This is a genomic window from Pseudomonadota bacterium, from assembly GCA_041395565.1.
In the GTDB taxonomy this organism is placed as follows: Bacteria; Pseudomonadota; Gammaproteobacteria; order UBA9214; family UBA9214; genus UBA9214.
This window is the reverse complement of sequence record JAWLAI010000010.1, coordinates 111491-160015: the sequence shown is the minus strand read 5'-3', so window position 1 is coordinate 160015 and position 48525 is coordinate 111491. Positions and strand designations below refer to the sequence as shown.

Below are 48525 nucleotides of genomic sequence, written 5' to 3'. Positions count from 1 at the left end.
GATCGCGGGGCTGCAGAAAAAGCCGCTCTGCCTGCCAGGAGACATCTTTGCCGGGTTTCGCTGCAAAACCGGTTCGCGCGTATCTCTGTTTGGCACGGAACTGCCGCACAGATCTACGGTCTCATCACTCACCATAGAATCATCCGGAGGTGACCGATCATGAAGATGCGTCAGCTTGCTGCAGCCATTGCGCTGGTAATGGCTATTCCACTGTCGACAGCGGGTATCGCGGCCGAGCCGACAACCCAGCCGGCGGTTCCGGCTGTAGCGCAGGGTGCGGGTGGTTATCTCGGCGTGGTGTTGCACTCCATTCCCCGGGCATTGCGCGCCCAGCTCGCCGGTGTCCTCCCCGCGGGTCAGGGTGTGATGATCCAGGATGTCGCGGATGATTCTCCCGCGGCACGGGCCGGTCTTCGTGCCTATGACATACTGCTCTCGCTTGATGACCAGAAACTGTTTTCCACGGAGCAACTGAGCCAGCTGGTCAGAACGGAAGGCGCGGACAAGACCGTCACCCTGAAACGGGTACGCAACGGTGTGACGGACGAGGTGCAGGTCACGCTGGGCGAGGCACAAGCCGCCGTGACTGGCGCGGCGGCAGGGGAGCGACCCTGGACGGCGATGCCCCGCTACCACCACGCGCATCCGAGGGCTCCGTATGCCGGGCCGTCACCGCACTCAGCCGAGGGGAGCTGGGACACGTTCGATGCGCTGTCGTTACAGAAGCTTGCAGATGGCAGTTACCAGGCGGAGATCCGGTATCTCGATGTCAATGGCAAGCTCGAAACGTACCAGTTCACCGGTAGCCGTGACGAGATTCGCAGGCAGGTCATGAGGCAGAGGAACCTGCCGGCGGTTGAGCGCGAGCAGTTGCTCAACGCGCTCAGTGCGCGGGACGAGCTTGCGTGGCCCGTAGATCCGTTTGGCCATCGCATGTTCATGATGCCCTGGACGGATATCTATCCGGATCCGGATTTCTAGACTGCTTTACGCACCGGGTTTGGAGTGAGAGGGTGAATCGCGATGTAAAAAGCGGGCAATGACGCGGCCGTGCTGTTCGAGGTAGTGTTCGCCGCTCCTGACTGTCACTCTGCCACCCATTCCCGTCCCCGCACGAACCGCCACCCTTGCGCTACCTGGAACGGAGAAAGCATGTGTCGGTTTCAGTGGCGGAACAGACAGATTTTTAGGAATTCCAGCATGGCCTGGCTTGACTCAAGCGACAGGTGGATTCTCGTGAAACAAGGGTTATGCTTCCACAATCCAACATTGTCTCGCTCGATCTCGTATCAGGTGAGGTGACCATGCGGTTACGCTTCGCAGTTGCGCTCCTGGCGCTCCTGTGTGGAACGTGGTACATCGCATCCGTGGCCTGGGCCGACGGCCGCTGGCAGGCAACGACCGCGGGCTGCCTTGTCTGGGATGCGCTGCCACAGTCCCATGAGACCGTCACCTGGTCGGGGGCGTGCGTCGACGGTAAGGCGAGCGGGCAGGGTGTCGAGCTCTACCGGTACCGTGACGACGGGGCGTGGCAGGAAGAACGCTACGTCGGCGAGATGCAGGCGGGCAAGCTACATGGAGCCGGCATACTCACCTACGACAATGGCGACCGCTTCGAAGGCGTGTTCACCGGCGGTCGGCGTGCGGGCCAAGGCACCTACACGCACGTCAACGGCGATCGATACGAAGGGGACTTCATCGACGACAAGATGACCGGGCGCGGGACGTTCAGTTACCACGCCGGAGGCCGCTACGAGGGCGAATTCGTGAACGGGGAATTCCAGGGGCACGGGACGTTCGTATTTGCCAACGGCAGCCGCTACGAGGGTGGATTCCGGGGCGGTCTTCCCAATGGCTCGGGCACCTTCCGGGCTGCAGATGGCGAGACCGTCAGCGGCAACTGGTTGAACGGCTGTTTTCGTCAGGGCGACCGGGTTGCCGCTGTCGGTACTAGCAAGGCACAGTGCGGTTACAGGTAGATTGCAAAGTGGGACACGGCCATCCGCCATGCACCACAGCTAAACAGAAGCCTCGCTGCCTCCTGCTTCAGAACACCTGTTGTTCCTGGTGACACGACGTGCAACGCGCGCACAAGACCATGCTGCACGTCCGCGCCTGAGAAAGCCCTCGAATTCCCGCTGGCCATATTAGGGTTTTGGTCTGCGCTGTTTGGCCATAAGGATCGCCCCTGGATCGGCCCGCGTGCAACACATTGCAGCTGTCACCGGTCAAAACGCTATGCACCGCATGACCGACTAGCATGGAGATTCTGCCGCCGGTAACGCAGAATTACGATGACCAGCCGCCGATAAGGTGTCCCCTTGAGCTGATACGCGCACGTGCGCAGGCGGTTGATGCCGATTAAATATAAAGCATGGGGCCGATGATCGGGTAGGCAAGGCACGCTGCAATCCAGCCCAGCGCCGACCGGGGATCGCGCTTGAACAGCAGGGCATGTCACGTGCTTGCCACAGCGAGCACGCCATGTACGGCGAGCAGTATCCTGCGCCACTCAGGTCGATGGGTTCCATGCCCTCGGTTCCGTTATTGCGTCTTACGGACTGGCGGTCTGCAGGATCAGATCGGCGAGCGCCGCGTAATCACCACCGAAGTGATGACCGCCGGCCAGCTTGTGCACCGTGAAGCGTCCCGGGTCGAGGTCCGGGCACAGGGGGGCGGGTTCGTCCTCGCCGTAGATGCAGAGCACCCGGTAGTCGGACAGCTTCTCGACCTCCGGCAGGACCTGGTGCGGCGCATCCTGCATGCTGCCCGGCAGCCAGTCGGCGACGCGAAACTCGAAGTCGATGCCGTGTTCGGCGCCCAGTAGGGCGACCAGCGCGGTGTGCTCGCGCAGGTCGGACGGCAGGCGGCTCGCCATGAAGGGCAGGACGTCGGCACCGCGCGAGTAGCCGATTAGCAGTACCCGGTCCTTATGCCAGGCGGCGAGGTAGTGCTGCACGATGGCGGTCAGGTCGCGGCCCATCTCGTCTTCCGTGCGACGGGTCCAGAAGTAGTGCAGGGAGTCCAGTCCGACCGTGGGGATACCCTCGCTGGCCAGGCTGTCCGCCAGTGACTTGTCGATACTGGCCCAGCCACCGTCGCCGGAGACGATCACGGCGAAGGTCCTGCCGGGCTGCTTGACCGTGATCTCGACGAGCGGCAGGTCTTCCAGGTCGGCGGATTTCGCAGTCTGTGGCGGGCGCGCATCGGCGACCAGTTGGGTGAACGCCGCGTGAAACTGCGGCAGCCAGTTCTTCTGCACGGAATAGCCGTGACCTACGCCGGGCAGATTCACCAGCCGGGCGTTGCCGGTCTGGCTGACAAAGGTTGCTGTCGCCTTGGCGTCGCAGACCTGATCGATATCCCCCTGCAGGGCCACCCAGGGGGTGGTCAGGGAGGGATCGGGAAGAAAGTCATAACCCTTGCCATCGGCCGCGGGTGTGAATTTCAGCCCGTTGCCGCGGCACAGGGGCCGGGTCAGCGGCAGGTCGGGACAGAAGCCCAGGCTGATGCCGCCGCGGAAGGTGTTCGGCGGCACCTGCGCGAGCGTGGCATAGACGAGCGTGGCACCCGAGGAATAGCCCACCAGCACCGGCTGGACATAATCCGGGTAGTTGTAGCGTTTCTGCAGGTACTGGCTCAGACCCTCGAAATCCGCGGCCGGATAGCAGCACGCGGCCTTAACGGCCTGTATGTTCTTAAGGTAGGCCGTGATGTCGATGCCGGCCACCAGCGCATCGAGGCCGGCCAGCGACCGTGCCATGTCGATTACGCCCAGGTTCCAGCCACCGTCGCCGGAGACGAACAGCACCACGTGCTTCGGCTGCGCCGAGTTGCGGTAGACATGCACATCGCCAAAATGGGCGAAGCTGAACGTTTCCTCCGCAGGCGCAGCCGGATCGGCGCGGGCGAACGACATGCTGGCGAGAAAAAAAGGCAACAGCAGGCAATAGCGCAGGATGGTCATGTCAGCAGCTCTCCGGGTCACGGTCGGACAACGACCGGGGCGTTAAATTCCACGGTCGATCCGGTACAGGGCGGCGATCAGCGCCAGCGTGCCGGCCAGCAGCCAGAGTGGCCCGAACAGCCACAGGGCCAGCGGTATGGCAAGGTAATAGGCGCGCATGCCCAGCGTGTAGTGGATGCCGCCGCGGTCGAGGATCTCGGCCACGTCCGCGACCGTGATTTCCCCGTGCAGGTCCGGCGGCAGGTTGATCAGGAAGCAGGTATGGTTGTAGTAGCGGATGGCGAGCGTGAAATTGAAGAACGCGAACAGGAAATCGATGCCGAGCAGGACGAGCTTGCCGACCCACAGGCCCGGATGTCCGCTGCCGAAGTGGCTGATCAGCAGCGACAGCTCGCCTTGTTTGTCCGCGGTGACCGCCAGGTTGAAGATGCCCAGTCCGATGAGGATGGCGGTGGAGGCCAGGAAGCTGGCCGCCATGGTCCAGTTGCGCAGCGTCTGCACGGCCACGATATCCCGGCTCTCACGCATCATGGCCCTTACCCACAGCGAGCGGGCGCGTGCGGCGAGGCCCATTGAGGTACTGAGCGGGTCACGGCGTATCTTGCGAATCAGGTGCGCGTGGTAGATCACCAGCAGCAGCAGGGCCGCGGGGCTGAGACCGTACTCGATATGGCGCAATACTTCCATGCGGGTACTCCTGTCCTCAATCCGAGCGGGTGAAGATGCGCCGGTAACCGCCCGCGATCAGCGCTGTGGTGTCCAGCAGCAGTCCCGGCAGCGGCGTCAGCACGGGGTAGGCGAGATAGGCGCTGTGCCATTCGGGATGGTACTTGTCCTTGAAGCTGCGCAGCCCTTTGTAGTTGTACAGCCGGTTGCCGTACTCGTAGGCGAGCCGGGCGATTTTCTCGCCCGTGCGTGCATAGCGTGTCTCGCCCACGCCGCCGAGCGGTGCCATGCCGAGACTGAAGTACCGGTAACCCTCGGCCTGCGCGTGCTGGATCAGTTCGACGAACAGCAGGTCCATGGTGCCGGGCGGGGCCTGCGGGCTGTGGCGCATCAGGTCGATGCTCAGTGTGGTGCGGCTGCCGTAGTCGGGCATCAGGTTGGCGAAGGCAACGACCGCTGTCCCGATCCGGATCACCGCAACCGGGCTGCGGCGCAGGTAGGACTCGCGATAGCTGCCCAGGGAGAAGCCTTTTTCCGCGGTGCGGTGCGCGGCCAGCCAGCTGTCCGAGATCGCGCGCAGTTCCGGCCACAACGCCGGCTCGAGCGGCTGCGCGAGCAGTTCGAACACGGCGCCCTCGCGCCGGGCCCGGTTGGCACTGTGGCGCAGCGATTCGCCGCGCTTGCCCGCCGTGGTGAATTCGGCGAGTCTGACCAACGCCGTCTCGCCCAGCTTGAACAGGGCAAAACCCGCATCGTGAAAGCGGTGCACGTGCGTGTCGCTGATCTCGTAGAAGCAGGGCCGCAGATCGTGCAGGTCGGCGAAATCGCGAAAGGCGATGATCGCGGCATCGAAGGCGTCCGGAGCGCCGCATGGGTCGCCGAGGGCCACGAGGCGGTCGCGAATCCGCCCGTACTGGACGAAGGCGCGGCGGTCGGGAGTCCACACCAGCGACTTGTCGCCGAGAAACACCAGGTGGGCGAACTCGCTGCCGCCGTCGCGATTGAGCACGACCTCCGCCTCGGCCAGGGTTTGTGCGTCGGCAGGTCCGGAAATTGTTTTCGGCTGGCGAAAGAAGGACCAGCCGAACCAGGCGATGACGGCTGCCATGGCGATGACCAGGCCGCGCGCGAAGCGCGGTGCGTCCAGGTTGTGCGCGAAGCGTGACAGGTGGGTCCAGCCGAGTGGAATCCCGCCATGCACCCAACTGCCGAGCCAGGCAAAGCCGGCGATAGCGATCACCAGGCCAGCCAGCCACAGCAGGCTGCGGGCGCTGAACAACGGGTAACTCGCGCGGTAGAAACGTGTGCGCTGCCGGCTCAACAGCAGGGTGACGGTCAGCAGGGCGATGGCCTCCTCGAAGTCGAAGCCCTTGATGAAGGTGAACAGTGCACCGGTGACCAGCAGGATCTGGGTCAGGTGATAGGCGCTGCGCACCTGGGCGGCGATGCCGCGCGCGAGCGCGATGAGTAACGCGCCCGCAGCGACGGAGAGCGTGTGCGAAATCTCGATGGCGGCAAGCGGGACATACGACTTGAGTACGACCAGGCGGTCGCTCAAGGTGGGAAAGGCGGCCGATACGAGCAGGATCACGCCACCGGCGAAGGTCAGGTAGGCCAGCGCATGCACCCCGAGCGAGGCCAGCATGTTCAGCGGCAGGCGCAGCAGGCCGGTCAGGCGGCTGTCGCGCCACTGGCGCACGATCGGCAGCTGTTCCCAGTGCTGTGGCAGCATGAGGCGGTCCGCGCCCAGGTAGACCGCGATCAGCCAGGGCATCACGTAGTAGCACAGCCGGTAGACGAGGATGCCCGAGACGAGGTGTTCCGGGCTGCGTGCCCAGGGTGCCAGCAGCACCACCAGCGCGGTGTCGAACACCCCGAGGCCGCCCGGTATCAGGCTCAGGATGCCCAGCGTCGAGGCCAGCACGAATCCGGCCAGGAACGGGAGCCAGGCAATGGATGCGCCGCTGATCTCGAAGGCGAGCCATGCCGTGGCCGCGGCGATCAGCCAGTCCAGCGTCGAGATGATGACCAGCATGGCCAGCGTGGCCGCGGACTGCGGTGCCAGGCCCTGCAGGAGTCGCGTGAACAGACCGCGATGGAGAGTCAGGAGGTAGACCGGCAGATAGGCGGCGAAGACGGCGAGTGCGGACCAGGCCATCCAGGCCGGTACTGGCAGCCGGTCTATACCCGGCCCGCCAGTCAGCAGCAGCGGCCAGCACAGCACCGCCAGACCAACCGGCACCGACGCCATGATCAGGGCTGAAACTGCGGCGGCGCGCCCGGTGTCGATGCCGGCACTGCCGAACAGCAGCAGGCGGATACCCGAACCGGCCAGGCCGGAAAGTCCGATGAGATTGTTGAAGGCGTTGGCGATCCAGGCAGTGCGTACCAGTGTGCCTAGCGGCAGCTCGAGCTGGAAGGCGCGGGCCGCACGCCAGTCGTACAGGCTCATGGCCAGGACCCCCGCGATGGCGGCGGACTGGATCATCAGCAGCCGGGGCAGGGAGATGTCGTGCAACACCGTGCGCACGGCATGCAGGTCGAGTCCGCGCAGTTCGCGCGCGGCCAGTGTCGCGACAATTGCCAGGAAGGCCACGGGCAGCACGCGCCGCACCCAGTGCAGGCGTGCCTGGCCGGAGTTTGCGTTCGTCAAATCATCGGCGCGCGTATTGCCGTCAGGTTCGGCCTGCACCTTGCGGGATTCTGATTCCATGGCGGATTGGCTTCAGGGGGGCGTGTTGGCCGAGCGCTACCGCCGGCGGTAGCGGTGCACCACCCACAGCAGTACGGCGGCGGCGATGATACCCCCCATCACCTCGAGTTCGTAGTGGCGGATGTCGCCGATGACCGTCTCGATCGCCCGGCCGAAGTAGTAGCCGGCCAGCCCGATCACAGACGCCCAGATGCCGGCGCCGAGGAGGTTGAACAGGGTAAAGCGCAACCAGGGTATCGTGCTCAGGCCGACGGCGAACGGGGTGATGGAGCGCAGCCCGTAGAGGAAGCGGAAACTCAGCAGCAGCCAGTTCTGCTGCCGTTCCAGCTGCCGCAGCACCCGCTGCACCCGCGTCTGCCAGTCGGGATGCCGGGCCAGCAGCGCCTTGCCATGACGGCGGCCGAGATAAAAATACAGCTGGTCGCCGGTCAGGGAGCCGAGGAAACCGCAGGCGATCACCAGCTCCAGGGACAGGTAACGCATGTGCGCGGCCACACCGCCCAGGACCAGGACGGTTTCGCCCTCCAGGAAGGTTCCGGCCAAAACGACCGGGTAGCCATAGCTGGTGATCCATGTTTCCAGCATGCGGCCTAGGTTACTACAGCAAGCTTTGCCCGGAAATCGGCGTTACCAGTCCGACACTGCTGCGGCGCGGGGGCTGTTAGTATTGCAGCCGGGCGGCGCGCCTGCGTTATGGCCGGTGCGGGACGACCCCGATGGGCGAACCGGAGATGCGGCACCTTGGACAGGCAGACACGATGAATTCTCCAGGCCCCGGTGCTCGCGCTGCCCGCGGGGCGGCTGCCGCCGCAGCCGCCGCCGCTGTGCAATGTGGCGGTACGCTGCCGCTGCTGCCGGCGCAGGCGCTATCCGGGTTTACCGGGCACGTCATGCGCCGGAGCTTGTGCGGGAGACGGATATGATCGAACCGGCGCGTGGCGCGCGGCCGGAAGGTCCGTTCTGGTCCCGCTTCCGGGCCTGGCTGCTCGGCCTGCTGGTGCTCTCCGGACTGATCCTGCTGGTCACCCATTTCGGCGAACTCGAGCACTTCGTCCAGCTGCTGCGGCAGGCGGAACCGGCATGGCTGTTGCTGGCCGCGCTGCTGCAGCTGGCCACCTACCTCTGTGTGGCGAGTGTGTGGTACCTGGCACTGCGCAGGGCAGGGCAGCGTCGTTCGCTGCTCTCGCTGGTGCCGCTCGGCGTCGCCAAGCTGTTTTCCGACCAGGCCATGCCCAGCGGCGGCATGAGCGGCACGGCATTCTTCATCACCGCGCTGAGTCGGCGCGGGATACCCACGCGGGTGTGCATGGCGACGCTGTTGCTGAGCCTGGTGTCCTATTACGGGGCCTACCTGCTCGCGGCGCTCGTAACGGTGCTGCTGCTGTCGTTCTATCATGCCCTGCAGCTGTGGAATATCGTGGCGGTCGTCGTCTTCGTGCTGGTAGCGGTGGGTATCCCGGCCGGTGCCCTCTGGCTGCGCAGCCTGGCGCGGCGGGAACTGCCCGTGCAACTGCTGCGTATCCCCGGCCTGGGCAAGCTGATGGATGCCATTGCGCAGGCCCCGGACGAACTGCTGCGCAGCCCGGCACTGGTGGCCGCCGCCCTGCTGTGTCACGGGGCGGTATTCCTGCTGGATGCCGCGACCCTGCAGGTCATGCTGCAGGTCGTGGGTATGCCGGCCACCTTACAGCTCGTGTTCCCGTGTTTCATGCTGGCAGCCATGGTCGCCACCGTCGGTCCAATCCCGCTTGGCCTCGGCACCTTCGAGGTGACCTGCGTCAGCATGCTCGGCGCGCTCGGCGTCCCCGTCGAGGCGGCGCTGGCGGCGACGCTGCTGCTGCGCGGCTTTACGCTCTGGCTGCCCATGTTTCCCGGTATGTGGCTGGCGCGCAGGGCGTTGCGCTAGCACGCTGCGGATTGCGCCCGGATCGCCGGGTCCGTGACCGGTGTCCGCCACGCCCCGGACACGCCGCCCCGGGGGGCAAAAATATTTTTTTTGACGTCTTGTTTTTTACCCGACCATACCTATGATTGCGCTGGGCCAGAGACCGGCACAGGTGACCTTGCAGACGGCACGGTGCGCGACGGCTAAACCTTTAACGTGACCAACCGCTATTACGGCCTGTGCGCAGCCTGTGCTGCCCGGGTAACGAGGAATCGTCATGAAGAAACATATCGTGGCCGTCGCGGAAGAAGAACCTCCGGGCACCGCAGCGCAAACCACAGTCTCCCCCGCCTGTACCGGTAGTGCCGCACCCCACCTCGTACCTCTCGTCCGCAACCTTGCGCATCCCATACCCCGGCTGACGGTCAGCCCGCGCAGTCACGCCTTCCGCAAACGCTTTTTTCCCGCTGCCGGCTTGCGGGACTGGAACGACTGGCGCTGGCAGAACCGCAATCGCATCCGTGACCTGAATGCGCTGGCACGCATCATCGAGCTGAGCCCGGACGAGCGCGCCGCCATCGAACAGCACAGCGGCCCGCTGCCGGTCGGTATCACGCCCTACTATGCCAGCCTGCTGGACGCGGCCGATGCGACCCAGGCGCTGCGCCGCACGGTCATCCCGGTGACCGGTGAATACCGGCAGAGCCCCGGCGAGGCCGACGATCCCCTCGGCGAGGACCACGACAGCCCGGTGCCGGGTCTGGTGCACCGTTATCCCGACCGGGTGCTGTTCCTGGTCACGGGCATCTGCACCACCTACTGCCGCTACTGCACGCGCTCGCGGCTGGTGGGCGCGGCCGGCGAGAAGGCGATCAAGCGCAGCTACTACGAGGCGGCCCTCGACTACATCGAACGCACGCCGACCATCCGCGACGTGCTGCTCTCGGGCGGCGATCCCCTCAGCCTGGACGACGAGCGCCTGGAATACCTGCTCACGCGGCTCAAGCGCATTCCGCACGTCGAATTCGTGCGCATCGGCACCAAGGTGCCGGCGGTGCTGCCGCAGCGCATCACACCGGCGCTGCTGCGGCTGTTCCGCCGCTACGGTCCCGTGTGGCTGTCGGTGCACTTCACGCATCCGGACGAGCTCACGCCCGAGGTCGCCGAGGCCTGCGGCCGGCTGGCCGATGCCGGCGTGCCGCTCGGCAGCCAGACCGTGCTGCTGGCCGGCGTCAACGACAGCGTCGAGACCATGAAACGGCTGATGCACGGCCTGCTGAAGCTCCGCGTGCGTCCCTACTACCTGTACCAGTGCGACCCGATCACCGGTTCGGCGCATTTCCGCACGCCGGTGGAGAAGGGCCTGGAGATCATCCGCGGCCTGCGCGGCCATACCACCGGCTACGCCGTGCCGCACTACGTCATCGACGCCCCCGGTGGCGGCGGCAAGATCCCGCTGGTGCCGGACTACGTCGTCGGCCGCGAGGGTGACGACCTGGTGCTGCGCAACTTCGAGCACGGCTTGTATCGTTACCACGACCCCGTTGCCCCGACCGCCGCCCTGGCGCCGGCCGGGGAGAACCTCGCGTGAGGATCGGTTTCACCTACGACTTGCGCGACGACTATCTCGCGCAGGGCCTGGACGAGGAGACGGCAGCCGAGTTCGACCGTCCGGAGACGATCCGCGCCATCCACGCCGCCATCGAGGGGTTCGGCCACACGGTCGAGCCGATCGGCAACCTGGCCGCGCTCATGCCGCGGCTGCTGGCGGGCGAGCGCTGGGACCTGGTGTTCAACATCGCGGAGGGACTCCACGGCGTCGCGCGCGAGGCGCAGATCCCCGCGCTGCTCGACGCCTGGCAGATCCCCTATACCTTCTCGGACGCGACCACGCTGGCGCTGTGCCTGCACAAGGGTCTCACCAAGCACGTGGTGCGCGACTGCGGCATCGCGACACCGGACTTCGTGGTGGTGGAGAGCGCGGCGGACCTGGTACACGTCGACCTGCCACTGCCGCTGTTCGCCAAGCCGGTCGCGGAGGGGACCAGCAAGGGCATCAGCGCGGCCTCGAAGATCACCGATCACGCCACGCTCGGCCGGACCTGCCGGGATCTGCTCGCGCGCTTCGCGCAACCCGTGCTCGTGGAAACCTTCCTGCCCGGCCGGGAGTTCACCGTCGGCATCGTCGGCAACGGCGCCGCTGCGCGCGCGCTCGGCGTGCTGGAGGTGCTGGCGACCGGCGCCGGCGACAGCGAGGTGTATTCCTTCCGCAACAAGGAGGAATTCGAGTCACGCTGTGAATACCGGCTCGAGGTCGGCGCCGTCGCGCGCGCGGTCGAACAGGTCGCGCTCGCCGCCTGGCGCGCGCTGGGCTGCCGCGACGCCGGGCGCATCGACGTGCGGCTGGACGCCGATGGCAGTCCGCACTTCATCGAGGTCAACCCGCTCGCGGGTCTGAATCCCGAACGCTCCGACCTTGCCTTCATCGCGCGCTTCCAGGGCCTGGCCTACCGCGACCTGATCGGCATGATTCTCGACGCCGCGCGTGCCCGCACCCTGGTGCCTGCGCGAACCGGCGTGCGATCCGCGCTCGCGCCATGACCCGCAGAACCCGCGTTGCCGTCCTCTACGGCGCCCTGCCTGCCAACGCCCCGCCTGATGAACAGGACGCGCTCGTCGAGGCCGAGGCGGTCGGCGCCGCCCTGCGCGCGCTGGGGTTCCAGCCGCTGCTGCGCGCGGTGAACACGAACCTCGACCAGCTGCGTCACGAACTGCTGCAGCTACGGCCGCGGTTCGCGTTCAATCTGGTCGAGTCGCTCGACGGGCGCGGCGCCTTCATCGCCTGGGTGCCGCAGCTGCTCGATGCGCTCGGGATTCCCTATACCGGTGTCAGCGCCGATGCGCAGTACCTCACGTCGAACAAGCTGCTGGCCAAGCGCTGGCTCGCCGCGCACGGCCTGCCGACCCCCGCCTGGAGCGAGGACGGCAGCGCCGGCGGGCCGGGTGCCTGGATCGTGAAGTCGGTGTGGGAACACGCCTCGATCGGCATCGATGACGGGGCCGTGGTCCAGGGCGGTGCCGCCGCCGCCCGGCGCATCGCAGAGCAGCGCGCACGCCATGGCGGCGCCTGGTTCGCGGAACGCTTCGTCGACGGGCGCGAATTCAATATCGCGCTGCTCGAGGAGGTGGGCGGTGTGCGCGTGCTGCCGGTGGCGGAGATCGATTTTTCCGCATTTCCCGCCGGCAAGCCGCGCATCGTGAACTATGCCGCCAAGTGGGACAGCACGGCGTTCGAGTATCACCACACGCCGCGCCGCTTCCTCGTGTCAGCTGCCGGGAGTGAGCCGGGGCATGGCCTGGAGACGCTGGCGCGGGCCTGCTGGCAGCACTTCGGGCTGCGCGGCTATGCGCGCGTCGACATCCGCCTCGACGCGGACGGCACACCCCAGGTGCTGGAGATCAATGCCAATCCGTGCCTGTCGCCGGATGCGGGCTACGCTGCGGCCGCGGCGGCGGCCGGCCTGGACTATACCGCGCTGATCGGGTGCATCGTGGCTGGCGTGCTGCCCCGGCATGACGCGGTGGCGGACGCGCATCCGCGCAGCGGCGCTGCGACCTGATGTTCCTCATCCGCCAGATCTACGACGACACCACGTCCGCCAACCGGACCGCGATCGCGCAGGCACAGGCGATCCTGCGCGCGCAGTTCCCCGGTCTCGGCGAGGACGACATCGCCAAGCTGCCGGACCAGTTGCGTGACCCGCTCAAGCACCGTTTCCATGCCCGGTTGCTGGCAGCGGAAAACGGCCAGGGCGAACTGCGCGGCTTCGCGCTGCTGCTGCATGCGCCTGACCTGCGTTTCGCCTACCTGGAGTACATCAGCGCCGCGCCCGGCGGTACCGGCGGCGGTATCGGCGGGGCGCTGTACGAGCGGGTGCGCGAGGAGGCGGCCGCGCTGCAGGTGTGCGGACTGTTCTTCGAATGCCTGCCGGACGATCCGGCGCTCTCGCGCGACCCGGCGATCCGTGCGCAGAATGCGGCGCGCCTGAAATTCTACGAACGCTACGGCGCGCGGCCGCTGGCCAATACCGCCTACGAAACCCCGGTCACGCCCGGCGGCGACAATCCGCCCTACCTGGTGCTGGACCCGCTCGGCAGCCAGGCGCCGCTGGGCCGGGACGCCGCGCGTCGCATCGTGCGCGCCATCCTGGAACGCAAGTACGGCGCGCTGTGTCCGCGCGAGTACATCAAGCATGTCGTCGCCTCCATCCAGGACGACCCCGTGCAGCTGCGGGCGCCGCGCTACCGCCGCAGCAGCACGCGCCAGCCAGCCCCGGCCCCGGTGCGTGCACGGCGCATCGCGCTGATCGTCAATGACAAGCACGACATCCACCACGTGCGCGAGCGGGGTTACGTGGAATCGCCCGTGCGCATCAAGGCGATCATGCAGGAACTGGACAAGACCGGATACTTCGAGCGGCTGCCGGCCCGCCACTTCCCGCTGTCCTGGATCAAGGCCGTGCACGACGGTGATTTCGTGCAGTACCTCATGCGCGCCTGCGCCCGGGTTCCGCAGGGCAAGTCTGTCTATCCCTACGTGTTCCCGATCCGCAACGCCGCGCGTCCGCCGCGCGAGCTGCCGCTGCGCGCCGGCTATTACTGCATCGACACCTTCACGCCCCTGAACCGCAATGCCTGGCTGGCGGCGCTCGGTGCCGTCGACTGCGCGCTGACCGGCGCACAGTGCCTGGTGGACGGCTACCGTATGGCCTACGCGCTGGTGCGGCCGCCCGGTCACCATGCCGAGCGCAGGAGCTTCGGCGGATTCTGCTATTTCAATTCGGCGGCGGTCGCCGCCAACTACCTGAGCCGCTACGGCCGGGTTGCGGTGCTCGATGTCGACTACCATCACGGCAACGGGACCGAGAACATCTTCTACGAGCGCGCCGACGTGCTCACCGTTTCGCTGCACGGCAATCCGCGGCAGACCTATCCGTATTTCAGCGGCTTCGAGGACGAGCGCGGGGCGGGTGAGGGATTGGGCTACAACCTGAACCTGCCCCTGAAGGAAGGTCTGGACGGGGCGGGTTACCGCGAACATCTCGCGCGCGCGCTGAAACACATCATCCGCTTCGCGCCGCGTTACCTGGTGCTCGGGCTCGGGCTGGATACCGCGAAGGGCGATCCGACCGGCTCGTTCACGCTGGCCGCGCGCGACTTCCACGAGAACGGACGCATGATCGGGGCGCTGGCCCTGCCGGTGCTGGTGACCCAGGAGGGCGGCTACCGCACGCGCTCGCTGGGCCAGAATGCCCGGCACTTCTTCGAGGGCCTGTGGCAGGGCCTGCATGCGGCCAGGCAACCGGACCATGCCCGCTGACACGCTGCGGCCGACACCGGCAGCGGTGGTGCTGCGCACGACGCCGCAGCCCGGCGACGTGGCAGCGGTGCGCGCACTGGTGCACACGACCGGATTTTTCAGCGCCGCGGAGGTCGGGATTGCGGCCGAACTCGTCCAGGAAAGCCTGTCGCAGGGTAGCGCCAGCGGCTATGAATTCCTGCTGCTCGAACAGGCGCAAACGCTGCTTGGCTATACCTGCTATGGCGAGATTCCCGGCACCGCCGGTAGCTATGATCTCTACTGGATCGTCGTCGCCCCGGACCGGCAGGGCCGGGGGCTCGGGCAGCAGCTGCTGGCCGCGACGGAAACGGCGGTGCGCGCGCGGGGCGGACGCCTGCTGTATGCCGAGACATCGGCGCGCGCGCAATACGCGCCGACACGGCATTTCTATGAACGGGCGGGTTTCCATGCGGCGGCACGGCTGCCGGATTTCTATGCCCCGGGCGATGGCAAGGTCATTTATGCGAAGGCGCTGATAGCGGCGGCCTAAGCGCGCGCTGCGGCGGCAGGCAGCGGACGGGAGACGGCCGCTTCGCCCCGCCACGGGATTCGGCTGCCGGGCGCTGGCAGCTTCCCTCCCGAGGGTTTGCGACAGCCCGGCGCGCCCGCCGGGGCGATCCGCGGGCAGCATATGCCGGGCGTGCAGGATCGCGCAGGGACGTCCACACCCCCCCCGGATCGCAGACGGCGGGGCCGGCGGTCGCGCGGGTTCAATGTCACATCATTCGTAGTACCATTGGGGCCTGCCCGGAAGCAGACAGGCTGTGCCTGCCCGGGCGGCTCCCTGCATGAACGGCACAGGAACCTGCTTCCCATGACCAGAAAGCTCGTGACCACGCTCGTCGTCCTGGCCGTCCTGATCGGCGTGCCGGCCGCCATCAAGATGCGCCAGTTCAGCGTGATGAGCTCGATCCCGATGCAGATGCCGCCCGAGACGGTCACCGCGGACAGCGCGCGCGCGCAGGCGTGGCCCGACGCGGTCACGGCCGTCGGCTCGCTGGTTGCCGTGCAGGGCGTCACGGTCGGCGCCGAGCTGGGTGGTAAAGTCGCCGATATCGCGTTCGAGTCGGGCGCTCGCGTGGATGCCGGCGCCGTCCTGGTCAGGCTGGATACCGCCGCGGAGTCGGCGCAGCTGCGCGCCGCCGAGGCGGCCGTGGCGCTGGCGCGCCTCACGCTCGAGCGCACCCGGGAGCTGCTGGCCGAGAAGAATGCCTCGAAGGCCGAGTTCGACAGCGCCGACGCCCGCTTCAAGCAGGCCGCCGCCGAGGCGGACACCATCCGCGCGGCAATCGAGAAGAAGACGATACGCGCGCCGTTCGCCGGCCGGCTCGGACTGCGCCTGGTCAACCTGGGCCAGATCCTCCGGGAAGGCGATCCGATCGTGACGCTGCAGACGCTCGATCCCATCTACGTGAATTTCTCGGTCCCGCAGCAGCTGAATCCGCTGCTGGCGCAGGGCATGGCGGTGCGGGTATCCACCGACGCGGCACCGCAGGAGACCTTCGCGGGCACGATCAACGCGGTGAGTCCGGAGATCGACGCCATGACCCGCAACGTGCGCGTGCAGGCGCTGATAAGCAATGTCGGCGAAAAGCTGCGTGCGGGCATGTTCGTCAATGTCGAGGTCGCGTTGTCCGAACAGCAGGACGTGCTCGCGATTCCCGCGACCGCGGTGCTGTATGCGCCCTATGGCGATACCGTGTTCGTGATCGATTCCCAGCACGACGAGCACGGCGGCGCGACCAAGCAGGTGCTGCGGCAGCAGATCGTCCGGCTCGGCGCCACGCGCGGCGACTTCGTCGCCGTCACCGCCGGCCTGCAGGCCGGCGACCAGGTCGTGACCAGCGGGGTGTTCAAGCTGCGTCCCGGCATGGCGGTGGTGGTCGACAATACCCTGGCGCCGGACGCGCAGCTTGCGCCCGCGCCCGCCAACGAGTGATCAGGGCGTAGCGGACACACACGGTTAGCGCGATGTCTTCCTTCACCGATCTCTTCATCCGCCGCCCGGTCCTTGCGATCGTCGTCAATCTGCTGATCCTCATCGCCGGCGTGCAGGCCTGGCACTCGCTCAATATCCGCCAGTATCCCCGCAGCGAGAATTCGACGGTCAGCATTTCGACCGTCTACGTCGGCGCCAGCGCCGAGCTGGTGCGCGGCTTCATCACCACCCCGCTGGAGCAGGCCATCGCCTCCGCCGACGGCATCGAATACGTGCAGTCGAAGAGCCTGCAGGGTTTCTCCCTGATCAACGCCCGCCTCAAGCTGAACTACGAGCCGACCAAGGCGCTGGCGGATATCACGGCCAAGGTGAACCAGGTGCGCAACGACCTGCCGCCCGAGGCGGAGGTGCCCTCGATCAGCGTGCAATCCGCGGATACCCAGTACGCGTCCGCCTATCTCAGCTTCGCCTCCGACATCCTTACCCAGGCGGAGATCACCGACTATCTCACGCGCGTGGTGCAACCGCGGCTGGCCTCGGTCGCCGGCGTGCAGCGCGCCGAGATTCTCGGCGCGCGCACCTTCGCCATGCGTATCTGGCTCAAGCCCGACCGCATGGCCGCCTTCCACATCAGCCCCGCGCAGGTGCGCCGGGTGCTCGCGGCCAACAATTTCCTGGCCGCCGTCGGCAGCACGAAGGGCGCGCTGGTCCAGGTCAACCTCACGGCCAATACCGACCTCAACTCGGTCGATGATTTCAAGCGCATGGTGGTATACCAGAGCGACGACACGATCGTGCGCCTGGAGGACATCGCCGACGTCGTGCTCGGCGCCGAGGACTACGACACCTCGGTCCGGTATTCGGGTCAGACCGCGGTGTTCATGGGCATCTTCCCGCTGCCCAACGCCAATACCATCGATGTCATCAAGCGGACCCGCGTGGAACTCGACGACATCAAGCGCGACGTGCCGAAGGGACTGGAAGTCAGTATCGGTTACGATGCATCGGAATACATCTCCAACGCGATCCGCGAGGTCACCAAGACGCTGGGCGATACGCTGCTGATCGTCATCGTCGTCATCTACCTGTTTCTGGGGTCGATACGCTCGGCGCTGATCCCGATGATCGCGATCCCCGTATCGCTCATCGGCGGCATCTTTCTCATGCAGACCTTCGGCTTCACGCTGAACCTGCTGACCCTGCTTGCCATCGTGCTGTCCGTCGGTCTGGTGGTCGACGATGCCATCGTCGTCGTGGAAAACGTCGAACGCCACCTGCGCGAGGGCCGCAGCCGGCGGGAGGCCGCCCTGATCGGCGCGCGCGAGCTGCTGGGGCCGATCATCGCCATGACCATCACGCTGGCGGCGGTGTACACGCCCATCGGCCTGCAGGGTGGGCTGACCGGCGCACTGTTCCGCGAATTCGCACTGACCCTGGCCGGCACGGTGACCATTTCCGGCATCGTCGCGCTGACGCTCTCGCCGGTGATGTCGGCGCACATGCTGCGCAGTGCGGCCGCCGAGGAACGCGGGTTCACCGGCTGGGTCAACCATCATTTCGACCGGCTGCGCACGGCCTACGGGCGCGCGCTCGAGCGCACCCTGCAGGCGCGGTTCTTCGTCTACATCGTCTGGGCGGCGGTGTTCCTGGCCGCGTTCCCGATGTACAACATGTCGCCGAAGGAGCTTGCGCCGAGCGAGGACCAGAGCGTGCTGTTCGGCATCATCAACACGGCGGCGAACGCCAGCGCCGACCAGAAGTCGTTCTTCGGCCATGCCGCCGAGCAGGCCTTCCTCGATACCCCCGAGGTGGACCTGTCCTTCCAGATCCTGTTCGCGCCGGCGGTCGCGTCGCTGTACGATACGGACGGCTTTTCCGGCATGGTGGTCAAGCCCTGGCATGACCCGCGCGAGCGCACCGTGTTCGAGATCCAGCCCGAGGTGCAGGCCCGGCTCTCCCGCATCCCGGGCTTCCAGATCTTCGTCACGACGCCGCCGGCGCTGCCCGGCGGCAGCAATTTCCCGATCGAATTCATCATCGCCTCGACCGCCGACTTCAAACGCCTGCTCGAATTCGCCGAACAAATCCAGGCCAAGGCGATGGCGAGCGGCATGTTCCTGTTTCCGCCGCAGATCGACCTCAAGTACGATCAGCCGCAGGCGGAAGTGGTCATCGACCGCGACAAGGTGGCCGCGCTCGGCCTGGACCTGTCCCGGGTCGGTACCGACCTCGCCGCAGCCGTCGGCGGCGACTACGTCAACCGCTTCAATATCGCCGGACGCAGCTACAAGGTGATACCCCAGATCGTCCGCGCCGAACGGCTCAACCCGGACCAGATCACCGGTCTCTACATCGACGGACCGCAGGGGGAGCCGCTGCCGCTCGCCACGGTCGCGCAAATAAAGAACATGACGGTGCCGCGTTCGCTCAACCGCTTCCAGCAGCTCAATGCGGTGAAGCTGTCCGGCATGACCAACCGCACGCTGGACCAGGCGCTCACGGTCCTGGAACAGGCGGCCCGCGAGATCCTGCCGCCCGGCTACTCGATCGACTACACCGGTGAGTCACGCCAGCTGCGCACCGAGGGCAACAAGTTCCTGCCGGCCTTCGTGCTCGCGATCGTGATGATCTTCCTGGCGCTGGCGGTGCAGTTCAATTCGTTCCGCGATCCCTGCATCATCCTGTTTGGCTCGGTACCGCTGGCCATGTTCGGCGCGCTGCTGTTCACGTTCCTGAAGATGCCGAATCCGAACATCCCGTACTGGACCAGCGGCTGGACGACCACACTCAATATCTACGCGCAGGTCGGCCTGGTGACGCTGGTCGGGCTGATCGCCAAGAACGGCATCCTGATCGTGGAATTCGCCAACAAGCTGCAGGAACAGGGCAGGGCCAAGCACGAGGCGGTGCGGCTCGCGGCCATGACCCGCCTGCGCCCCGTGCTGATGACCAGCATCGCCACCGTGGCCGGCCACTTTCCGCTCACCCTGGTCACCGGTGCCGGCGCCGCCGCCCGCAACTCGATCGGCCTGGTACTGGTCGGCGGCATGACCATCGGCACCGTGTTCACGCTGTTCGTCCTGCCCTCGATCTACCTGCTGCTGGCGAAGGACCACGGCAAGGACCGCGCATCCGTGCCCGCCACCACCGACCCGGCCGGCTAGCCGCCGCGGTCGGCATCCTGCGGCAGCCCGCCCAGGGCATGCCCGTAGGGATGGTTGAGCGGGGTGTTGAGGAATGCCGTCATCGTCTGCATGGATTCGAAGTAGATCGTCAGCTTGCCGTCGACCAGATACGGATGCTCGCTGACATCGGTGATGTCGTGGCCGGTGATCGGGTCGACCGTACTGATCATGTGGTCCGGTTCATGCAGTCGATGACTCTGTTCGCGGTCGCGCGGCAGCGGACTGTCCGCCACCCAGTTGAGGTCCTCGAAGCGCGGTGCCGCTGTGTGCTGTGTGTTCATGGGTTAACCTCCTGTCAGGGTACGACCTGTGGTACGGGGTGTAATGCCGGTCAGGTATGCAGGGCGTCGACATGCCAGCCGACGCCGCCGGTTACCGCTGCTGGATGATGCCGGTGCACCAGCGACTCGATCTGCGCCACGGCGCCGGCCGGTACGTCCGCCATCAGCAGGACTTCCTCGTGACGCAGGGCATCCCGGAATTCGGACAGGTGGACGTTCGGGATCCGGCGGGTGAATTCCTCGCCCAGGACGAAAGTGAGCAGCATGACGGCGGCCGGCAGCAGCAGCCAGTACCAGGCTACCTGTAGGTATGCCAGCAGCAGGAGGGCGAGCAGGGCGATGCAGAACACCGCCAGGTTGCCATCCCACAACCAGGTCTCCAGGCGGCCGCCGACATCGCGCTGCTGGGGCCCACTCGCCCGTGGCAGATCCTCGAGATCGATGCCCGGTCCGGCCATGACATGGATCTGCCCGGTCAATACGCCGTTCATCCCCAGTTCGCCGATGAGTTCGCGTGCGTGCCCGACATCGGGCAGCAGAAAATAGAGTCTGCGCTTCATGATCGCCTCCAGGCCGCATTCACATGTAGGCCCTTGCCTCCTCGCCGGGGTCCGGCAGTCCGGCTATCCGCCAGGCCTCGCGCTCGCTGCGAAACAGCCGCACCACGCAGTGGGTGTCGTGGTGCAGGCGGCTGCAGATATGGGCGAAGGCCGGCGGTGCGGCGCCGAAACGGCGATAGTGTTCACGCAATGCAGCGATGATGTCCCAGTGTTCCCGGGTCAGTTCCTGCAACCCGTCCAGCTGCGCGAGGCGCGTGGCGAGCGCAGGGGTCCAGGTCTCCGCGCGCAGGAAGAATCCGGCGCCGTCGAGCAGGGACTCCAGCGCAGGGCCGCTGCCGCTAGGGTTGGTCACGCAACTGTCCATGGCATTGACCTCCCGGATTGCCGGTGCCGTGCCCGGGCTCGCGCCGTCAATGGCGGGCGGGCCGGAGGTGCCGCGTCGCGCAAGCGATCCCGGGGCCGGATCCTGCGGCCTGGTGACGGGACGCGTCCCGCGCCGGTTGCGGGTACTGCCGGGCTGCGGCGTTGATAAACACGCGTTGGCTGTGTGTTGAACACTGACATGGGTTCCTGAGACACGGTCTGCATCAGGTCTAACCGTTGTCGCCCGGCCCGTATGCGAGGCCATGTCTCACCTATGAACGTAGATTACCTGAGTAAAACAGTCAAGAATACGGCCGGGAGGACGGCCAGCACCAGCGCGACAGCGAGCTGGACAGGTGCCCACGGATCGGCCGCGGTGGCCGCGGTCATGCCGAGCGCGGTGCGGGCGAGGGCATCCGCGCCGAGCAGCACGGCACCCGCTGCTAACAGCACGCATCCTGGCAGCACCGTCGCGAGACTGCCGCAGACCACGTAGGGGATCAGGCCGCAGAACAGCCAGCAGCCCGCCAGATGCCAGGCGCCGGTGGGTTGCGGCACGCAGGCGGTGACGAGCGCCAGCAGACAACCGGCTGCAATCGTCACGAACGCCAGTCGCTGAATGCCGGTGTATGCAGAATCCATATTCCTTCCCCCTGCGTGTCATCAGTTATCTGTTGCAATCCGTGCAGCAAAACTCCAGACAAGCGCATATCCCGCAATTATCAATGCGTGACCAGCGTGAACTCACTGGTCCCGTCACCGCACGGCAGTGTTTCGCTGCAGCGTGGGTGAAAGTCCACGGCAGCCGTGGTGATAATCACCACCGGCCCACGGGCAGTCTCATGCCGCATGCGCAACTGCCTGGAATCGAATGGATTCCTGTGCTGGCACGGTTGCTGCTTGGAAACACCCAGGAAGCCCGGATGCGGGCGTTGCGACATACGAGGAGAGAGTCATGCACAAACCATCCATCAGAAATTCCGTCATCGTCGTTCTGGGCGTCGCTGCGATCGGTGCGCTGGGTGCCCAAGCCTACTATACCCATGAACTCGCCCTGCGCGTCGCCGCGCAGCCGGATGCCGATCCGGTGTATGCCGCGCCACTGACACACAGCGGACAGTGGGATCCCTGGTCCGACCTGCAGCACCTGCAGGCCCAGATCCAGCGTGCATTCGACCAGTCCTTCGCCGCGATGCAGCACCCCGTGGCCGAGGATGCGGCACGGATCTCTCTGCAGCAGCAAACCAACAACTACATCGTCAAGGCGGTAATCCCCGGTGCCAATGAGAGCGATATCAAGGTCAACCTCGACGGCAGGCTGCTCAGCATCTCCTCGCAGACCGGAGGGAGTTCGCAACAGACTGCGTCGAACGGCGCCGTGACCGGGACAGAGACCTACAGCGGTGCCTTCGAAGAGGCATTCACCCTGCCGGGTCCGGTCGTCGCCGCGGACATGAAAAGCGATTTCAAGGACGGCGTGCTGACCCTGACGATCCCGAAGGCCGCCTCCTAGGCCGGGGCGCCACGGGAGTCGGCAGACCCGACGCGGTTGCCGTGTGCCACATCCAGTGATGAATACGCCAACGGTGAGCGCGGAGGCAGGCAGGGCGATCCTGGTGATCGACGTTGGCGGCACCCACGTGAAAGCGGGAATCTCCACGCACCCGGACGTCAAGCGCAAGTTCGACTCGGGACGGCAGCTGACGCCCGCGCAGATGGTGGCGGGCATACAGGACATGACCGCGGACTGGGACTACGACGTCGTCAGTATCGGCTATCCCGGCGCGGTGCTGGGCGGCAGGCCGGTGCACGATCCTTACAACCTGGGACCGGGCTGGCTCGGATTCGACTTCGCCGCCGCCCTCGCGCACCCGGTCAGGCTCGTCAACGACGCCGCGATGCAGGCGCTGGGTAACTACCGGGGTGGCAAGATGCTGTTCCTCGGGCTCGGTACGGGGCTGGGTTCCGCCATGATCATCGATGCTGTCGTTGAACCGATGGAACTGGCGCATCTGCCCTACAGGAAGGGCAGGACCTTCGAGGATTACATCGGACTGCGCGGTCTGCACCGTCGTGGTGGCAAGAAATGGCGCAAGGCCGTGTTCGATGTGGTCGCGCGCCTGGAACAGGCGCTGGAGCCGGACGAGGTGGTGCTGGGTGGCGGCAATGTTAAACGCCTGGAAACGCTGCCGCCGGGCACACGGCGCGGTGCCGACCGGGCGGCATTCACCGGTGGTTTCCGGTTGTGGCAGCCCGGGCGGATAGCGACAGCAGCTGATTCCTGATCACCGGCGGCGCGCCGCGATAGCGATGCTGTAATCGCGTCCATGCCACGTGCCGCCGGTCTCGCGCCAGGTGAACTCGATCGAGCGGGCCGCTGCGTGCCGGGCGGGTACGAATTCGATCCAGTACACGTCCATGGCACCGGTCGTGGTCGGCAGGTCCACCGGCGCCTGCCAGCCGTCGCAGCCGATACGCACTTGCGCGGGTGCCGGTAGCAGGACGACGAGGGTCTGGTCGCGCGCGATGCAGTTCAGCGGTGCCGCGGGTGTCCAGAACGCGTAGCGTGCAGCCGGCACCTGGCCGAGATAGCGCCGCCACACAGCCTCCGGTCGGTCGAAGAGCCGACGCTGGTGACGCGAGACGGCGAGCTTGATGAATTCCGCATGCGCCCAGGCCAGCGGCATCGCCGATCCCGTCGGCCGGCCGGGATACAGGCCGCGGGCCGGGATCGCAGTCGTGTCCCAGATCTGTTCTGGCAGCATGCCGAGGCCGCCGGCCATGCGCGTCATGGCGCGGAGGTACGGTAGCGGGTCGTTGCCGGCGGCAAGCTCATAATGACCGCGTTCTCCGGTCAGCAGTGGCCAGGCGCGGCCTATCCCACTGCCCTTGAAGGCGCCGCCGTCATCCTGTTCGCCGTAGCCGTCGCCGTTGTAGCGATGCCAGGCCGGTCCCGCGGGCGTGTCGACCTGCAACAGGGCATCGGCGACCCGCAGGGTCGCGCGGATCAGCGGGTCGTCGGCACGACGCAGTCCGAACCGCACCAGCTGCAGGAAGTCGACACCGATCTGCGCGGACGCCGGCAGCGCTGCGGCCGTCACCCGGTTCTTGATCGGCAGCACGCGTGCCAGCGCCTGGCTATCCGTCAACGCCTGCACCGGGCTGACGCGGACGTAGTAGCCGGCGACGCCGTGCGCGTGCGCCAGGTCGGTTGCCTGCGCAACGGTCCAGCGCTCGATGCTGGCATTCCAGTAGTCGGCCAGGCGCAACGCGAGCTCGCGGTCGGGTGCAGCGAGAAAATCCGCGCCGCCGACCAGGGCGGCGATGCACACGGCGAGCGTGAAGGTGTTGACACCCGCATCCTCTTCCCAGCGGTCCTGATCGCTGGCCGGTCCGCTACGCGCGATGAAGCCAAGCGCACGCCGCACCATGTCGCGGACATCGATGGCATCGAGCGCGTCGCGTTCTGCGAGCGCTACCGCCAACAGTACCGGAAACGCCGCCTCGTCGAGCTGGATGCCGCCCCAGTAGGATTTGCCGCCGAGCCACTGGTTCTGGTACCAGTGACCGTCCTCGAGTTGGGTGGCGATGAGGTAACGCAGCACATTGCGCGCGTCTTCCAGCGCGCCGAGCGCGAGCAGCGCACCGGCGCACTCGACGAGATCGCGCGGCCAGACCAGGTGATAGCCACCGCGCTCCTCGCCGCGGTTGCCCCAGGGTATGCTGAGACTCGCGACCATGGCACCGGAATAGGTCCAGTCCATGTGCGAGCGCAGCACCATGGCCGAGGTGTGGAACTGCGCTGCCAGCGCGGCGGGCAGCGCAAAGCCCTCGGGCAGGTGCCGCCGGCAGTCTCGGAACCAGCGGCGCCAGGCATGGCAGTGCGATTCCCAGACGGTGGCGAACGATTGCTGCAGGGCCGAGGCGGCCAGCGTCGCCGCCGCCTCGCGGCTGCTGGCGAGTCCGAGCGCCAGCACGGCATTGCACGCCAGCTGACCGCACAGGGCGACATTACCGGGACCGGCCGTGTCGTAGTGCCAGCTCAGGGCGCCGTTGCGCCGGAAATCCTGCCAGCCGTCGCTGACGCCGACGTAACCGGCACTGCTCTGTCCCAGGGCATCCTGCTGCGCCGGGTCGCGCGCGAGCAGTGCCAGACCGAACGGCCCCTGTTCCGCCCACAGTACATTGCGGCCGCGGTCGCGCGCGGCCCAGGCGGTGTTGCCATGTCCGGTGCCACCGAGGTGCGGGGCGAGCAGTACGTAGGGGCGCAGTCCGCGCGCACCCGTGAGCTGTACCTCAACAAGCAGGACATCGCGCAGCGGATCGGGACAGATGCGCAGATGCAACTGGAAACGCGCATGCACGTGGGTGATCTCGATGGCCGGCACGCCGGATTCGGCGAGCTGCACCCGGCGGGATTCCAGGCGCTTGACCTCCACCCAGAAGCCGTCGCCGTCGCCGACGATAAAGCCGAGATCGCGGATCTGGGGGATGTCGATGCGCGGGTAATACACCTCGTTGACGATACCGTGGCCGACGGTGAACCAGAGCCGGGAAGGACCCAGCGCGGAGCCGACGAGGTCCTTGTCGCTGCTCGACCAGGTGGGTTCTATCCCCGGTGCACCCGGTGCGTGCAGGCTGTGCCGATCAGTCATCGGCATTCCCGGGTTCCGGTGTGTACCAGGCAAACCCATCCGCGGCGATCAGGGCCTCGGCGCTTTCGGGGCCCCAGGTGCCGGCGCTGTAGTTGGGGAAGTCGGCGGGCGGATTCGCCGTCCAGGCTTCCAGCACCGGCGTAAGCAGCCGCCACGCGGCCTCGACCTGGTCGGCGCGCATGAACAGGCTCGCGTCATTCACCATGAGTTCCTTCAGCAGGGTTTCGTAGGCCGACGGGGCAGGAATACGGAATGTCTGCCGGTAGCTGAAATCCATGTTCACCGTCCGCAGGCGCAATTGCGTACCCGGCTCCTTGACGTAGATCCGCCAGCGGATACCTTCGTCGGGTTGCAGGCGCAGGATGAGGCTGACCGGCCGCGCGCTATCCGCTACCGTGTCCGGCACCGCCCGGTGCGGGACCGGACGGAAGCGGATCGAGATCTCCGAGACCGCGGCGGCCATGCGCTTGCCCGTGCGCAGGTAGAAGGGTACGTCCTGCCAGCGCCAGTTGTCCACGAACAGCTTCAGAGCCGCAAAGGTCTCGGTGTTCGAGTCGGCTGCTACGCCGGGTTCTTCCCGGTAGGCAGCCACGCGGCGGCCGCCGATCCAGCCGCCGGCATACTGGCCACGAGCGACATGGCGGCCGATGGCGTCGATCGGCAGCGGGCGCAGTGCATGCATGACATCCATCTTGCGGTTGCGGATGTCATCAGCCGCATAGGTCGCCGGCGGTTCCATCGCCACCAGGCAGAGCAGCTGTAGCAGGTGGTTCTGCACCATGTCGCGCAATGCCCCGGCATGCTCGTAGTAGCCGGCGCGGTGCTCCACGCCGAGCGCTTCCGCGACCGTGATCACGACATGATCGATATAGTTGCGGTTCCAGATCGGTTCGAAGATCGGATTGGCGAAACGCAGTGCGAGGATGTTCTGCACGGTCTCCTTGCCCAGGAAATGGTCGATGCGGTAGATCTGGTTTTCGTGGAAGTGCCGGGTCAGCACCCCGTTGATCTCCTGAAACGAAGCCAGATCGCTGCCCAGTGGCTTCTCCACCACGATGCGGCTGTGACTCCGGTCGCGTTGCAGGCCGGCCGCCGTGAGCCCGGAGGCGATGGCGCTGAACAGCGGCGGCGGCGTGGCGAGGTAGAACACATGTTCCGCACGTTTGTGCCATGCGTCCTCGAGCCCGCGGATCTCGTCCCGCAGGCGCGTGTACAAGCTGTCGTCGTGCAGGTCGCCCGCGACATAGCGGATGCACGCGGCCAGGTCCTCCCAGCGTTGCTGCTGCAGCGGGATGGCTTCCCGTTCTAGCACATCGCGATACCCCGCAGCCAGCTGTGCTGCGGAGATGTCGGCGCGGTCGGTGCCGATCAGGCAGAACTGCCGCGGCAGTTCGCTGTGGCTGTGTAGGGCCTGGAGCGCGGGCAGGATCAAGCGGTGCGAGAGATCGCCGGCGGCGCCGAACAGGATAAAGATCACGGACTGGTCACGCAGGCTTTGGTTCATCGCAGTGCACCTGTGTCTGCGACCGGGTGCCGGCAGCTTGCGGATTGCATGGTCGCGGCTGGATTCGCTTGCGCTGCGGCTGCCCGGTCTGTCTGCCCCTGCCGTCGCAACAAGCGTGCCAGGCGGCAACGTGCCGCAAGTACCGGCAGTTACCGCTTCCCAACGGCCGCAGCCGGGCGGATTTATACCCGAACGGTGAATATTCCCCACCCGTGCCGGTGCGGTCGGACCTATCCCCATGAATTCACGATGGTGCACGCTGTGGCACGACAAATGCCTTGATCAGGGTACGGTGCCAGATACGTTCACCGCGCGATCTGCAAGCACGGACCCGGAGGAGGAGCATCTTGAAACCGACATTGCACCCGCGACTGACCATCGCCATCGCCGCCGTCCTCGCGGTCGTAACCACCGGCGCCATGGCGACGGCAGCCGGCACCGGCACGGCATGGGAGCCGGTCCTGTCCCGGCAGGACGGTAGCCTCGACCGGCTCGGCCAGCACGTGCCCCCGCAGTATGATCTGGCACTGCTGGCGCTGGGGCGCGCGGTGTACGCGGACCTGCAGCGTGCGCGCCAGGCTGTGCTCGATCGCAAGACAACGAATCTGTACACGGCCCTCCGCGAGGCCAGCGAGACGGTACGGCGCCTGCAGCGACCAGCGGAATATGCGCCGCTGCGTGCGCAGCTGCAGATCATCCGCAACGATCTCGCGGACCGCGGCAAACAGCTCGATCAGACTTTGTGGGTGCCGGTCATGGCCGAGGTCGACGACGTGCTGGTCTATCTACCGGGGCAGGCGCAGGCGCGTACGCGCACGGCCCTGCGCCAGGCGCGGGCGGCAGCGGCGGCGGGCACCCGCGGGCAGGTCGCTGCGCAGCTCGATGTGGTCACCGCCAGCCTGGAATACAGTCTCGGGGTCTTTCCGCTGGACCGGGTCGGGGCGGACCTCGACGCCGCGCGCCGCAGCGCTGGCACCAAGCCGCCGGACTGGAGCGGCGCCCTGGAGGCGGTGCAAAGCGCGCTGGCGGCCTTCCACTGGTATACGCGGGTACCGGCGCGGGCGCTGCTGTCCGCCTACAACGATGCGATCAGCGCTTACGTGCTCGCGACCGGCCCGCTGATCGCCGACGATCAGCCGCTGGAAATCACCGGCTATCTCGCGCGTGCCGAACGGGCGCTCGGCGGCCTGCCCGACAGCCAGGGTCTGGTTGCCAGGATCAGGACCCTGATCGAGCGCAAGGAACCCGGCGGGGCCGGGATCAGGCAGCTGCTCGACGCGATCCAGGCACGCATCCGTGCTGAGCAGGAGCAGGCGCGGGTCCAATACTGGACAGCGGTCGGTCCCGCGACGCCGGAATGAACGGCGCAGGCGCGCGCTCGAGCCATGACTTGTTTGATTGACCCCGTGCTGCTCGCGCGGCTCCAGTTTGCACTCACGGCCATGTTTCACATGCTCTGGCCGGTGCTGACGATCGGACTGGCGCTGTTCCTGGTGACGGTCGAGGCGCTGTGGCTGAAATCCGGGGACGCGGACTATTACCGCCATGCGCGCTTCTGGTCGCGGCTGCTGCTGCTGAACTTCGCCGTCGGCGTGGTCAGCGGGCTGCCACTGGAGTTCGAGTTTGGCGCCAACTGGGCACCGTTCGCCGTCATGAGTGGAGACTTTTTCGGCAACATTCTCGGATTCGAGGGTGCCATGGCCTTCATGCTCGAGGCGGGTTTCGTGGGTATCATGGCCATGGGCTGGACGCGGGTGCCCCGCGCTCTGCATTTCTTCGCCACCTGCATGGTGGCGCTGGGCGCCTCGCTGTCGGCGTTCTGGATACTGGTCGCGAATGCCTGGATGCAGACGCCGGCCGGCGGGCACATCGAGGCAGGCCGCTTCGTCGTGGACGACTACTGGCGCGCCATCTTCAATCCGGACGCTCTCACCGGTGCCGTCCACATGTGGCTCGCATGCCTCGAGACCAGCCTGTTCGTGATCGCGGGCCTCAGTGCCTGGTACCTGCTGCAGCGCAGGCACGTCGGGCTGTTCACGAAATCATTCAGGCTGGCACTGCTGGCGGCGCTGGTCGTGGCGCCATTGCAGGTCTGGTCGGGCGATGCTAGCGGCCGGGCGGTGTTCCGCTACCAGCCGGCGAAGGGCGCTGCCCTGGAAGGACACTGGGAGACGAACCGGCCCGGCACCGGTGCCGACTGGGCGTTACTGGCCTGGCCGGACGCGCGGCGGCAGGGCAATGACTGGTCGCTCGCGCTGCCTGACGGCCTGAGCCTGCTCGCAACAGGCAGCCTGGAGGGCAGGGTGCGGGGGCTGCGCGAGTTCCCCGTCGCGGACCAGCCACCGGCGCTGCCGCTGCTGTTCTACGCCTTCCGCCTGATGGTGCTCATCGGCTGCTGGTTCCTGCTGTTGTCGCTGTGGACGCTGCGGCGCGGCTGGCGGTTCAGCCCGGCTGGCGGTAACAGGGTTCTGACCCGGCGACTGCTGCGGGTCTGGGTGGCGTCGGTGCCGCTCGGGTATGTTGCGGTGGAATGCGGCTGGTTCGTGCGCGAGGTGGGGCGGCAGCCCTGGATCGTCTACGGCCTGCTGCGCACCGCCACGGCGGCCTCGGTACTACCGGCGACCGGTGTCGCGGCGACACTGCTCGTTTATGCCGTGCTGTATGCGGTGCTCGCAGCGACCTTCGTGCTGTTCGCAAGACGCATCCTCAGGCAGGGGCCGGAGCCGGTGGAGGTGCCGGTGGCGGCGGCCGGAGCCCCCGTGCCGGGTTAGGGCGGACGGATGGACATCCACGCATTCCTGGCCGTGATCTGGTACCTGCTGCTGGGTCTGATCCTGGTGCTGTACGTCGTCACCGACGGTTTCGATCTCGGCATCGGCATACTCACGCTGTGCGAACGGGATGATTCCCGGCGCATGCAGATGATGGCGGCGGTCAGCGGGGTCTGGGATGCCAACGAAACCTGGCTGGTGCTGTTCGGCGGCGCGCTGTTCGGCGCGTTTCCCGGCGTTTATGCCGTGACCCTGCATGCCCTCTATGTCCCGCTCAGTGCGCTGCTGTTCGGCCTCGTTGTGCGCGGAATCGCCTTCGCGTTCAGTGAACAGGCGCGCGACCGGCGCGGTTGGACACGCGCGTTCGGCGGCGGTAGCCTGGTTGCCGCGCTTGCGCAGGGCTACATGCTCGGTGCGGTGATCACCGGTCTGCCAGTCGCCGGCGGGGATTTCACCGGCAGCATCTGGTCGTGGTTCGGCCCGTTTTCCAGTGTCGTCGCCGTCGGTGTCACGGCCGGCTATGCCCTGCTGGGCGGGACATTCCTCATCATCAAGACGTCCGGCGAACTGCAGGCGCGCAGTCGCCTACAGAGCCGGCGCGCGGCCTGGATCATGCTGGCCGCGGCGGCTTGCGTGACCGTTGTCACTCCCCTGGCCCATAACTACATTGCGCGGCGCTGGTTCAGCCTGCCCGCCGTCATCTACCTGTCCCTGTTGCCGCTCGCGGCGCTGGTCGCCTGCGCGCGCCTGCGGGTGGCGCTCGCGCGCGGCAGCGAGTATGCCCCTTTCGCCTGGAGCATCGTCATCTTCGTGCTATCGTTTGTGGGGCTGGCAGCGAGTCTGTATCCTTACCTGGTGCCCCCCGTGATGTCACTGTCCACAAGCGCAGCCTCCAGCTCGACGCTGGTGTTCATGCTGGTCGGGATCGGCATGCTGCTGCCCGTCATGATCGTTTACAACGGTTTCCAGTACCTGGTGTTCCGCGGCAAGCTGCTGCCGGTGCAGCCGCGGCACGCTGCGGTCGCGCGCACCGCAGGGAGCGGCGCCGGGGCAGCCGCCGCTACGGGTGGCGCATCCCGCGGTGGCGCCCGCGTGAAACCCGGAGCCGGGTGAGCGTGACTGCAGGCACCGATGATTCCGGATATCGCTACTACGTGTCGCTGTGGCTGCCGGCTGCGGTGCTCGGCGTGCTCCTTGTTCTCGTGCTGGTGATCCAGCTGATACTGTCCTGGGTGGCTCACGCGAATCTTGCACCGGTGAACCGCCATCTTGCCCAGATGAACCGCCTGCAGGTCACCAGCCTGGAGTTGCAGCGCGAGCTCCTGGAAAGTCTGAACGGTGAGAGTGAATTTACCCGCGACGAGCGCACGCAGATGCGCAGGGAGATCGAGGACATCCTCGGCCTGCAGGCGAGTCTCTCGGAACGCACGCCGCAGGCGCTGTCCAGTGCCCGAGACGTGCTGGCGAACATGGATATCGCGCCCAGGCAGGCACTGATACTTGCGCTGTCGCACCTGCGTACGGTGATCAATGCCGAGGTCGGCGAGCACCAGCGGCTGATCGGGGAGATCAGTAGCTCGATGGCTATGGAGCTCGAGATCGGAGTCGTCGCGCTGCTCGTGTTCCCGGCCGGCGCGATCCTGCTGATCTACCTGCTGCGGCGGCGGATCCTGGAGCCACTCAACCATCTGGGGTTTCTCATGACCCTGCTGGCGCGCAAGAACTACGCGCCGGCGCCGGTCGCCGTCATCGATCCCATGCTGCGGCCGCTGACGGAGAACTACAATTCCATGGTGACGCGGCTGGCGGAGCTGGAAGGGGAGCATGCACGGCGCGAGCAGGACCTGGAGGTGCAGGTGCAGCATGCGACGCGCGTGCTGCTCGAACAACAGCGGCGTATCGCCAGCACCGAACGCCTGGCGGCCGTGGGCGAGATGATGGCGCGCATCGCCCATGAGCTGCGCAATCCGCTGGCCGGTGTCAAGCTGGCATGCACCACCCTATGCCAGGACCTGGAGCGGGAACCGGACAGCGCCGGCTACCGGGAACGGCTCGGCGTCATCGCCGGCGAGATCGACCGTGTCATTGCGCTGTTGAATGCGCTGCTCGACCAGTCGCGGCACCGACCGGAGGCGTTGCGGGACGTGGCACTGGCGCAGGCGGTCGCCGAACTCGTGGCCCTGGCACGCTACCAGATACCGGCACGTATCCGTATCGAGCAGGCGATACCGGACACTGCCGTCTGTCGCCTGCCGGATGCCCTGTTCCGTCAGGCGCTGCTGAATCTGCTGCTCAATGCCGGCCAGGCGCTGGGCGACAGGCCGGGGCGCATCAGCATCGTGGCCGAACTCGTCGACCGGCAGCTGCGGCTCTGCGTCTGCGACGACGGGCCCGGATTCCCGCCCGAACTGCTGACAGCCGGGATCCAGGCATTCGTCACCCACCGGCCGGGGGGGACGGGGCTGGGCCTTGCCATGGTGCAGCGCTTCGTGCGTGCGCAGGGCGGCCGGATCACGCTTTCGAACCAGGACCCGCACGGGGCCTGTGTCACACTGGAATTGCCTTGCGGTGGAAATGACCATGCCTGATACCCTGTTGATCATCGAGGACGAACAGCTGCTCGGCGCCGAACTGATGCGCCACTTCCGGCAGGCGGGCTGGGACGTGAACTGGGCAAAGACGGTCACGGATGCACGGCGCAACCTGTTCGAGCGCGGGCTGGATCCCCTGGTCGTGCTGTCCGACATCAATCTGCCGGACGGCAATGGACTGGATCTGCTGGACGAGGAACGGCAGCGCGGCAGGCGCAGCGAATGGGTGCTGCTGACCGGATACGGCGAGGTGCCTGACTCGGTTCGCGCCATCAGGCTGGGTGCGTTCGATTTTCTCACCAAACCCTGCGAACTGGACCATCTCGATCTGGTCGTCAACGGTGCGGCTCGCAGTGCCGGCGCCCAGCGCCGCCTGCAGGACGAGAGCGAACACCGGGCGCGTCGATATACCCCGGAGTCCTTTGTCGGCCGCAGCGCGCCGGCACGCCAGGTACGCGAACTGCTGGCACGGCTCACCCAGGTCCCGTTCAGCGCCCTGATCATCACGGGGGAAACGGGCACCGGCAAGGGCCTGGCGGCGCGCATCATTCACCATGCCGGTCCGCGTGCCGACGGTCCGCTGATCGAGGTTAACTGCGCGGCATTGCCGCACGATCTACTGGAATCCGAGCTCTTCGGTCATGAGGCCGGCGCCTTCACCGGTGCCCGGGGACGCCGGCGCGGACTGCTCGAGCAGGCGCACGGCGGCACGATCTTTCTTGACGAGATCGGCGAACTGCCGGTCGACCTGCAGGCCAAGCTGCTCAAGGTCATCGAGGATCGCAGCCTGCGGCGGCTCGGCGGCGAACGCGAGATTGCAGTCGATATCCAGGTGCTGGCGGCGACCAACCAGAATATCGAGGAGCAGATCCGCACGGGCGGCTTCCGGCCGGATCTGTATCACCGGCTGAGCGTCTTCATGCTGGAACTGCCGCCGCTGCGGGACCGGCTTGCCGATGTCCGCGACCTGGTGCCCCTGTTCGTCGCCGAGTTCAACGCCATCGCCGGCAAAAAGGTCAGCGAGATAGGCGAGGACATCTGGCAGCGACTGACTGCCCACGCCTGGCCGGGCAACGTGCGCGAGCTGCGCAACGTAATGGAGCGTTGTGTGCTGTTTGCGACAGACCAGCATTTCCCGGCCGCCTGGCTACAGCTCGGCGTAGCAGGGCCAGCCACAGCCGGGCAGGGTGCCGGCAGCGAGGCCGACCGGCTGTGTCTGCCGCTGGACGGTTCCGTGGGGCTGGACGACATGGTCGGGCGGATCATCGAGGCCATGCTCAGGCGCCATGGCAACAATGTCGCCGAGACCTCGCGGGTGCTCAAGACCACGCGCGAGAAGGTGCGCTACCGTATCGAGAAATACAATATCAGGGTGTCGGACTGACGGCTTGCACGGCGGCTGCGATGACGACGATCCTGCTACACTGGCACGACTATCTCAAGGTGCTCGTCGGTCTGCTCGCCATCGTCAATCCGCTGCTGGCCATACCCGCATTCATCGCGCTCACCCCCGACAGCAGTGAACGTAACCGGCGCGCGATTGCGGCGCGTACCGCCCTGTCCGTGGCCATCATCATCGCCCTGACCGTGGTGGCGGGAGGGCCGGTGCTGCGGGCGTTCGGTATCCAGATCGCCGCCTTCCAGGTCGGGGGCGGGATTCTGATCCTGCTCATGGCGATCGCCATGCTGCATGCCAGGATGAGCGGTGCCAGGCATACGGATGACGAAGCGGAGGAGGCGCGTGGCAAGGAGGATATTGCGGTGGTTCCGCTCGCGCTGCCGCTGCTGGCCGGCCCCGGGGCGATCAGCACCGTCATCATCTACTCGCACCAGGATGCTTCCGCTGCCCACAGGATTGCGCTGATCGTGATCGGGCTGATCGTCGCCGCTGCCGTCTGGGCGGCGCTGCGCGCGGCGCTACCCGTTGCGCGGGTAATGGGTACGACCGGCCTCAATATCGCGAGCCGGATCATGGGGCTGATCCTGGCGGCCATCGCCGTCGAGTTCATCACCCGCGGTCTCGGCGTGCTGCTACCCGGTCTGGCGCATTAGCACACCGTCGACCCGGCTGGCTGATGCGGGTCGGGGACGGCGGGTGATCGGTCCTACACGCCGCAACGGAGAAGCTGATGATGACGTTCGATTTGTTGCTGTTCTCACCCTGGCTTGCACTCTTGGCCGGCATCGCGATCCTGGTCATGCCGCGCTTGCTGAACTACATCGTTGCCGTTTATCTGATCCTGGTCGGCATCATCGGGCTCAGCGCACAGCTGTGAGGGTATTTCCGGCCGTTGTCGTGCAGCCGCGCCAGCCGAAGCGGTGCTCAGACCCTGGGTGCCGTTCCGCCGGCGCATGCGCGCGGTCTGGAAACTGCATGTTCCCTGAACGCGGCAGTCGGGACACGCACGCGGCGCTGCGGATTATTTCCCGCACTACGGGCAATATTACGCAACTGCAGCGGGGGCGCGCCCGCCCGCCGCCGCGATTGCAGCGCTCCGGGCAATTGGCACCGTTGCTGCATGGCAGCAGGTGGGACCTGGATGGACAGGTCCGCATCCGGACAGGAGGACAGCCATGCATACCTTACCCGAACTTCCCTATCGTCACGATGCACTCGAGCCCTATCTCTCGCGTGAAACCCTCGATTACCACTACGGCAAGCACCACCGCGCCTACGTGGACAAGTTGAACGAACTCGTCAAGGGTACGGACTTCGAGCAGGTGTCGCTCGAGGCGCTGGTCCGTGCCACCCGGCCTGCAGCAGATCGCAGCAGCGCCGTGTATAACAACGCGGCCCAGGCCTGGAATCACGCCTTCTACTGGCGCTGTCTAACACCACAGGCCGCCCGGCCTGCAACGCAGCTGCGGGAAGCGCTCGCCGCACGCTTCGGTTCGCTGGATGATTTCCAGCTGCAGTTTGCGCGTGCAGCGGTCAGTACCTTCGGTTCCGGCTGGACCTGGCTCGTGGCTGCGGACGGCGGGCGGCTGGAAATCGTCAGCACTGCCAACGCGGATACCCCGCTGGCAACAGGCCAGGTGCCGCTGTTGGCGTGCGACGTCTGGGAGCACGCCTATTACATCGACTACCGCCATGCGCGCGCCGAGTATCTGGCTGCGTTCTGGAAGCTCGTCGACTGGAGCTTCGTTGCCGCGAACCTGCAGCAGGTGCAGCCGACGTCACACGCCGCCTGAATTCGCGCGCCAGCCGTCAGGCGGCACATCAGCTGTCAGTGAAGAGTTTTTCGATGGCGGCGAGCGTGGCCGTGCGCGCGATGATCATGATCTCGGCGCCGGCCTGCCAGACGGTGTCGGCTGCGGGCAATTCGGGTCTGTCGGCGCGGTAGCAGTTCCAGTATCAGCGCAAGCACCGGAATTCCGCAGACGCCCGGGCCGGATGGCAGGGCTCAGCGTCCCGATGTTCCCGCGTCGCCCGGCATTGTCTAGTGCTCCCCTGGCGCGGTCATCCACCGCGCGATCAGTGGACGGATGGTGGTGCCCTGAACCAGGATGGAGAACACCACGATGCCATAGGTGATCGCGACGATGGCGTCGCGGATGTCGCCGGCGGGCAGCGACAGTGCCATGGCCACGGACAGCGCGCCGCGCAGCCCGCCCCAGACCAGCACGGGCAGCGCACCAGCATCGAAGTGATGCCGGCGCCGCAGCAGCAGCCACGGTAGGCCGGTGCTGATGCCGCGGGCGATCAGGGTGACGGGTATCAGGACGAGGATTGCACCGAGATAGACGCCGTGCGACGGCAGGGCGAGGATTTCGAGCCCGATGAGCAGGAACAGGATGGCGTTGAGGATATCGTCCACGACCTGCCAGAACAGGTCCAGCCGGTCGCGTCCGGCCAGCGTCAGCGCATGTCGGCGACCCTGGTGGCCCACGACGAGTCCGGCCACGACCATGGCAAGCGGTGCGGAGACGTCCAGCTGCCGTGCCAGGGCAAAGCCGCCACTGGCCACCGCCAGTGAGAGCAGGATGACAGCGGTGTTGTCACCGACCCTTTGCATCAGGTAGAAGCTGCCCCAGCCCAGCGCGGCGCCGAGCAGGATGCCCCCGAACACCTCCCGGGAGAAGATTGCCAGTATGGCGGGCCACGAGGTCGTGGCATTTTGATAGGTCATCGCGAAGAACAGGATGAACAGCGTCAGCGAGATACCGTCGTTGAACAGGGACTCGCCGGCAATCTGGATCTCGAGGGTGCGCGGCGCCCCCACATGCTTGAGGATGGCGAGTACGGCCACGGTGTCCGTCGGCGAGATCAGCGCACCCAACAGCATGCAGGCCGCCACCGGCGCCTGCAGGCCGATCCAGTGCAGGGTGCCGTAGGCGATGGTGCCGATCAGCAGTGTGGAGAGCAGTGTCCCGACTGTCGCCAGCGCCGTCACGACCCAGGCGCTGTGGCGTAACCGGCCGACATCGATCTGCAAGGCGCCGGCGAACAGCAGGTAGCCGAGCATGCCGTGCAGCAGCGTCTTCTCGAAATGCACCTGGGTGAGCAGGGCGCGCGCCGGCCGGCTCAGGTCCACGCCGAGGTGATGCAGGCTGATCAGCAGCAGCGAGAACAGCAGCGCCAGCAGCATGATGCCGATCACCGCCGGTTGCCTGAGCCAGCGATCGTTCAGGTAACCGAACAGCGCCGTCAGCGTCAGCAGCAGCGCCAGCAGGTTCCAGAAATCCATGTGCTCCCAGGCAGGCATGGTCAGTTCCCCTCCTGGTCGGAGCGTGTATCCGGTGCGGAGGACAGGGTCAAGGGGGGCGGCGGGATAACGGTTGCTGACCGTGGGTGAAGGGGCTGGCTGGCAGACATGGGTCACTCCTTGCCGGAATCGCTGTCGATTGCCGCATGCGCTAACGCGGGGCGTTGAGGGCTGACAGCGTCGGATACGGTCAGTGACGGGTTTGATTCCTGCGCACAGGTTTTGTTCTGTGCAGGGTGCGGGATGTCGGGGCGGCGTGCGCCTTCCGCGACCACCGGCCGGCGCGTCTGTACTACGGGCAGGTGTTGGTTACGACGGCATCGCTGCAGTGCGACGGGCTGCGCGCAGCGAGCGCGGCAGGGCCTGCGTAGCGGGAATCGTGACGGCAGCGCGTTTGGCGCTGGGCGGTCCGGGCTGCGGCAGTCCGCTGCTTCAGGCGATCTGGAAGTGGCCGGCCAGGTTGTTCAGCAAGAGTCGGGACCGCAGCTCCTCTGAACAGTTGACGAGCCGGATACGGCTGCAGTGCCGGGCGCATTTGTGCTGCAGCATCATCAGCAGGGCCAGGCCGGAATCGCGGATGACGCGGGTATGCTGCAGATCGATCTCGATGTCGTCGATCAGGGTGTAATTGGCAACGACGGCGGTGTTGGCGAATGCCGCGTGCAGCTGGACATCGAGTGTTTCGCACACCCAGATCTTCAGGGTTCGCCGGGTTCCATTCAATACGGTCCTGATCTGCATCGTTCCTTCTCGGAGCGGGAGCATCCGCTTGCCCCTGGCCCGGACCCCGCACCATCCCACCGATTACGGTCAAGCCTAGGGGATTGTCCGCTATGAAAGTATCCGGATAACTACGTAGTCGGCATGCATCCCGGGGCGGTCACCCTGCCGCACGCAGTTTCCCGCTGGACCGATTCCAGGTCGCAGGCGCAGGACGGACAGCGCGGGGAGCGGTGTGTAGAATGGTCCGGCGGCCGCGTCCGGGCGGATGTCGCCGCGGTTCCTGCACCTGGCGGAGATGCATCACATGCAACAGACTGACTACGACGTGCTGATTGCCGGCGGCGGGCCGGCAGGGCTTGCCTGTGCGCGGTTGCTGGCCGATACCGGACTCACTGTCGCGGTCGTCGAAAAGACCGACGCACGGACGCTGGCGGATCCCGCCTATGACGGGCGCGAGATCGCACTCACCCACTTGTCGCGCCGGATCATGCAGCAGGCGGACATGTGGGACCGGATCGATCCGGCGGCGATTGCGCCCGTCGCCGCCGCGCGGGTCAGCAACGGCGATTCGCCGTACGCACTGCACTTCGATCGTGGCGTATCCGGTGTCGGGAGCCTCGGCTTTATGGTCTCCAACCACCTGATCCGCCGCAGCGCCTGGGCGGCGGTGCAGGACTGCCGCCGCGTCACGCTGCTGACCGACGCCGAGGTGTGCGCTGCCGGCAGCGACCGGCAGCAGGCCTGGATCAGGCTCGCCGATGGGCGCACGCTGACTGCGGCGCTGCTGGTGGCGGCGGACAGCCGCTTCTCCGCTGTGCGGCGTATGCTGGGGATCGCGGCTTCGATGCACGACTTCGGGCGTACCTGCATCGTGTGCCGGATGGCCTGCGAGTCGCCGCATGCAGGCATCGCGTGGGAATGTTTCCAGTACGACCGTACGCTCGCCGTGTTGCCGCTCAATGGCAACTGCTGCTCGGTGGTCATCACGCTGGATGCGCAGGACAGCGCTGCCGTGCTCGCCATGCCGCCGGCGGAATTCGCGCATGACATCGCGCGTCGCATCGATCACCGCCTGGGTGCCATGCGCCTGGTCAGCGCGCTGTTCCCGTATCCCCTGGTGGCGGTCTACGCCGAACGCTTTCATGCCCGTCGCTGCGTACTGGTGGGCGATGCGGCCGTCGGCATGCATCCGGTGACGGCACACGGTTTCAATTTCGGCCTGCGCGGCGCGCACACCCTGGCGCAGGCAGTGGGCAGGGCGCACGCCGCGGGCCGGGACTTTGCCGGCGCGGGTGTCCTGCACGGCTACCACAGCGCGCATGTCCGGGCGACCCGGCCGGTCTATCTCGGCACCAATGCGCTGGTGCGGCTGTATACCCGGACGGATCCGCTGGCGCGGGTGGCGCGGCGCGCCCTGCTGGTGGCGGGCAATCGTCTGCCCCCGTTGCGCCGCCTGATCACGAACCGCCTGACCGAGGTGGCCTGACGCGCAGGCCTGGCGCCGGCACGGGTTGCGGTTGCGCGGCAGGGCAGCGTCGCGTTCACGCGGGCAGGCAGCGCCGGTGTCCCTGTGCGACACTGTGTCGCAGGTAAGCGCAGGATGCCCCCGGTTAAGATGGAACTGAAGGCGCACACTACGAATGCGTCCATTACCAGGGGGAAATTCCTATGTTTCGTTATCTGCCTGTACTGGTGGCCGGCGCCGCCGTATTCGCTACCCAGGTCCATGCCTGCGACTACTGCCTCATCGGCCAGGGTATCTCACCGCTCCAGACGCAGACCGGCGCCGGCGTGCGGGTGGCGCAGCGTTACACGCTGCTCGATTCCATCTATGCGGGTGACAGCGAACTCGGCAATCCCGGTGTCACCGAGGAATACTGGACGACGGAAGTCTCTGGTTTCTACAGTGTCTCCGAGCGCCTGCTGGTACTGGCCACGCTGCCGCTGCGCCAGACCCGGGGTAACGGGGAGCTGGCCATAGGTCCCGGCGGCGACCCGGAACGCGAGGATATCACCGGCGACGCCCGCGGCATCGGCGACCTGTCGCTGCTGGGGCGCTACACCTTCCATACCAGGCATACCCTGGACAGCACCACCTTGCTGGCCGGCGTCCTGGGCATCAAGCTGCCGACCGGCAGTACCCGCCGGCACGGCGACCAGGACGAATTCCTCGATGCCCATCTTCAGCCCGGTACCGGCTCCACCGACCTGTTGTTCGGCGTCTCGGTCGATCACGCACAAGGACGCCTGGCACTGTCCGCCAACCTGCTGGCATCGATACCGGGCAAGGGTGAAACCGGCGATCTCTCGCATCAGTTCGGCCATTCGCTCAACTACGACGTGACCGGCAAATACCGGCTCACCCCGGCCGCCAGCGGCAGCGGCGCGAATGCCCTGTTTGTCGCGCTCGGCGTGAATGGCGAGGTGCGCGGCAAGGAGAAACTCGACGGCGTTACGCTGGATGACACGGGCGGGCACACGATCTACCTGACACCGGGCCTGCAGTATCAGGTGGCGCAGCACTGGATCTTCGAGTTCACCTACCAGCATGCCGTGTATCACGACGTCAACGAGATCCAGCTGGGCGAGGACTACAAGCTGTTCGGCGCCGCCACCTACCTGTTCTAGCGCCCAAGCCATGCGCCTGCTGATCGCCCTGACGCTATGGCTGGCCGTGCTGCCGGCGGCGGCGCTGGATGATGCCACCCTCGCGACCCAGCAGATGCAGCGGCTCGCGGAAGCCGCGCCGGACTTCGTGCTGTCGGGGCGCGCGGGCGAATCGCTGCAGCTCGCCGCCCTGCGCGGTCGTCCGGTCATTCTGCATTTCTGGGCGACCTGGTGTACGTCCTGCCGCCAGGAACTCCCGCTCATACAGGCGCTGGCGGAGCGGCTGGCGGACGCCGATGTCGCGGTGGTGCTGGTTGCCATCGACGGCCGCGACGCCGCGCCGGAGATCGGCCGCTATGCGGCGGACCTGGGCGTGACCCTGCCGGTTTACCGCGCCGGGGATGGCGAGATCAGTCCGCGCTACTGGAGCTGGGGTGTCCCCATAACCTATCTGATCGATCGTGACGGTGCCATCGCCGGTCGTGCCCTGGGGCCGCGGGAATGGACTTCCGCCGGCATGCGCACGCTCATCGACCGCTTTGTGGCCCGCCAGAGCCAGCCCTGACGGCACCCCAGGGCCGACATGCTCCGGCCGGCAGGATAAAAAAACCCCCGTCTTGGACGGGGGTTCAGGATTCAGACGCAGACGCACCCGCTGGAATTTCGTCTGGTCTGATTGGCGGTGCCGAACTCGGGGAAGTGGTCAGGCACCGCGCATACCATGCTGTGAATGTCAATGACCGATAGGGACCTCGTCGATCCATTCAACCCTGATATTGTTCAGGCGCCGGTCGGGGATTTTGCGATTGTCCCGGGACGGAGTGTCGGTAACCCCGGTGAACTTCCGGCGGTCCGTCAGCCGTTGTCTGCGATCTTTCCGGGCATCCATTGCCGCTTGCTCCCCTGTTGTTCTTGTCATCGCCTCGTTCCGCGGCCGCAGGCCGACGGGGAGGGTGCGGTGTCATGCCCCCGCTTGCAGCGGATCATACCACGCTCCGCCGGGTCCGGCCTGCCGTCAGCTAGGCGTGCTGCGGGTCGTCCTGCGACCGGGTCAGGCGCGTGTGGCGGGACTTGACTCACCGATTCCTACATTACTGAAGTTGCCATCACAGTGGTATGGCGACTCTGTAGATTCGGAGTCAAGCGTCGGTAGAAAATGAGTAAAACGCCCTGATTCCGGCGTCGGAATCAGACCACGAGCTTGTAACCGAAGCCCTTGACGTTCTGAATCAGTTGCGGCGCCTGCGGATTCTGCTCGATGCGATTACGCAGGTGATAGATGCACTGCTTGACATCGACACTGGTCGCCCGGCCCTGGCCTTCCCACACATGATCGATGATCTCGGCGTTGGTGAAGACGCGCCCGGGATCGCTCGCCAGCAGCTTCAGCATTTCGTATTCCTTGGGCGAGAGCGGGATGTCGTTGCCGTCGATCGCTACCGATTTGGAACGGTCATCGATGGTGATGTGGCCGCACTGCATCAGGTCCGGTGCCGCCTGCACCACACGCCGCTGGATGCTGCTGATGCGCGCCTCGAGTTCGCGTATCTCGAAGGGTTTGCGCAGGTAATCGTCGGCGCCGAGTGACAGGCCGGTAACGACGTCCTCGGTGTCGCCCAGTGCGGTGAGCATGATCACGGGGACGCTGCTTTGCGCGCGTACGGCCTCCAGTACCGCCCAGCCGTCCAGCTTGGGCAGCATCACATCCAGGAGAATGAGCTCCGGCTGCGCCTCCTTGAACTGCCGCAGCGCATCCAGTCCATCACGCGCGATCACCACATCGTGGCCCTTGGCCTCGAAATAGTAGGTCAGCAGGTTGCTGATATCCGCGTCATCTTCAACGACAAGAACCTTCATCGGATGTCCATGGTGTTGTTGTTCAATTCGACCCTGCGGCATTGCATTCGGACCTGTCAGCCGGCGGGGCGTTTGATCTTGTTCCGGCGCGGTGGTGCAACGGCTTTCCCGCCGCTGATCGATCGCAGTTCGGGCAGATCGATGAAGAAGGTCGTGCGCACACCGGGCTCGGATTCGAAGTCAATCACACCATTGTGCTTCTGGACGATGAGCTTCGCAATACTCAGGCCCAGGCCGATGCCGCCTTTCTGTTCCTGATGCCTGTCATTCAGCTGCGTGAACTTCTCGAAGATCTCGGGACGGAACTGCTCCGGAATGCCGGGACCCTGATCGGAGACCGCGATCCGGATCATCGGATGCCGGCGGCACACCGCGACCTCGACCCGGCTGCCCCGCGGCGAGAACTTGATCGCGTTCGACAGCAGGTTCGTGACGGCCTGCATCAGGCGTTCCGCGTCGCAGGTTATCCGGACATCATCCAGCGCTTCCACCAGCTCGATACTGATGCCGGACTGCTCGGACAGCGTCCTGTTGCTTTCGATGGTTTGCTGGATGAGCGGCATGAGCTTGAGCGTCCGGAGGTGGAAGTTCATCCTGCCCGTCGACATTTTCTCGAAATCCAGGATGTCGCCGACCAGCCGCACCAGCCGGCCGCTGTTGCTGTAGGCCATCTGGATCAGTCGGCGCGCCTGCTCCGGAATCGGCCCGCCGTCACCCTGCATCAGCATGCCGAGGGAGCCGAGCACCGAGGTCAGCGGGGTGCGCAGTTCATGGCTCACGGTGGTGATGAATTCCTCCTTCATGCGTTCGGAAGACTTCAGTTCCGTGATGTCCCAGGTGACGCCCAGGTAGTTGATGAGCTGTCCGTTGCCATCCTTGACGGCATTGATGGTCAGCCACTGGGGATAGATCTCACCGTTCTTGCGCCGGTTCCAGATCTCGCCCTGCCACTGGCCGTTCTCGATGATCGCCTGCCACATATCCCGGTAGAACTCGCGGTCGTGGCGGCCGGAATGCAGGATGCGCGGCGTCTTGCCCAGCACCTCCTCCCGGCTGTACTGGGTCATCGCGGTGAAGGCGGGGTTGACGGAGAGCAGGGCGCCCTGCGCGTCGGTGACCATGATGCCCTCATTGATATTTTCGAATACGCTCGCCGCCTGGCGCAGCTCGCGTTCCGCCTGCCTGCGGGCGGTGATATCGCGGATGATATGCACCCGCAGGTGGCGGCCTTGCACGGTCACGTGGCTCAGGGCGAGTTCCATCGGGAAACAGGCCGCGTGTCCGCATCTGGATGTATCCTCGCAGGAAGTGAGGGGGAACGGCTCCCTCACGGTATCCATATTGCCCGCGACCAGTTCCTGGTAACGCGCCCGGCAGCAGTTGCCGAGCAGGTCCGTGAACTGCTGTCCGACCAGGGTCCGTTCCTGCTGGCCGAACAGCGCATCGGCGGCAGGGTTGGAGGACTCGATCCGGCCCGTGTCGTCGACCGTGATGATGCCGTCGACCACGTTGTTCATGATCGCATTGATGCGTGCGGAACTATCGCGCAGCGCCTCGCGCTGGCGCATGGTGCGCCGCACCAGTTCCACGCTGAGTCCCGATGCCAGCAGGGCGACGAACAGCATGAGGTAGAGCTGCTTGAAGTGCCAGCGTTGCTGCGACTCCAGCAGATGATCCCGCACCTCTACGGCTTCCTCGAGCGAGAGCAGCAGCTGCAGGCAGTTCTGGAAGGCCTGGTCCATGCGCGCCATGGCGGTCGCGGCCGTGGTCTCCTTCTCCCGGATGGCTTCCTGTTCGGCGCCGCCCGTGCGCAGCTGCTCGCGCTGCTCGGCCTGGACGAGGATCTCGTTCGCGTAGCGCATCAGCCCGGCCTGCTCGCGCTTGAGGCTATTGACCAGCGGCTGCAACTCGCTGTCACTGACGCTCCAGCGTTCGACCGCGGTCAGCGACTGCTCGTAATCCCTGGTGTAGCGCGCCAGTGCCTGCCGGTTGCGCTCGACGTAGTAGTGTTCCAGCACGTCATTGCCGGGCCGGTTGAGGTTCTGCAGCGTCAGTCGCAGGATGTCGAGATCATCGTGCCAGGCATGGATCTCGTTCGTATCCTCCCAATTCGTCTGGATTTCCATCAGCAGGTTGCCGCTCCAGGCGACGAAGGCGAGGATGGTCATCCAGGCGAGGATATAGGCAGCTTTCACCGGTGGCTCCGGAATATCTGGTTCTCTTGGTTGCTCCCGGCGGGACCGGCGCGCGGCGCGTCCGTGAGCATTTATATATTGGTTATACTCGATTTTTACCTAAATTTGGAATGCCTGGCGGTTTTCCGGCAGTCAAACCGCGGCCCCAGCGCCGGAAACGCCCGGTCAGGGGGTGGCGGGGCGGCCGGGCGGGAGGTGCCGGTCCGGGACCGTGTCGTTCCCGTTCTGCAGGCCCCGGAGCGCCGTGGTGGCAGTGAACACGGCGTGACGGAAGGCGTTGGCACGCACGGTGCGGCTCTGGCCCCAGCTGCCGTCCGCCTGCTGGGCCGACACCAGCAGCTGCAGGATATCCGGCAACAGTTCCTGCAGCGGTGCCTCGATGAACGCGGCCGTCAGCGCGAGTTCCGAGAGCAGATCGATGTTTTCCTCTGCCGCGGCCCAGGCGATCGCCTGGACGAGGTATGCAGCCAGCGCGGCGCGGCGCCCGTCCAGCCAGGGTGGTGCCGGTACGCTGCCGAAATCGGTCAGCGCCACGATTTCATGCACCAGTCCGTACAGCGCCAGCTCGGCGGCGCGGCGCTGGGCCGGATCGGCAGTGCCGGCTGGGAGGGCGGGGGGATGCCCGTCGGCGATGCGTGCGCTGCGGCTGGCGGCGAGCGCGGCGGGCAGGGAAATGCCGGGCTCCGCGTCAAGGCGCGTCAGGTACAGGGCGATGCTCAGCCGCTTGCTGGGATCGCAGCGCGGAGAGTTGGCCAGTGCCCATTGGGCCTGGGTCACGATGAGCGGTTGCAGTGCCGTCGGGTTGCCTGACTCGCGCATCAGGTAGGCCGCCAGCACCAGATGATAGTAGTCGGTCAGCTGTTTCTGTCCGGCGGCGGTCCACTGTGCGAATTCGGGCAGTGCCCCGAGCGTGGCCATCCGTGCGGCGAAGCGGGCGGAGAAGCCTGCGCGGGCGGTGGGGTCCCCAGGTTGCAGCGACAGTACCCGGAAGCCGACGCCTTCATCGAGGATGTCGGCCAGTCCGCCGTCCGCGATGCTCGCCGGGTGCCGGTCGATCCAGTCGAGACCGCGTGCAACGGCCGTGGCGGTCTGGGCGCGTGTCACCCCGACCGCCTCCGCCGCGGCGTTGCAGCTGCCAGCGAGCTGCAGCGCGGCGAGCAGCGCCGCCGCCATGCACCAGAGCCGGGTGCCTGGCATGCCGCACGCGCCTGCCGGGCGAGTCGGGCGCCGGCGGTACACACCGCGGTTGCCGGTCACAGCCGTTCCTGCAGGCAGGCCCTGATCTCGTCATCGGTCAGCACGACGGGATTGGTCTTCATGCTGCTGCCGCGCGCGTGCGCGACCACGTGATCGAGACCGGCGCCGGTCAGGCCGTATGCGCCAAGCCGTGGCAGCTCGAGGCGCGCGGTCCAGTCCGTGAGGAGTTTGACCAGCGCCCGCCAGGCCGCCTCGCGACTGCTGAACGTCTGGCCGCAGAGGATGGCGGCCGCCTCGGCGTATTTATCGAGTGCGATAGCGTCCGTCGCGCGCGCCCTGAGGGCCTCGATGTTGACGGCGGTACAGGTGGCGACCAGCGTACCGCAGACCACGCCGTGCGGGATCGGATAGCAGGCGCCCAGCGGCGCTGCCAGGCCATGCACAGAGCCCAGCCCGCATTGGGCGAGGGTGATCCCCGACAGCAGCGCGGCATAGGCCATGCGCGCTCGGGCGGCCGGCAGGTCCGCGCCCCCGCTTTCGTACCATGGCAGCAGGCCGTCGCGCGCAGCCTGTAGGCCGCTGGCGGCGAGCGAATCGGTGAAGGCATTGGCGCGCAGCGATACGAACGATTCCAGCAGCTGGGTCAGCGCATCCATGCCGTTGGCGGCGATGACGTGCGGCGGGCAGGTCGCCAGCAGATCGGGATCGACCACCGCGTATTCGGCGACCAGTTGGTCGGCGCGGAACGATTTCTTGAAGCCGTCGTGGCCGGCGGTGCTGAGCACGGCATTCTTGGTGGCCTCGCTGCCGGTCCCGGCGGTGGTGGGCACGGCGATCAGCGGCACGGTCGGGCCGGTATAGGGCAATTCGGGTCCGACCCCCTCGAGATAGTCCATGACGCTGCGCTGGACCCGCAGCAGGCCGGCGATCGCCTTGGCCGCATCCAGCGCGCTGCCGCCGCCCACGCCCAGTACCACGTCGATGCCGGAATCGGCATGTTCCGCCACGATGGCGTCGATCAGCTGCGGCGAGGGTTCGCCCGCAATGCCGACATGATGCCAGGTCAGCGACCGTGCCCCGAGCGCGGCGAGCAGCGTCTCCCAGCGCGGGGTGCCGGGAAAGGAGCGTGCGCCGGTCACCAGCATCACGACGCGGCCGTGGCGGGCGACGATCTCCGCGACCCGGGCGAATGCGCCGCTGCCGAATTCGATACGCGGCAGGCGCGCGATGGAGAATGCGCCCGGGGTCACTAGCCTTCCTGCGGGCAGAGGCCGGTATAGGCATCGCCGCGACGCGGCTCTGCCATCCAGTCCGCCACGGCGTCCCGCCACGCCAGGTAGTGCGCCGTGTCCTTGTGCGCACGGGCGTCCGCTGCGCTGGCATAGGCCTCGTAGAGGACGAACCGCGTCGGATCGTCGGACGACTGCAGCACGTCGAAACGGCGGTTGCCCGGTTCCTGTACCGCGGCTGCGTGATTACGGCGCGTGGCCGCGATGAATGCATCGACATGCCCGGGTTTCACGCGTACGTGCACGAGGGTTACATGCATGGCCGGTACCTCCGTCTGCTGGCGGGAGATCGCCCGGGGCATGCGTGACCGGCGGGCGCTGCCGCGGCCCGGGCTGCCGCCGGTCCGCAGCACCCGCGCCTGCGGGCAGGCTCCGGGTGCTGTCGCGGACTATGGTAGTCCATTTTCCGGTGCGCCGTTAAACCCAGCCACCGGTCGCCATGGCCCGCCGGCCAGGCGTGGCGCGCGCCAGCGGAATTGCGTAATCGCACTGTCCGGCCGGCGGGCAGTTGCTACAATGGGCGCGTCACGACATCCCGCGGTCGTCGCCGGCGGCGGAGCGCCCGGATGTCAGTAACGACATTGATGACACGGCCTGCCGCGGGAATGCGGCGGGCCCCAACCTGGAGCCGTTGCTATGTTGCGAAACCTGCTGTTACTGCTGGCCGCGCTGCTGTGCCTGCCGACCGTCACGCTGGCCGGGGACCTGGCCATTCCCGCCGACAAGGAGGTCATTCATTTCGAGACGAAACTGGGTACGGTGACGTTCCTGCACAAGATGCATGCCGAACTCAGTGTCACGGAGTGCACGACCTGTCACCACACCCTGCAGGCCGGCGACGACCGGGTCAAGGCCTGCCATGAGTGCCACGGCAGCGCGGACGGCACGGCGCCGAAGGTCAAGACGGCGTTCCACTCGACCTGTGTCGGTTGCCACGAGTACACGGTGGCGCACGGTGGCGAGGCCGGGCCGCTGGAGAAGAAGTGCAAGCTCTGCCACGTCAAGTGATTCCGCCCGCTGCGGATGGACAAACGGGGCCGCAAGTCGCGGCCCCGTTTTTTTGTGGCGCAAGCCCGCAGGATAAGGGTCAGAAGTGGTAGCGCACGGACGCTGTAACGACATGGACGTCGTAGTCCGCTGTCTCCTCGTCCAGTAGCAACAGGTTGTTGACACTGTCGGCCTGCAGGTTGTCCAGGGCCCAGTTGTCCGCGCGATAACGTTCGTAGCGGTAGCCCAGACTCCAGGACAGGTTCCTGCGGTAATGATACAGCGTCCAGAGCTTCAGGCTGCTCAGCGTGGACGCCAGGTCGGGGAAGGGATCGACGGTGAACGGCGGGGCGAGATTCGTGAGCGTGACCGCGCCGCTGGTGCGGGTGTAGGCGAGGTCGGCCCCGATGTCCCACTTGCTGCGGATGCCGGAGATGCGCGCGCCGAGTCCCGCGCTGTGCACGGTGTCATCGAAATCCGCAT

General features: G+C 66.5%; 43 protein-coding genes (1 of these 43 running past the window's edge). 24 read left to right on the top strand and 19 right to left on the bottom strand.

Annotated features, from left to right (window positions below; genetic code table 11):
* The first annotated feature begins 159 nt into the window (after positions 1–159).
* Entirely contained in the window at positions 160–981 is an 822-nt protein-coding gene (locus R3F42_15840) for a PDZ domain-containing protein (GenBank protein MEZ5543490.1), read from the top strand.
* 323 nt (positions 982–1304) lie between these two features.
* Positions 1305–1979, top strand: a complete 675-nt coding sequence (locus R3F42_15835) for a hypothetical protein (GenBank protein MEZ5543489.1) — start codon at positions 1305–1307, stop codon at positions 1977–1979.
* A 382-nt stretch (positions 1980–2361) separates the two neighbouring features.
* On the opposite strand, the gene R3F42_15830 is transcribed toward R3F42_15835, so the two are convergent.
* The 5 genes from R3F42_15830 to R3F42_15810 all read right to left on the bottom strand — a co-directional run bounded on the left by R3F42_15830 (position 2362) and on the right by R3F42_15810 (position 7931).
* A complete protein-coding gene (locus R3F42_15830; protein ID MEZ5543488.1) occupies positions 2362–2412 on the bottom strand; it encodes a hypothetical protein in 51 nt (16 codons plus the stop codon).
* A 142-nt stretch (positions 2413–2554) separates the two neighbouring features.
* The gene (locus tag R3F42_15825) at positions 2555–3967 is read right to left on the bottom strand and encodes an AcvB/VirJ family lysyl-phosphatidylglycerol hydrolase (GenBank protein MEZ5543487.1); all 1413 of its coding nucleotides are present in this window, start codon (positions 3965–3967) and stop codon (positions 2555–2557) included.
* Between the two features lie 42 nt (positions 3968–4009).
* Positions 4010–4654: a DUF599 domain-containing protein gene (locus R3F42_15820; GenBank protein ID MEZ5543486.1), complete on the bottom strand. Its 645-nt coding sequence runs from the start codon at positions 4652–4654 to the stop codon at positions 4010–4012.
* Positions 4655–4670: 16 nt separating this feature from the next.
* The gene (mprF, locus tag R3F42_15815; GenBank protein ID MEZ5543485.1) at positions 4671–7346 is read right to left on the bottom strand and encodes a bifunctional lysylphosphatidylglycerol flippase/synthetase MprF; all 2676 of its coding nucleotides are present in this window, start codon (positions 7344–7346) and stop codon (positions 4671–4673) included.
* 36 nt (positions 7347–7382) lie between these two features.
* Positions 7383–7931: a DedA family protein gene (locus tag R3F42_15810; GenBank protein ID MEZ5543484.1), complete on the bottom strand. Its 549-nt coding sequence runs from the start codon at positions 7929–7931 to the stop codon at positions 7383–7385.
* A gap of 334 nt (positions 7932–8265) precedes the next feature.
* On the opposite strand from R3F42_15810, the gene R3F42_15805 reads away from it, so the two are divergent.
* From R3F42_15805 to R3F42_15770, 8 genes are all read left to right on the top strand, one after another.
* Positions 8266–9252: a lysylphosphatidylglycerol synthase transmembrane domain-containing protein gene (locus R3F42_15805; protein MEZ5543483.1), complete on the top strand. Its 987-nt coding sequence runs from the start codon at positions 8266–8268 to the stop codon at positions 9250–9252.
* 256 nt (positions 9253–9508) lie between these two features.
* On the top strand, positions 9509–10822 hold the full coding sequence (locus R3F42_15800) for a KamA family radical SAM protein (protein ID MEZ5543482.1): 1314 nt from the start codon (positions 9509–9511) through the stop codon (positions 10820–10822).
* Positions 10819–11832 carry a D-alanine--D-alanine ligase gene (locus R3F42_15795; GenBank protein ID MEZ5543481.1) on the top strand — a complete coding sequence of 338 codons (1014 nt, stop codon included), beginning with the start codon at positions 10819–10821 and terminating at the stop codon, positions 11830–11832. The genes R3F42_15800 and R3F42_15795 overlap by 4 nt, the downstream gene beginning before the upstream one ends.
* A complete protein-coding gene (locus R3F42_15790) occupies positions 11829–12851 on the top strand; it encodes a D-alanine--D-alanine ligase (GenBank protein MEZ5543480.1) in 1023 nt (340 codons plus the stop codon). Before R3F42_15795 ends, R3F42_15790 begins: the two co-directional genes overlap by 4 nt.
* Positions 12851–14611: a histone deacetylase family protein gene (locus R3F42_15785; protein MEZ5543479.1), complete on the top strand. Its 1761-nt coding sequence runs from the start codon at positions 12851–12853 to the stop codon at positions 14609–14611. Before R3F42_15790 ends, R3F42_15785 begins: the two co-directional genes overlap by 1 nt.
* Positions 14601–15122: a GNAT family N-acetyltransferase gene (locus tag R3F42_15780; GenBank protein ID MEZ5543478.1), complete on the top strand. Its 522-nt coding sequence runs from the start codon at positions 14601–14603 to the stop codon at positions 15120–15122. The genes R3F42_15785 and R3F42_15780 overlap by 11 nt, the downstream gene beginning before the upstream one ends.
* 324 nt (positions 15123–15446) lie before the next feature.
* Positions 15447–16571, top strand: coding sequence for an efflux RND transporter periplasmic adaptor subunit (locus tag R3F42_15775; protein ID MEZ5543477.1), 1125 nt, complete (start codon positions 15447–15449; stop codon positions 16569–16571).
* Positions 16572–16603: 32 nt separating this feature from the next.
* Positions 16604–19735, top strand: coding sequence for an efflux RND transporter permease subunit (locus R3F42_15770; GenBank protein MEZ5543476.1), 3132 nt, complete (start codon positions 16604–16606; stop codon positions 19733–19735).
* Here R3F42_15770 and R3F42_15765 read toward each other — a convergent pair.
* The 4 genes from R3F42_15765 to R3F42_15750 form a co-directional block, all read right to left on the bottom strand.
* Positions 19732–20037, bottom strand: coding sequence for a hypothetical protein (locus R3F42_15765; GenBank protein ID MEZ5543475.1), 306 nt, complete (start codon positions 20035–20037; stop codon positions 19732–19734). The two genes, R3F42_15770 and R3F42_15765, sit on opposite strands and share 4 nt — an antisense overlap.
* 50 nt (positions 20038–20087) lie before the next feature.
* Positions 20088–20597 (bottom strand): hypothetical protein, encoded by a 510-nt coding sequence (locus R3F42_15760; protein MEZ5543474.1) that lies wholly within the window; start codon positions 20595–20597, stop codon positions 20088–20090.
* A 19-nt stretch (positions 20598–20616) separates the two neighbouring features.
* Complete coding sequence (locus R3F42_15755) at positions 20617–20949, bottom strand: TusE/DsrC/DsvC family sulfur relay protein (GenBank protein MEZ5543473.1); 333 nt, start codon at positions 20947–20949, stop codon at positions 20617–20619.
* Positions 20950–21245: 296 nt separating this feature from the next.
* Entirely contained in the window at positions 21246–21602 is a 357-nt protein-coding gene (locus tag R3F42_15750; GenBank protein ID MEZ5543472.1) for a hypothetical protein, read from the bottom strand.
* A 313-nt stretch (positions 21603–21915) separates the two neighbouring features.
* On the opposite strand from R3F42_15750, the gene R3F42_15745 reads away from it, so the two are divergent.
* Positions 21916–22473, top strand: coding sequence for an Hsp20/alpha crystallin family protein (locus tag R3F42_15745; GenBank protein MEZ5543471.1), 558 nt, complete (start codon positions 21916–21918; stop codon positions 22471–22473).
* Between the two features lie 58 nt (positions 22474–22531).
* Complete coding sequence (locus R3F42_15740; protein MEZ5543470.1) at positions 22532–23245, top strand: ROK family protein; 714 nt, start codon at positions 22532–22534, stop codon at positions 23243–23245.
* Here R3F42_15740 and R3F42_15735 read toward each other — a convergent pair whose 3' ends face one another.
* Positions 23246–25615 (bottom strand): glycoside hydrolase family 15 protein, encoded by a 2370-nt coding sequence (locus R3F42_15735; GenBank protein MEZ5543469.1) that lies wholly within the window; start codon positions 25613–25615, stop codon positions 23246–23248.
* Positions 25608–27119, bottom strand: a complete 1512-nt coding sequence (zwf, locus tag R3F42_15730; protein MEZ5543468.1) for a glucose-6-phosphate dehydrogenase — start codon at positions 27117–27119, stop codon at positions 25608–25610. Before zwf ends, R3F42_15735 begins: the two co-directional genes overlap by 8 nt.
* Positions 27120–27466: 347 nt before the next feature.
* Here zwf and R3F42_15725 point away from each other — a divergent pair, with 347 nt between their 5' ends.
* The 8 genes from R3F42_15725 (at position 27467) to R3F42_15690 (ending at position 35673) form a co-directional block, all read left to right on the top strand.
* Complete coding sequence (locus tag R3F42_15725; protein ID MEZ5543467.1) at positions 27467–28480, top strand: YfdX family protein; 1014 nt, start codon at positions 27467–27469, stop codon at positions 28478–28480.
* A gap of 24 nt (positions 28481–28504) precedes the next feature.
* On the top strand, positions 28505–29890 hold the full coding sequence (locus R3F42_15720; GenBank protein MEZ5543466.1) for a cytochrome ubiquinol oxidase subunit I: 1386 nt from the start codon (positions 28505–28507) through the stop codon (positions 29888–29890).
* Positions 29891–29899: 9 nt separating this feature from the next.
* The gene (cydB, locus tag R3F42_15715; GenBank protein ID MEZ5543465.1) at positions 29900–31003 is read left to right on the top strand and encodes a cytochrome d ubiquinol oxidase subunit II; all 1104 of its coding nucleotides are present in this window, start codon (positions 29900–29902) and stop codon (positions 31001–31003) included.
* A 2-nt stretch (positions 31004–31005) separates the two neighbouring features.
* Positions 31006–32478 (top strand): ATP-binding protein, encoded by a 1473-nt coding sequence (locus tag R3F42_15710; GenBank protein ID MEZ5543464.1) that lies wholly within the window; start codon positions 31006–31008, stop codon positions 32476–32478.
* The gene (locus tag R3F42_15705; GenBank protein MEZ5543463.1) at positions 32471–33865 is read left to right on the top strand and encodes a sigma-54 dependent transcriptional regulator; all 1395 of its coding nucleotides are present in this window, start codon (positions 32471–32473) and stop codon (positions 33863–33865) included. Before R3F42_15710 ends, R3F42_15705 begins: the two co-directional genes overlap by 8 nt.
* Before the next feature lie 20 nt (positions 33866–33885).
* Positions 33886–34533: a MarC family protein gene (locus R3F42_15700; GenBank protein ID MEZ5543462.1), complete on the top strand. Its 648-nt coding sequence runs from the start codon at positions 33886–33888 to the stop codon at positions 34531–34533.
* Positions 34534–34613: 80 nt separating this feature from the next.
* Positions 34614–34757 carry a DUF3096 domain-containing protein gene (locus tag R3F42_15695; GenBank protein MEZ5543461.1) on the top strand — a complete coding sequence of 48 codons (144 nt, stop codon included), beginning with the start codon at positions 34614–34616 and terminating at the stop codon, positions 34755–34757.
* 298 nt (positions 34758–35055) lie between these two features.
* Positions 35056–35673: a superoxide dismutase gene (locus R3F42_15690; protein ID MEZ5543460.1), complete on the top strand. Its 618-nt coding sequence runs from the start codon at positions 35056–35058 to the stop codon at positions 35671–35673.
* Between the two features lie 248 nt (positions 35674–35921).
* On the opposite strand, the gene R3F42_15685 is transcribed toward R3F42_15690, so the two are convergent.
* Together R3F42_15685 and R3F42_15680 are read right to left on the bottom strand one after the other, a co-directional pair.
* Positions 35922–37187, bottom strand: a complete 1266-nt coding sequence (locus R3F42_15685) for a sodium:proton antiporter (GenBank protein ID MEZ5543459.1) — start codon at positions 37185–37187, stop codon at positions 35922–35924.
* 432 nt (positions 37188–37619) lie between these two features.
* A complete protein-coding gene (locus R3F42_15680) occupies positions 37620–37928 on the bottom strand; it encodes a hypothetical protein (protein ID MEZ5543458.1) in 309 nt (102 codons plus the stop codon).
* 286 nt (positions 37929–38214) lie between these two features.
* Here R3F42_15680 and ubiM point away from each other — a divergent pair, with 286 nt between their 5' ends.
* The 3 genes from ubiM to R3F42_15665 all read left to right on the top strand — a co-directional run bounded on the left by ubiM (position 38215) and on the right by R3F42_15665 (position 41082).
* Positions 38215–39396 (top strand): 5-demethoxyubiquinol-8 5-hydroxylase UbiM, encoded by a 1182-nt coding sequence (gene ubiM / locus R3F42_15675; GenBank protein MEZ5543457.1) that lies wholly within the window; start codon positions 38215–38217, stop codon positions 39394–39396.
* 182 nt (positions 39397–39578) lie between these two features.
* Positions 39579–40538 (top strand): transporter, encoded by a 960-nt coding sequence (locus tag R3F42_15670; GenBank protein MEZ5543456.1) that lies wholly within the window; start codon positions 39579–39581, stop codon positions 40536–40538.
* 10 nt (positions 40539–40548) lie between these two features.
* Positions 40549–41082: a TlpA disulfide reductase family protein gene (locus R3F42_15665; GenBank protein ID MEZ5543455.1), complete on the top strand. Its 534-nt coding sequence runs from the start codon at positions 40549–40551 to the stop codon at positions 41080–41082.
* Positions 41083–41705: 623 nt separating this feature from the next.
* On the opposite strand, the gene R3F42_15660 is transcribed toward R3F42_15665, so the two are convergent.
* The 5 genes from R3F42_15660 to R3F42_15640 form a co-directional block, all read right to left on the bottom strand.
* The gene (locus tag R3F42_15660) at positions 41706–42374 is read right to left on the bottom strand and encodes a response regulator transcription factor (GenBank protein ID MEZ5543454.1); all 669 of its coding nucleotides are present in this window, start codon (positions 42372–42374) and stop codon (positions 41706–41708) included.
* Positions 42375–42430: 56 nt separating this feature from the next.
* On the bottom strand, positions 42431–44569 hold the full coding sequence (locus R3F42_15655) for a PAS domain S-box protein (GenBank protein ID MEZ5543453.1): 2139 nt from the start codon (positions 44567–44569) through the stop codon (positions 42431–42433).
* A gap of 165 nt (positions 44570–44734) precedes the next feature.
* Complete coding sequence (locus R3F42_15650) at positions 44735–45766, bottom strand: hypothetical protein (GenBank protein ID MEZ5543452.1); 1032 nt, start codon at positions 45764–45766, stop codon at positions 44735–44737.
* Between the two features lie 56 nt (positions 45767–45822).
* Entirely contained in the window at positions 45823–47016 is a 1194-nt protein-coding gene (locus R3F42_15645; GenBank protein ID MEZ5543451.1) for an iron-containing alcohol dehydrogenase, read from the bottom strand.
* Positions 47016–47315 (bottom strand): antibiotic biosynthesis monooxygenase, encoded by a 300-nt coding sequence (locus R3F42_15640; protein ID MEZ5543450.1) that lies wholly within the window; start codon positions 47313–47315, stop codon positions 47016–47018. The genes R3F42_15645 and R3F42_15640 overlap by 1 nt, the downstream gene beginning before the upstream one ends.
* 376 nt (positions 47316–47691) lie before the next feature.
* Between R3F42_15640 and R3F42_15635 the strand changes: the two genes are divergently transcribed.
* On the top strand, positions 47692–48063 hold the full coding sequence (locus tag R3F42_15635; protein ID MEZ5543449.1) for a cytochrome c3 family protein: 372 nt from the start codon (positions 47692–47694) through the stop codon (positions 48061–48063).
* Between the two features lie 79 nt (positions 48064–48142).
* Here R3F42_15635 and R3F42_15630 read toward each other — a convergent pair whose 3' ends face one another.
* On the bottom strand, positions 48143–48525 hold the 3' end of the coding sequence (locus R3F42_15630) for an MtrB/PioB family decaheme-associated outer membrane protein (GenBank protein ID MEZ5543448.1). The gene runs 1759 nt beyond the window's last position; 383 of the gene's 2142 nt are visible here — the last part of the coding sequence; its start codon lies off the right edge, out of view — the gene reads right to left on this strand; it ends in the stop codon at positions 48143–48145.

Coding starts and splice junctions, on each gene's coding strand:
- R3F42_15745 (MEZ5543471.1), top strand. CDS start 21,916: ATGCACAAACCATCCATCAGAAATTCCGTCATCGTCGTTCTGGGCGTC.
- zwf (MEZ5543468.1), bottom strand. CDS start 27,119: ATGAACCAAAGCCTGCGTGACCAGTCCGTGATCTTTATCCTGTTCGGC.
- R3F42_15785 (MEZ5543479.1), top strand. CDS start 12,851: ATGTTCCTCATCCGCCAGATCTACGACGACACCACGTCCGCCAACCGG.
- R3F42_15740 (MEZ5543470.1), top strand. CDS start 22,532: ATGAATACGCCAACGGTGAGCGCGGAGGCAGGCAGGGCGATCCTGGTG.
- R3F42_15720 (MEZ5543466.1), top strand. CDS start 28,505: ATGACTTGTTTGATTGACCCCGTGCTGCTCGCGCGGCTCCAGTTTGCA.
- R3F42_15690 (MEZ5543460.1), top strand. CDS start 35,056: ATGCATACCTTACCCGAACTTCCCTATCGTCACGATGCACTCGAGCCC.
- R3F42_15780 (MEZ5543478.1), top strand. CDS start 14,601: ATGCCCGCTGACACGCTGCGGCCGACACCGGCAGCGGTGGTGCTGCGC.
- R3F42_15820 (MEZ5543486.1), bottom strand. CDS start 4,654: ATGGAAGTATTGCGCCATATCGAGTACGGTCTCAGCCCCGCGGCCCTG.
- R3F42_15680 (MEZ5543458.1), bottom strand. CDS start 37,928: ATGCAGATCAGGACCGTATTGAATGGAACCCGGCGAACCCTGAAGATC.
- R3F42_15670 (MEZ5543456.1), top strand. CDS start 39,579: ATGTTTCGTTATCTGCCTGTACTGGTGGCCGGCGCCGCCGTATTCGCT.
- mprF (MEZ5543485.1), bottom strand. CDS start 7,346: ATGGAATCAGAATCCCGCAAGGTGCAGGCCGAACCTGACGGCAATACG.
- R3F42_15790 (MEZ5543480.1), top strand. CDS start 11,829: ATGACCCGCAGAACCCGCGTTGCCGTCCTCTACGGCGCCCTGCCTGCC.
- cydB (MEZ5543465.1), top strand. CDS start 29,900: ATGGACATCCACGCATTCCTGGCCGTGATCTGGTACCTGCTGCTGGGT.
- R3F42_15705 (MEZ5543463.1), top strand. CDS start 32,471: ATGCCTGATACCCTGTTGATCATCGAGGACGAACAGCTGCTCGGCGCC.
- R3F42_15735 (MEZ5543469.1), bottom strand. CDS start 25,615: ATGACTGATCGGCACAGCCTGCACGCACCGGGTGCACCGGGGATAGAA.
- R3F42_15685 (MEZ5543459.1), bottom strand. CDS start 37,187: ATGCCTGCCTGGGAGCACATGGATTTCTGGAACCTGCTGGCGCTGCTG.
- R3F42_15775 (MEZ5543477.1), top strand. CDS start 15,447: ATGACCAGAAAGCTCGTGACCACGCTCGTCGTCCTGGCCGTCCTGATC.
- R3F42_15825 (MEZ5543487.1), bottom strand. CDS start 3,967: ATGACCATCCTGCGCTATTGCCTGCTGTTGCCTTTTTTTCTCGCCAGC.
- R3F42_15695 (MEZ5543461.1), top strand. CDS start 34,614: ATGACGTTCGATTTGTTGCTGTTCTCACCCTGGCTTGCACTCTTGGCC.
- R3F42_15765 (MEZ5543475.1), bottom strand. CDS start 20,037: ATGAACACACAGCACACAGCGGCACCGCGCTTCGAGGACCTCAACTGG.
- ubiM (MEZ5543457.1), top strand. CDS start 38,215: ATGCAACAGACTGACTACGACGTGCTGATTGCCGGCGGCGGGCCGGCA.
- R3F42_15635 (MEZ5543449.1), top strand. CDS start 47,692: ATGTTGCGAAACCTGCTGTTACTGCTGGCCGCGCTGCTGTGCCTGCCG.
- R3F42_15810 (MEZ5543484.1), bottom strand. CDS start 7,931: ATGCTGGAAACATGGATCACCAGCTATGGCTACCCGGTCGTTTTGGCC.
- R3F42_15805 (MEZ5543483.1), top strand. CDS start 8,266: ATGATCGAACCGGCGCGTGGCGCGCGGCCGGAAGGTCCGTTCTGGTCC.
- R3F42_15665 (MEZ5543455.1), top strand. CDS start 40,549: ATGCGCCTGCTGATCGCCCTGACGCTATGGCTGGCCGTGCTGCCGGCG.
- R3F42_15770 (MEZ5543476.1), top strand. CDS start 16,604: ATGTCTTCCTTCACCGATCTCTTCATCCGCCGCCCGGTCCTTGCGATC.
- R3F42_15800 (MEZ5543482.1), top strand. CDS start 9,509: ATGAAGAAACATATCGTGGCCGTCGCGGAAGAAGAACCTCCGGGCACC.
- R3F42_15660 (MEZ5543454.1), bottom strand. CDS start 42,374: ATGAAGGTTCTTGTCGTTGAAGATGACGCGGATATCAGCAACCTGCTG.
- R3F42_15840 (MEZ5543490.1), top strand. CDS start 160: ATGAAGATGCGTCAGCTTGCTGCAGCCATTGCGCTGGTAATGGCTATT.
- R3F42_15640 (MEZ5543450.1), bottom strand. CDS start 47,315: ATGCATGTAACCCTCGTGCACGTACGCGTGAAACCCGGGCATGTCGAT.
- R3F42_15700 (MEZ5543462.1), top strand. CDS start 33,886: ATGACGACGATCCTGCTACACTGGCACGACTATCTCAAGGTGCTCGTC.
- R3F42_15650 (MEZ5543452.1), bottom strand. CDS start 45,766: ATGCCAGGCACCCGGCTCTGGTGCATGGCGGCGGCGCTGCTCGCCGCG.
- R3F42_15835 (MEZ5543489.1), top strand. CDS start 1,305: ATGCGGTTACGCTTCGCAGTTGCGCTCCTGGCGCTCCTGTGTGGAACG.
- R3F42_15750 (MEZ5543472.1), bottom strand. CDS start 21,602: ATGGATTCTGCATACACCGGCATTCAGCGACTGGCGTTCGTGACGATT.
- R3F42_15760 (MEZ5543474.1), bottom strand. CDS start 20,597: ATGAAGCGCAGACTCTATTTTCTGCTGCCCGATGTCGGGCACGCACGC.